Origin of the sequence: Secundilactobacillus malefermentans DSM 5705 = KCTC 3548, assembly GCF_001436395.1 — a bacterium.
GTDB lineage: Bacteria > Bacillota > Bacilli > Lactobacillales > Lactobacillaceae > Secundilactobacillus > Secundilactobacillus malefermentans.
Genome location: NZ_AZGJ01000016.1, coordinates 1 through 44,058, shown reverse-complemented (window position 1 = coordinate 44,058; position 44,058 = coordinate 1). Strand labels below are relative to the sequence as shown.

Annotated in this window: 37 protein-coding genes, 1 pseudogene and 1 riboswitch; of the genes and pseudogenes, 7 read left to right on the top strand and 31 right to left on the bottom strand. The window is 42.5% G+C overall.

Annotated elements, in window-relative coordinates; all coding sequences use genetic code 11:
- Nucleotides 1-43: 43 nt before the first annotated feature.
- Both FD44_RS04545 and FD44_RS04540 read right to left on the bottom strand, forming a co-directional pair.
- On the bottom strand, nucleotides 44-1,531 hold the full coding sequence (locus FD44_RS04545) for an amino acid permease (protein ID WP_010619572.1): 1,488 nt from the start codon (nucleotides 1,529-1,531) through the stop codon (nucleotides 44-46).
- Nucleotides 1,532-1,648: 117 nt separating this feature from the next.
- A riboswitch (Lysine riboswitch) is annotated at nucleotides 1,649-1,830 on the bottom strand.
- Nucleotides 1,831-1,874: 44 nt separating this feature from the next.
- Entirely contained in the window at nucleotides 1,875-2,426 is a 552-nt protein-coding gene (locus tag FD44_RS04540) for a GNAT family N-acetyltransferase (RefSeq protein ID WP_010619571.1), read from the bottom strand.
- Nucleotides 2,427-2,499: 73 nt separating this feature from the next.
- Here FD44_RS04540 and FD44_RS04535 point away from each other — a divergent pair, with 73 nt between their 5' ends.
- A complete protein-coding gene (locus FD44_RS04535; protein ID WP_010619570.1) occupies nucleotides 2,500-3,306 on the top strand; it encodes a lp_1002 family arylesterase in 807 nt (268 codons plus the stop codon).
- A 37-nt stretch (nucleotides 3,307-3,343) separates the two neighbouring features.
- Here the strand turns inward: FD44_RS04535 and FD44_RS04530 are convergent, their stop codons facing one another.
- A complete protein-coding gene (locus FD44_RS04530) occupies nucleotides 3,344-4,006 on the bottom strand; it encodes a phosphatase PAP2 family protein (protein WP_010619569.1) in 663 nt (220 codons plus the stop codon).
- Between the two features lie 151 nt (nucleotides 4,007-4,157).
- Here FD44_RS04530 and FD44_RS04525 point away from each other — a divergent pair, with 151 nt between their 5' ends.
- Together FD44_RS04525 and FD44_RS04520 are read left to right on the top strand one after the other, a co-directional pair.
- Complete coding sequence (locus FD44_RS04525) at nucleotides 4,158-5,006, top strand: sulfite exporter TauE/SafE family protein (RefSeq protein ID WP_010619568.1); 849 nt, start codon at nucleotides 4,158-4,160, stop codon at nucleotides 5,004-5,006.
- Nucleotides 5,003-5,386, top strand: coding sequence for a DUF1634 domain-containing protein (locus FD44_RS04520; protein WP_010619567.1), 384 nt, complete (start codon nucleotides 5,003-5,005; stop codon nucleotides 5,384-5,386). Before FD44_RS04525 ends, FD44_RS04520 begins: the two co-directional genes overlap by 4 nt.
- 60 nt (nucleotides 5,387-5,446) lie before the next feature.
- Here FD44_RS04520 and FD44_RS04515 read toward each other — a convergent pair whose 3' ends face one another.
- The 6 genes and pseudogenes from FD44_RS04515 to FD44_RS04490 all read right to left on the bottom strand — a co-directional run bounded on the left by FD44_RS04515 (nucleotide 5,447) and on the right by FD44_RS04490 (nucleotide 9,781).
- Nucleotides 5,447-5,926 (bottom strand): threonine/serine exporter family protein, encoded by a 480-nt coding sequence (locus FD44_RS04515; protein WP_010619566.1) that lies wholly within the window; start codon nucleotides 5,924-5,926, stop codon nucleotides 5,447-5,449.
- Between the two features lie 13 nt (nucleotides 5,927-5,939).
- A pseudogene (locus FD44_RS04510) lies at nucleotides 5,940-6,698 on the bottom strand (threonine/serine exporter family protein).
- Between the two features lie 22 nt (nucleotides 6,699-6,720).
- A complete protein-coding gene (locus FD44_RS04505) occupies nucleotides 6,721-7,368 on the bottom strand; it encodes a metal-dependent transcriptional regulator (protein ID WP_010619565.1) in 648 nt (215 codons plus the stop codon).
- A 37-nt stretch (nucleotides 7,369-7,405) separates the two neighbouring features.
- Entirely contained in the window at nucleotides 7,406-8,296 is an 891-nt protein-coding gene (locus FD44_RS04500; protein ID WP_010619564.1) for a cation diffusion facilitator family transporter, read from the bottom strand.
- Between the two features lie 96 nt (nucleotides 8,297-8,392).
- Nucleotides 8,393-8,947: a GNAT family N-acetyltransferase gene (locus FD44_RS04495; RefSeq protein WP_010619563.1), complete on the bottom strand. Its 555-nt coding sequence runs from the start codon at nucleotides 8,945-8,947 to the stop codon at nucleotides 8,393-8,395.
- A gap of 567 nt (nucleotides 8,948-9,514) precedes the next feature.
- Nucleotides 9,515-9,781 carry a MerR family transcriptional regulator gene (locus tag FD44_RS04490; protein ID WP_010619562.1) on the bottom strand — a complete coding sequence of 89 codons (267 nt, stop codon included), beginning with the start codon at nucleotides 9,779-9,781 and terminating at the stop codon, nucleotides 9,515-9,517.
- Nucleotides 9,782-9,991: 210 nt separating this feature from the next.
- Here FD44_RS04490 and FD44_RS04485 point away from each other — a divergent pair, with 210 nt between their 5' ends.
- Nucleotides 9,992-10,690, top strand: coding sequence for an AzlC family ABC transporter permease (locus tag FD44_RS04485; RefSeq protein ID WP_010619561.1), 699 nt, complete (start codon nucleotides 9,992-9,994; stop codon nucleotides 10,688-10,690).
- Nucleotides 10,687-11,013 (top strand): AzlD domain-containing protein, encoded by a 327-nt coding sequence (locus tag FD44_RS04480; RefSeq protein ID WP_010619560.1) that lies wholly within the window; start codon nucleotides 10,687-10,689, stop codon nucleotides 11,011-11,013. The genes FD44_RS04485 and FD44_RS04480 overlap by 4 nt, the downstream gene beginning before the upstream one ends.
- A 39-nt stretch (nucleotides 11,014-11,052) precedes the next feature.
- Here FD44_RS04480 and FD44_RS04475 read toward each other — a convergent pair whose 3' ends face one another.
- The 6 genes from FD44_RS04475 to FD44_RS04450 all read right to left on the bottom strand — a co-directional run bounded on the left by FD44_RS04475 (nucleotide 11,053) and on the right by FD44_RS04450 (nucleotide 16,970).
- Entirely contained in the window at nucleotides 11,053-12,240 is a 1,188-nt protein-coding gene (locus tag FD44_RS04475) for an MFS transporter (protein ID WP_010619559.1), read from the bottom strand.
- 26 nt (nucleotides 12,241-12,266) lie between these two features.
- Entirely contained in the window at nucleotides 12,267-12,668 is a 402-nt protein-coding gene (locus FD44_RS04470) for a hypothetical protein (protein WP_010619558.1), read from the bottom strand.
- Between the two features lie 128 nt (nucleotides 12,669-12,796).
- A complete protein-coding gene (locus FD44_RS04465; RefSeq protein ID WP_010619557.1) occupies nucleotides 12,797-13,387 on the bottom strand; it encodes a GNAT family N-acetyltransferase in 591 nt (196 codons plus the stop codon).
- Between the two features lie 55 nt (nucleotides 13,388-13,442).
- The gene (locus FD44_RS04460) at nucleotides 13,443-14,222 is read right to left on the bottom strand and encodes a DUF1003 domain-containing protein (protein ID WP_010619556.1); all 780 of its coding nucleotides are present in this window, start codon (nucleotides 14,220-14,222) and stop codon (nucleotides 13,443-13,445) included.
- 79 nt (nucleotides 14,223-14,301) lie between these two features.
- Entirely contained in the window at nucleotides 14,302-15,186 is an 885-nt protein-coding gene (locus FD44_RS04455; RefSeq protein WP_010619555.1) for an RluA family pseudouridine synthase, read from the bottom strand.
- Between the two features lie 56 nt (nucleotides 15,187-15,242).
- Complete coding sequence (locus tag FD44_RS04450) at nucleotides 15,243-16,970, bottom strand: thiamine pyrophosphate-dependent enzyme (protein WP_010619554.1); 1,728 nt, start codon at nucleotides 16,968-16,970, stop codon at nucleotides 15,243-15,245.
- 146 nt (nucleotides 16,971-17,116) lie between these two features.
- Between FD44_RS04450 and FD44_RS04445 the strand changes: the two genes are divergently transcribed.
- Nucleotides 17,117-17,647 (top strand): type 1 glutamine amidotransferase domain-containing protein, encoded by a 531-nt coding sequence (locus FD44_RS04445; protein ID WP_010619553.1) that lies wholly within the window; start codon nucleotides 17,117-17,119, stop codon nucleotides 17,645-17,647.
- Between the two features lie 196 nt (nucleotides 17,648-17,843).
- On the opposite strand, the gene FD44_RS04440 is transcribed toward FD44_RS04445, so the two are convergent.
- The 14 genes from FD44_RS04440 to FD44_RS04375 form a co-directional block, all read right to left on the bottom strand.
- Nucleotides 17,844-20,381, bottom strand: coding sequence for an AAA family ATPase (locus FD44_RS04440; RefSeq protein WP_010619552.1), 2,538 nt, complete (start codon nucleotides 20,379-20,381; stop codon nucleotides 17,844-17,846).
- Nucleotides 20,382-20,683: 302 nt separating this feature from the next.
- Nucleotides 20,684-21,658, bottom strand: a complete 975-nt coding sequence (locus tag FD44_RS04435; RefSeq protein WP_010619551.1) for an aliphatic sulfonate ABC transporter substrate-binding protein — start codon at nucleotides 21,656-21,658, stop codon at nucleotides 20,684-20,686.
- Nucleotides 21,655-23,196 (bottom strand): AMP-binding protein, encoded by a 1,542-nt coding sequence (locus tag FD44_RS04430; protein WP_010619550.1) that lies wholly within the window; start codon nucleotides 23,194-23,196, stop codon nucleotides 21,655-21,657. The genes FD44_RS04435 and FD44_RS04430 overlap by 4 nt, the downstream gene beginning before the upstream one ends.
- 15 nt (nucleotides 23,197-23,211) lie before the next feature.
- Entirely contained in the window at nucleotides 23,212-24,432 is a 1,221-nt protein-coding gene (locus FD44_RS04425; RefSeq protein ID WP_010619549.1) for an acyltransferase, read from the bottom strand.
- Nucleotides 24,425-25,132, bottom strand: a complete 708-nt coding sequence (locus FD44_RS04420) for an ABC transporter ATP-binding protein (RefSeq protein ID WP_010619548.1) — start codon at nucleotides 25,130-25,132, stop codon at nucleotides 24,425-24,427. The genes FD44_RS04425 and FD44_RS04420 overlap by 8 nt, the downstream gene beginning before the upstream one ends.
- Nucleotides 25,125-25,946 (bottom strand): ABC transporter permease subunit, encoded by an 822-nt coding sequence (locus FD44_RS04415; protein WP_010619547.1) that lies wholly within the window; start codon nucleotides 25,944-25,946, stop codon nucleotides 25,125-25,127. Before FD44_RS04415 ends, FD44_RS04420 begins: the two co-directional genes overlap by 8 nt.
- Before the next feature lie 261 nt (nucleotides 25,947-26,207).
- Nucleotides 26,208-28,772: an ABC transporter permease gene (locus FD44_RS04410; RefSeq protein ID WP_010619546.1), complete on the bottom strand. Its 2,565-nt coding sequence runs from the start codon at nucleotides 28,770-28,772 to the stop codon at nucleotides 26,208-26,210.
- Between the two features lie 9 nt (nucleotides 28,773-28,781).
- A complete protein-coding gene (locus FD44_RS04405) occupies nucleotides 28,782-29,483 on the bottom strand; it encodes an ABC transporter ATP-binding protein (protein WP_010619545.1) in 702 nt (233 codons plus the stop codon).
- A 105-nt stretch (nucleotides 29,484-29,588) separates the two neighbouring features.
- Nucleotides 29,589-30,038, bottom strand: a complete 450-nt coding sequence (locus tag FD44_RS04400) for a MarR family winged helix-turn-helix transcriptional regulator (protein ID WP_010619544.1) — start codon at nucleotides 30,036-30,038, stop codon at nucleotides 29,589-29,591.
- Nucleotides 30,039-30,049: 11 nt separating this feature from the next.
- Nucleotides 30,050-31,804, bottom strand: a complete 1,755-nt coding sequence (locus tag FD44_RS04395; protein ID WP_010619543.1) for an ABC transporter ATP-binding protein — start codon at nucleotides 31,802-31,804, stop codon at nucleotides 30,050-30,052.
- Entirely contained in the window at nucleotides 31,804-33,567 is a 1,764-nt protein-coding gene (locus FD44_RS04390) for an ABC transporter ATP-binding protein (RefSeq protein ID WP_010619542.1), read from the bottom strand. The genes FD44_RS04395 and FD44_RS04390 overlap by 1 nt, the downstream gene beginning before the upstream one ends.
- Nucleotides 33,568-33,717: 150 nt before the next feature.
- Complete coding sequence (locus FD44_RS04385) at nucleotides 33,718-38,508, bottom strand: MBG domain-containing protein (RefSeq protein WP_010619541.1); 4,791 nt, start codon at nucleotides 38,506-38,508, stop codon at nucleotides 33,718-33,720.
- Nucleotides 38,509-38,885: 377 nt separating this feature from the next.
- A complete protein-coding gene (locus FD44_RS04380; protein ID WP_010619540.1) occupies nucleotides 38,886-39,560 on the bottom strand; it encodes an ABC transporter ATP-binding protein in 675 nt (224 codons plus the stop codon).
- 1 nt (nucleotide 39,561) lies between these two features.
- Nucleotides 39,562-40,665 carry an ABC transporter permease gene (locus FD44_RS04375; protein ID WP_010619539.1) on the bottom strand — a complete coding sequence of 368 codons (1,104 nt, stop codon included), beginning with the start codon at nucleotides 40,663-40,665 and terminating at the stop codon, nucleotides 39,562-39,564.
- 118 nt (nucleotides 40,666-40,783) lie between these two features.
- Between FD44_RS04375 and FD44_RS04370 the strand changes: the two genes are divergently transcribed.
- Entirely contained in the window at nucleotides 40,784-41,371 is a 588-nt protein-coding gene (locus FD44_RS04370) for a TetR/AcrR family transcriptional regulator (protein WP_010619538.1), read from the top strand.
- Nucleotides 41,372-41,408: 37 nt separating this feature from the next.
- Here FD44_RS04370 and FD44_RS04365 read toward each other — a convergent pair whose 3' ends face one another.
- Both FD44_RS04365 and fucP read right to left on the bottom strand, forming a co-directional pair.
- On the bottom strand, nucleotides 41,409-42,425 hold the full coding sequence (locus FD44_RS04365; protein WP_010619537.1) for an aldose 1-epimerase family protein: 1,017 nt from the start codon (nucleotides 42,423-42,425) through the stop codon (nucleotides 41,409-41,411).
- A gap of 24 nt (nucleotides 42,426-42,449) precedes the next feature.
- Nucleotides 42,450-43,808, bottom strand: a complete 1,359-nt coding sequence (gene fucP / locus FD44_RS04360) for an L-fucose:H+ symporter permease (RefSeq protein WP_010619536.1) — start codon at nucleotides 43,806-43,808, stop codon at nucleotides 42,450-42,452.
- Nucleotides 43,809-44,058: the final 250 nt, after the last annotated feature.

Genomic DNA, 44,058 nt, shown 5'->3' with positions numbered 1-44,058 from the left:
CCAATACCGGGGGTTCACTTCACTGAAGAGCTTTTCTGATAGATTAATCATTTGGATTCATTTTATGTTCCTTAACAGTTGGTGAAACGTCCACCTTATCCAAAGGAATCAACTTTGTATGCTTCTTAATTTTGTAAACAATGTAAAGAATTAGGACAAGTGGCACGCTAATGTACGTAACCCCAATCTGTTCCCAGTTAAAGTTGGCAAATGAACCAGGGTCCTGACCAATGATAACCCCAATACAGAGAATTAATGCCAGCAATGGTCCAATTGGGAACCACTTTGCATGATACTTGAGTTCTGAAAGGTCATGTCCTTGCTTAATAAAGGCCCGACGGAATCGGAAATGTGAAATGGCAATCCCAATCCAGGCAATAAAACCAGTTAATCCAGAAGCAGCCACCAACCAAAGATAAATTTGTGGTCCAGCAATACTACTGATAAAGGTTAAAGCAGCGATAACCGTTGTTGCACACAATGCCAGCATTGGAATTCCATTGTGGGTTGTGCGACCAAATGCTTTTGGTGCATAGCCTTCGTGGGCAAGAGAATAAAGCATCCGAGTTGACGCATACATCCCTGAATTTGCTGACGAAAGAACTGACGTTAAAATGACCGCGTTCATGATACTTGCAGCAGCAGCTAATCCGGCACGCTGGAAGACCAATGTAAAGGGACTAATTGCGACATCGGTTGCTGAAGAACCTAATAAATCATGACTTGTATATGGAATAATCGTTGCGATGACGGCAATTGCTAAAATATAGAATAAGATAATCCGCCAGAATACTTGGTTGATTGCTTTAGGAACACTCTTAGTTGGATCCTCTGATTCACCAGCGGTAATACCGACTAATTCAGTTCCTTGGAATGAGAACCCAGCAACAACGAAGACACTCAGAATTGCTGGAAAACCACCAACAAATGGCGCCTTGTGTGTCGTCCAATTTTCAAGTCCAGTTGCGTGACCACCCATGATACCAAAGATGGTTAATAGCCCAACTGCCAAGAAAATAATGATTGTTACAACTTTGATTAATGACATCCAAAATTCAGTCTCACCATACGTCTTAACTGAAAGTGCATTAATTAAGAAAATAATGACTAACGCAATTGCGCTCCAAATCCAGCCAGGAAGACTAGGCAACCAAAATTTCATCACCAAGGCTGCTGTACTAATATCAACGGCAACCGTAATGGCCCAATTAAACCAGTAGTTCCAGCCCATTGCAAAACCTAGCGCTGGATCAACGTATTTGGCTGAATATGCAGCAAATGAGCCAGAGATTGGCATGTTTGTTGCCATTTCACCCAAACTAGTCATTAAAAAGTAAACCATGAGTCCCATCGCAATGTAAGCCACGAGTGCCCCGCCTGGTCCTGCAGAAGAAATAGCCGAGCCACTGGCAACAAATAATCCGGTTCCAATACAGCCACCCAAGGCAATCATTGAGACGTGACGGGTTTTTAATCCCCGCTTAACGCCTTGATCAGTTGACACTTCGTTTTCTTGTGGTGCTTGTTCCATGTAAAACTCCTCCTCATTTGAAGAGGCTTTCCCAATGACTTAGACAAATAAAAAGCCCTTTGCAAACACAAAGCGTCTGCGAAAGGACCGGTCAAATTCATTCATTCCGAGTCGAAAATCGTAGAAAGCGCTCCGTAACCCTATTTGGTTACGACAGTCCCTAGGCTATTAAACTAGGACCCAACAGAGTCAGCATTTAAGACTGATCCATTTCGGCAATCTTCCCTTTCACTCAAGCTCTCAGATACTTAACTATCTCGCATGAGTTACTGATGAAGTATTGCACCTCTTCTATTCGATATAAACTTAGTATAAGCAATTTTCATCAATTTGCAACTTTTTTTCAAAAATGATTGACTTGTTTCCATCGCTCAATCGTTAATTGATAAAAAAACTCGATCTTTCCCGGCTGAAAGAGATCAATTGGCGAATGACGATACGCATCTTGATAAACAAAGTGATTTTTCTCCAAGACACGAATTGAGCCGTCGTTGCCCTTAAAGCAACTGGCATAAAGTGATTCAAGCTTTAACGATTTAAAAGCATACGCGCAAACTGCTTCCACCGCCTCCGTCATGTATCCCTGACCCCATTGACTTTCAGCCAACATATAGCCAACTTCACGGCTAGTGACGTCTGGTTCACCAGACGCCTTCATTCGCTCATACAAACCAACGCAGCCGATTAGTTCTCCGGTTACTTTTGAAACAACCGTGAGGACGTTTGTCCGGATCATTTCAGAAAGCACATCATCAAGCTCCAACGCGGAGGTCGCAGGAATAAAGCCCGCTGACTCTGCCACTTTGGGATTCTTGACAAGTTTCCAGAGCGCCTTCTTATCAGTCGGATTCAACGGACGGATGACTAACCGATCCGTCTTTATAGTTACTGGCAAATTTTTATCACTCCTCTCGGCAATTCCAAAAGTGCGTTACAATATTCCTATAATAAATGAATGAGGTGAGTTCGTGCAAATTATTCAAGAAAAGTTATCAAATCAGTCTGCCGCCTACATAAAGGGGTACATTCGGGACTCAGATGTTGAAAGCAATCATTTCAAATACCCTGCTATGGTCATTATACCCGGTGGTTCCTATACTCACATACCTGAAGCTCAATCAGAAACGCTCAGCCAAGCCTTCCTTGCGAAGGGCTATCAAAGTTTCTATTTACGATATAGTTTTGTGAACGAGGTGCATCCCCTATTCCCATCACCTCTGGTCGAACTAGCTCAATCGATTGCCTTAATTCGAGAAAACGCCGTCAAGTGGCACATTGATCCAAATCGAATCGTCATTGCCGGCTTCTCAGTTGGTGGTCACTTAGCGGCACTTTATAATGACTATTGGTCTACCACGTGGCTCCAGAAATTAACAAAATTAACTGAGGCGCAATTGCAAATTAATGCGGCCATCATTAGTTATCCCGTGATTGATCCTAAGCTTGGCTTTCCCACTGATGAGGAAACAATTCGTGAATGGACGGATACCCCTGAAACGTACGCTGCACAAAACTTCGTTAACAGTCACAACGCTCCCAGTTTTGTTTGGGCAACCGTTAACGATCCAGTCGTTCCAGTAAAAAATAGTCTCGCCTACGTCAATGCCCTCGTCCAGCACGGCATTGATTGTGAGCTTCACCTTTTTCATGACGGTCCACACGGCTTAGCACTCGCCAACCAACAGACCTCTTGGAAACAATCTGCGGATAACCCGCACGTTGCCCACTGGCTAACTTTAGCAACAGAATGGTTGGCTGATATTTTATCTAAATAACTGCAGCAAAAAAGGATGTGCACCCACATCCTTTTTTTTACCCCTTCGAATTTGAAAGAAAACGCCACTTAACTAAAATTGGTGCCAGCCAAACGTAGAGCCATTCTGCTACTTGAACCCAAGCGTAGGCTAGGAGCATTGCCCCAATAACATCAGATGGAAAGTGCGCGCTCAGGTAAACCCGAGAAACTGCCACTAAAAACAATAATAAAATCATAATTGCACGAATATAAATTCTGTTGAGGCGATTCTTCATCAGCGGCACCACTAAAATCCAAACGAGGGTCACCAGAATGAAGAATCCAAATACGTGACCACTTGGAAAACTAAAGCCATCATCCGCTGCCAAGTGCCCATATGGACGAGGACGTTTCACAATCTCTTTGACTAACTGGGCAATGACATCACCACCAGCCAGGGTGCAAAGCGCCCAAATGGCAGGAATCTTGTACTTAAATCCCCATAAAAGGATTGCCAAAATCACCGTCCAAATGATATCCATCTTGGGACTCGCAATTGCTGAAAATCCCGTGAAGATTGCCGATTTCATCACCGAATCGTTATTCTGAACCATTTGGGCAGAAATTCCGTCAATGAATTCCAATAAACCAGCCTGGTTAGCGACAATCGCCATTAAAAATCCAAATAATACTGCACTAATAAGAAACCGAAGTGTTCGGGTCCAATCTTTCACAATCATATTCTTAAAACCTTCCTATGTCGTTAATAACGTGAGTATACCATATGATTTAACCCTAATTTAGAAATCTGAAAGGATTTTAATTGAAAGTTCATAGTCATAGATTAAATGTGGTACTCTTAAAATCAAACACTAGAGGAGGAACATCACCATGATTTCAACGACACTTCTATTAATAGCTGTCGGTTTATTTGCCGGTGTAGCCGGTGCTATATTAGGCTTGGGTGGCGGGATTATTATCACCCCCATTTTAACCCTAGCAATGGGACTCGATATTAAGTACGCCATCGGGGCAAGCATCATTTCCGTTATCGCCACTAGCTCGGGGTCAACCGTTGCTTACTTGCGAGACGAGGTCTTAAATCTTCGAGTTGCCATGTTTTTGGAAATTGCGACAACGATTGGCGCCATTTTGGGAGCACTTTTAACGGGTGTTCTTAATCCAAGTTACCTATATGTATTATTTGGCTTATTATTACTATTTTCATGCTGGAACATGATCAAAAAACTGCGCGCAGGTCGCGAACTCACCACAACCGTGAAGAGTGACAAATGGGCAAAGAAACTGGATCTAAACGGTTCGTACTTTGATAAATCAGAATTAAAGAACGTTGATTATGAAGTGACGAACGTTCCCGGTGGCTTCTCAATGATGTTTGGCGCCGGATTTGCCAGTGGTTTGCTCGGAATTGGCTCGGGGGCCTTCAAAGTGATGGCAATGGACACCATCATGCACATGCCCCTTAAGCCTTCCTCAGCAACTAGTAACCTGATGATGGGCGTCACTGCCGCCGCAAGTGCCACCGTTTACTTTTTCAACGGATCAATGCTTCCCCAAATTGCGGTTCCGCTCGCCCTCGGTATTCTCGTAGGCGCAGTTATTGGTTCTCGAATTATGCAGGTCTTACCCGCACGAGTGATCCGCATGATATTTGTTCCCGTTATTTTCTACGTCGGCCTTCAAATGATCTTAAAGGGATTCGGGGTGAGCTTTGGATGACCTCTAAAAACAAATCACAATCAACTGATGAAATGGTTTCCGTTGAACGACTGATTGGTCGAATTCTGCAAATTGGTGTTTTTACTTCTGCGATTATTCTAGCGTTAGGCCTGCTCCTCTTCCTGATGAACCAGACCACTGGTTACCCAGCTGGAACACACCCGAAAACGCTCTTGGCAATCTTACAAGGTGCCATCGCTTTTAAACCATACGCCATCATGATGTTAGGACTCTTTTGTCTCATCTTGACGCCGGTCTTACGGGTGGTCGTTTCAATTTATGCCTTCTACAAGGAAGAGGATCACCTTTATGTCGTAATCACAGTTTTAGTTCTCATTATTTTATTAATTAGTTTTATCATCGGCTATTTAGGATTTTGATACAAATAGGGCCCACGACAAATTGTCGTGAGCCTTTTTTACATCATCAGAATGTGACCATCACAATCTCGGGTTCTTCCGATTTTCCTTCCACCAGCGTTTGGCGTTTCGGGTCGGAATCCGCAATCGTAACTTATTAAATGATTCCGCCAAAATAAATCCAAAGGCAATTGCACCAGCAATCATAATGACCTCAAACATAAACTTAATGCCCAACTGTGAGTTACCAAAGGCAAAATTTTTAACCATTTGGTAAGCTTGACCCCCTGGCACTAACGGCACAATGCTCGGAATATTAAACAAAATCATTGGCATCTTCTTAAAGCGGGCCGCCTGCATGCTGGCAATCCCAATCACAACGGCCCCCAGCAGATTAGCAATGACGTAGCCGCCCACAAAATTTAGGTATAACCAGTACACCAAAAATCCTAATGTCCCAACAATTCCGGCTAAATTAAGCGCTTGTCTGGGAATGTTAATCAAAATGCTGAAAGCAACCGTTGCCACGTATGTACTGACTAAAATTATAAAAAGGTGCATCTCAACCCCTCCATCACATAAACCGCAAAACGAGCGCAATCCCAAATCCAATTGCCGCCGCACTCATCAACGCCTCCACACCACGAGCGGGACCACTGACGAGGTTTCCGGCCAACGTATCTCGTACGGCATTCGTAATCGGAACTCCCGGAACTAAGGGCATAATACTTCCGATAATGACATCATCAATATTAGTCCCAAAATTTAACCTAACAGCTAAAATGGCTAGAATTCCAATCCCCGCTGCAGCAGCAAATTCACTCAAGAAGCGGACCTTAACCCATTTGTTAAGCCAGTAAAAGATCGTCCATCCCGCGGCGCCAATTAAACAACTAATCGGAAAGTTTGCAAACGAGTGTCGGAATACCAACTCCAGCGGTCCACTAACTAAGGCGGCTCCTAAAAGTTGAATCCAGAAGGGAAAATACTTTGGATTAAGCTCCAACTGAATCAGCGCTTGTTGAAATTCAGTTAGGGAAATGGTGTGCCCAGCAAATTGACGCGACAAATCGTTGACGACTGAAATTTTTTCGAGGTCAAACGTTCGTTTTCTTACCGGTTCAATTTGGGCATTCTGCTTGCCAGAAACGGACATCATGATTCCCGTAATCATGACAAAGATTTGGCCCTATGGAACGCCTGCATTTCTAGCAATTCTCGTCATCGTATCCTCGACCCGGGTAATTTCTGATCCGTTTTCTATCATAATTCTACCGGCGCGTAAGGCTACTTGAACGACCAAGTCTTCTTTTGACTGCTGTGTCTTCTCCATTTAGGAAGCCCCCCTTTTTTATTTATTTTACAAAAATGTAGTGAGCTGCCTTGTAACCAATGCTGAGTTCCTTGTTATCAGTCAAATTTTCAACCGTCACTGGGCCTTCAAACGGATCATGCTTAATTACGTGCAATTTGTCGCCAAGGTCCAGCTTAATATCGCCCAAATAAGTTAATAGATCATGATTATCAATAAACCGGTCCACAACAACTGTTTGACCATCCTCAGCATCATTCAACACTCGGTGTGAATAGTCGTCAAAGTGACCATTTTCATCAGGAATAATGCCGCCGTGTGGACAATGTTGTGGATGCCAGAGAAACGTATCCAACGAGTTGACTAGCTTCGTACTTGTCACATGTTCTAGAACCTCGGCCTCATCATGAACATCTGGTAACGCATAGCCCAGCTTATCAACTAAAAAGCTTTCCCAGATACGATGCTTACGAACTAGAACAACGGCTAATTCTGTCCCCTTTTGGGTGAGGGATATTCCAGAATATGGCGTATGAACAACTAAGTTCTCCTCGGCCATTTTTCCAACCATTTCAGTTACGGACCCTGCCGCAATATTTAAACTAATGGCAACCTGTTTGTTTGAAACTTCGCGTTTTGTTCCGCCAAGCTCGAAAATAATTTTCAAATAATCTTCCTTCATCGGAGTCATACTTGCCAAATGAGTCAACGCCTTTCAATTTTATTAGTTAAATGTCGCGTCCTTGATCATAAATCAATTTTTCACCCTCACCGCGAGTTGCTTCGGCTTGGATGGTTACGTGTGCAATTTGATATTTGGACTTTAACAATTTTTCAATTTTTCGATAAACTGGCTCAACATCACTTAAACACATATCGGCCATATTGACGTGGGCAGAAAAGACCACGCTATTTTCGTCAACCATCCACGCATGAACGTGATGGACATCATTGACCCCTTCAATTTGAATTAAATCACGGCGAATTGCCTCATAATCTAAACTTGGCGCACCTTCCATCAAAATATTGATAGCTTGCTTTATAATTGGCCAGCATTCAAACATGATATAAATTGCCACCAAAATTGTCACAATCGGGTCAATAATGGTAATTCCATAGAACTTAATCAACACCGCGCCAAGAATAACCCCAACTGAAGACAAGGTATCACTCATCATATGAAGGTAGGTCGCCTTGATGTTCATATTGTGATGGGAACCCCGACTTAATAGAATAACTGAAATAAGATTTGCCACTATTCCCACAATCGCGACAATTAGCATTAATGTCCCGTCGATTGTCTCAGGTTCCGAGAATCGTTTAACGGCTTCAGCTATCAAAAATAGCGAAATAAAAACGAGTAAGGCTGCATTCAAAAGTGCGGCTAATATTTGTGCTCGTCGGTAGCCAAATGTATTTTGTGAGTCCTGTGATTTTTTGCTGATTTTATGAGCAATGTAACTGATAACAATGGATAATGAATCCCCCAAATTATGAAAGGCATCCGATAGCAGCGCGAGACTACCAGATAGTAAGCCACCAATAATTTCTAAGACCGTAATACAAACGTTTAGGACAGTCACGCCAAAAAAGCGTTTGCCGGATAAAGCATCATGCATGTTGACTCCTCCTATTCGTCTATATTATCGCATTGTCAGTTGAAAATGAAAATACTAAAAAAGAGATTGCTCAATTGCAATCTCCCAAAGACGTCTTTATCTGCCAGTCACGTGTGATGGAACCTTTACTAATCGTTCGTATGCGTAGTCCCATTCATTATCAAGACCCATGTTAAGTAGCTTAACCATGCCAGTTTGCTCATAACCTGATTTTAATATCACGTGTTGCATCCCTTTATTATCTGGATGTGTGTCGATGCGCAGGCTGTTAATGTCAGGCATTGTTTTTGCAACTTCTTCATAAATGCCATCGAGTAACTTATAGCCTAATCCTTTGCCGTGGTGGCTACTTGAAACAGCAACACGGTGAACAGCAACGCTATTCATGGTGTCCGTCTCAGTGAGCCATTGGCCATCGATTGTTTGATAACTTGCATCTTGGCCAGGGATTACTGCTGCAGATCCAACAATCTCGCCATCATCCTCAAGAACCATTACGTATCGTTTTTCAATATCGTCCACAATTATTTCAGTGTTGGGATAACCACCTTGCCATTGATCGACACCCTGTTCGGCTAATCGGTCACGGCCGTCCATTACGATTGTTTCGATTGCTTGAAGATCCTTCATTTCTGCTCTTCTGATTTGCATTAGTAAATCCCTCCTCGTTTTATCCAATAACTAAGATTTTGTTATTCTACACACTTAAAAGAGGAGTTGCAACAGTTTTGAACGCGAATTTTCATAAAAGTTTCATGAGATATTTTTCTCATAAAAGGGGCTTGTAAATCGCGCTTTTTACCCATAAAAATGATAAAAAAAGCCATCCGAGAATTTCTTAAACTCGGATGGTTTTGGAGGAGGCACCCCTGTGCGACCAGAAAATAAAAGGGTTACTTAGATTTTCCGTTTACACGTTGCTTCACTGACACGATTACTAACCGGCGATTAGTCGCAGGTACTCAAAGCGCAATTTCGACGCGCTATCAATTAGTCGTTTACGTTGGTAAAGTCTTCTTAACAACACGTAACAACATGACACTACCAATCCAGCCATAAGATCGATTGGCGTTGAGAAATTTTTGGTGCGCAGGGGCTTCACGCCTTCCTCTAACTCTAAAATACCATGGTGGCGACCAAACAACAATAAGAAGCGCTTAAATTAAGAAAAGCAAAATGAAATCACTCGAAGTTTCGAGTGATTTTGATTGTTATCTATTAAATTAAACTTGGTGTATTTGCTGAATCGGCTTCAACCTTAGCCGCTTGGCAAAGTGGCATCAGTTCTTTAAGGTCATCTAGAGACGTTCCGTTATCACGGAAACACTCAACCATGTCTAGCCAATACTGATCGGAATCAGTAAAACGCCAGTCTGACGCTGCCTGGTTTTGGTGGCTTGGTAATAACCCAGCTGCAATGTATTCACGAATGCGATCCTGATTCACGCCGGTTGATTTCGCAAAATCTGTTAACGCCATTTCCATGGTAATGCCTCCCTTCAAAATTTATATCGTCGTAATCATACAACCCTAATAATGGAAATGCAACCTTTTTAGGCTTTCTTTTTTGACCATCTAAAAAGATGCCTAGATTGCCCGATTCTCGGGCCACTAAAATGAAAAAATAATGAGAAAAAGTCCTTTTTATTCCATTGAAAATACGCTAAACTTTAAACATGCATTGGAGGCGGAAACGTGAATTCTGAACTTACATTTAAAGCCGGCGTTAAAGACGTCGTGCCAACCCTATTCGGCTACATAGGTGTTGGAATTGCATTTGGCATCATTGGTCACACTAGCCACCTTAGCATCTTAATGATTGCCTTCATGTCCTTTTGGGTCTATGCGGGATCGGCTCAGTTCATCATCGCAAACATGATTCTGGTCCACGATCCGATTTCAGCAATTGCAATTTCCACGTTTCTAGTCAATTCACGCATGATCTTAATGGCGACCACCCTTGCCCAATACTTCCGAAAAGATTCCATCCTAAATAATATCGGAATCGGAATTTTAACAACGGATGAAACCTTTGCGTTAGCAATGAATAAACTAAACCGTACCAAGCAGCACCTGACCGCGCGTTGGCAGCATGCCGCAAACCTGCTGGCCTATCTGATTTGGATTTTGGCAACGATCGTTGGCGCTTGGATTGGCAGTCTCATTTCATCGCCCGAAAAGTTTGGCCTCGACTTTGCCTTGGTTGCCATGTTCATTGGCCTCGTCTACTTGCAGCTTATCACTGACAAAACAAAGGGCTTCCGGACCCAATTACTCGTCATGCTGTTTGTTGTCATTTGCCTCTACTTTTCGATGGCGGTCATGTCCGCTAATATTGCGGTTCTCTTTTCAACAATTTTGGGGTGTGCATTTGGGATGGTGATTGATAAATGAATCTCTACATATTTTTAACGATTGTGGTTTGTGGCATTGTCACAATTCTATCAAGAGTCGTTCCTTTCTTACTGGTGAAACGATTTGAGTTGCCAGCCTTAGTTATCAAATTTTTATCCTTCATGCCAATTACGATTATGACGGCGCTCATGTTTGAAAATCTATTGGTCGCCAAAACCGGTCACTTGCCTCTATTTGACTGGCAAAATGTCCTTGCAACCATTCCAGCAGTCATCGCTGCCATCATCTCAAAGAGTCTTCTGATTGTGGTAGTCGTTGGCATCATTGCTATGGCTGTGATTCGTTACTTTAATTTTGGCTAAGCAAAAGGCCTAGGATCAATCACTTTTTCGTGACTGACACTAGGCTTTTTTCATTCCCTTAATCATGTGATTAACGGCAACTATTCCAATTGCTAAACAAATTCCGATTGCTAGGAACGACCAATTATGAAGGTAATCCGTTGCCCAACCAAAGACAAAGGACCCAATTGGCTGCAAGCCATCAATCGCAATAAACCAAATTCCAAAGATTCTTCCCAAATACTGATTATCGGTTAAGTCCTGTGTCACAGTAAACGCCCTAATATTAAATGAGGCCATTGAAAATCCATAGACCAAGGCAAAGACCAGCAGTACGGGATAGAACTTGAAAATACCAGTAATCATTAGCATGCCACTCGCAATGATCAAATCTCGATAATTCTTTTCTCGCTGTCCCCGTCCCGATTCAAATGTCAGTCTAAGTCCACCTAGAATGCCCCCGATTGCCAATGCACTCAACAAAATACTATACAGTGCCGATTTACCCCCATAAAAGTGGTTAACGTCGTATGGCAAAACTAAGCGGGCTGCAGCGTACATCACGTTTGCAACGCCACTTAACGCCACATTTTCAATTAGCAGCGGGCTTTTTAACACATACTTGAATCCAGACGCCAAACTATCGAAAATGCTAAGCCGCTCACGAGTCGATTCTTGCATTTTATAGGGCATAAAGACGAATAGTAAAAATGATATCGTAAACGAAATTCCATTAATTGCCAAAAACTCACGAAAGTTAATCCACTTTATTGTCAGCAATAATCCGCCAATCAGTGGGGCAACCACATCCGCAAGATTAATGGTTGTGTTTGATAATGCATTAAATCGCTGCAAGGCCTTTGAGTGAATGACTTCTGGCACAATCGCTTTCGCAGCCGGCAAACTAAATGCCAGACCAACATCAAGAACACCCGTAAGCGTCAATAATTGCCAAGGAGCTGGATTGTTCGGATTCACGATGAATGCAAAACTAAAACAGGCCGCTAAACTAATGAACTCCGATGCTACCAAAATTCGCTTTCGATTATAATTATCAATCAATACCCCACAGAAAAAATCGCCAAGCAGGAGGACAATTCCCCCGAACGCTTGCACCATTCCTAGTAAAGATGTGGTTCCAGTTGCCTTCACGACAAACCAATTTAGCCCAAAAATGTAGAGGGAGTCGCCCATCCGCGAAATAAATGGCGACAAAAATAGTGGCCAACTAAAATTACGAACCTTCATCACAACTCCCCCCTCTTCTTTACAGCTTATGACGCTTCAATCATTCGCCACTCGCCCTCATTTGCCTTAGAAATATCATTCAAAAATTTCAGAACTCGTTTGGCGCGATCGGGCTGCTGTTCATAAAGTGTGTTGAGCCCCTGACCCGTTGTTACTGGGTTTCCAAGATTAAACTTTTGATCATCAAATTGGCCTTCAGCAAACGCAACAACCGTTTCGCCCGAATCAATTTTAGTGATAATGAAGAAGAAACTAAAGTCATCATCATCGGCCATATAGGCGGGCATTGCCCAAATATCATCGGCAATTTCATTCATTTCGTAGTCTAAAAATTTAAAGTCTTTGTGATTCTTTTGTGTGACGGGATTTGCCAGAATCAACAGCATCTGCTTAAATTCATCGTCACCCAATTGAAGATTATCCTTCATCGTTTGTGCCTCCATTTAGTGATATTGTTTCTATTCTATCAGTGGCCATCGGTTTAGTCATGAGTTATTTTAGGAATCAAATGAAATAAGCCCCGAGTTTGGAATTTCCAAACTCAGGACTTTTTAGATTAAAGTTTAATGGTGGCTCGATTATCAACCTGCTTTTGCATGTGATAATACTCGTGGTCCCCAATCATCCGCTTGCCGACAGCCTCAAAGCCATGACGCCCATAAAGTTTCATCGCGTCTGGATTTTCAAAGTCGACATTCAAACCGATGACAGACTCGTCGTCTGCCTTAGCATATTCTGGAAGTGCTCTTAAAAGCTGGCTTCCAACGCCATGCCCTTGATAATCTGGCGATACAGCAATGGAATCTAAGTACCATTCGTTGCCATTTGTTTCTGAGTCAAACGTCATTGGCTCATCAAAATCGTTACTCTTAGCGGATAAGTTCTCTAGAACCCGATCAACCGCTTCCTCATTTTCGCCAGGGTACCCAAAGGCAACCCCAACAACTTGGCCATTGGCCTCGGCCACCACGGTGGTTGCCTTATCGGACAAATAAGTTCTTGTTCGATAAGCCATCGTAATGACCTTCTCTAATCCAGGTTCAGGAATATCTTCTAATTCCTCAAGCTGCATTTCATCAAAAATCAGATTAATTAAGGGCGCTATCTGGCCCGCATCATCCGATTTGGCTGTTCTAATGGTTAACACAAAAATCCTCCTATTTGTTACTTAGATACAAGGATACTGAACAAACCCCTAAAAGTCAAAGCGGTTGTCCTTTTGATTTTTGCTCTAGTCCATTAACCGACTGTTCCAATGATTCCTGTCGCAATCTTAGCTCAACCAATTCACTCCGAATTTCACTTAGAATTTCAATTTCAACTTTTGAAACTTCAAGCGAATGGGGCATTTGATTTTGAGATAGGTGATCCAACTTAGCATGCAAAATTCTTAATTCATGTTCGGATTTTAAATTAACGTGAAAATCATTTTCTGCGTCAAGCCGGTCGCGATCCGCAGACCGATTCTGACTCATCATAATGATGGGCGCCTGAATTGCGGCAATACAACTCAAGAATAAATTCAGTAGAATAAACGGATACGAATCAAAATGAATGCCAAACAATTGCAGAGAATTGAACACCATCCAGAAAACCAGGATGCAAACGAAAATAATGATGAATCCCCAACTACCACCAAAACGAGCCACATCATCGGCAATCTTTTGCCCAAAAGTGAGACTGTGCAGTAATTTATCATTCACATCCGTGACTTCATAATCATCGCTTTGAAGCGCTTTAGTCAGTTTTCGATTAATTTTGCCACTCTGCTTTAAATCGGTATTAATCAAAGCATCGACACTGGCTAACCTGTAACGCAATAAGTGGTGACTACAAATAAAATCATTCGGTGTTACCTTTGGATGATCCGCCTTAATTCGATTCCGTAATTCAGTGGAAAGCTCTTTTAAGTAGACGCCCTCTTCGACCTCATATTCTCGATTATCAACAATGCAAGAAACGTGTTGCTTCTTTTCAGCCATTTGTTCACCTCAAAATCCTTTAATAGACCCATTGTACCATGCTCGCTGGAAACAAAAAAAGTAGCTCGCTCAGCTACTTTCAAAAGTTATTCAATTGCGCCATATCTGCCGGCAAGTCTGCCTTAAACTGTTGCAACTCACCCGTAAACGGATCCGTAAACGATAACTCACTCGCATGGAGTGCTTGACGGCTAATGCCCAAATTCAACGGACCATGATACAATTCATCGCCCAACAACGGATGACCAATTGCTTGAAAATGAACCCGAATTTGATGCGTTCTGCCAGTCAACAGATTAACTTTTACCAGCGAATAATCATCGTTCTGGCCCAGGACCCAGTATTCCGTTTGTGCGGATTTCCCATCTGGTGCCACAATCTGATTAAAGCCCTCATCCGCTCGTCGAATTGGCTTATCAATTAAATCATGGGCTTTTTCCATATTTCCCGAAACGATAGCAATATACGTCTTTTTCAATTCATGATTAGCCAGTTGCTCGCTAAAGAGCGAATTAGCATATCGGTGTTTTGCAACTAAAACCAAACCACTCGTAAAGCGGTCCAATCTGGTAATAATATGGGGAACTAGCTGCGCTGAATTTTCATTCATCAAATGGCCCTTAATCCGGTTAACCAGCGTGTCCTCACGATTTGCAGGACCAGGAACAACCGTCAGCCCAGCCTCCTTATTGACGACCAGCCAGTGATTGGTTTCAGCCACGATGTCTAACGGCTCATAACTTACTGGAACATTTGGATCGGAGGGTTCATCCGGTAAATTGAACCCAATGGTATCCCCCACCGAAACGAATTCGCTTGCATCCACCAAGTCACCATTTAATTGAAAAGAAGCATCACTTTCCTGTTTAGCCGCACTAATTAAGCGGTGACTAACACCCTTTGTTCCTAAAAACTTTTTGACAGTTTGATCCGGACCCGTTTCCTTTTGCCATTCAAATTGCATCCCTTTTCCAACCTCTTTCATCTATCAGTAAGATGATACCAGCTTCAACCCCAAAGTTAAAGCAAAGTTGAAAGTGCAGGTTGATCAGCTTCCGTAATGCCGTAAGTATCCCGGAACTTCTTGATTGTTTTAGAATCAAATTGGTCAGGATCAATTGGCATGAAACTCGTGTCAACCGGGTCCTCATTTTTGATGCTGGCTTCGATGACGATGGGTCGTTTGTCTCCTTGTGCTTGCAAATCTAGTGCCTTGTTAAATACCTCATCTAGTTCAGCCTGCGTCTGGGCGTGCAAGCCGACAGCCCCCATATTCTCAGCAACGCCAGCCCAATTTGCCCCGACAAATTGAACCCCATAGTCCGACTGTCCCCGGCTAGATTCTTCGTGGGAAATAAAGCCAAACGCTGAGTTTTTCATAATAACGGTGATAACGGGGGTTTGGTACTGCACCTGCGTTAGTAAATCTTGAGAAACCATTGTGTAGCCGCCATCGCCCATGATGCTAATGACTTGGCGATTAGGTTGTTCCAATTTGACGGCCAGCCCAGCTGCTAATCCATATCCCATTGTGCCAATCCAGGACGACATGCTCATCTCCTGATCAGCATTAAAGGGGAGTTGTCGAGTAGCCCACGTGACGTTGTTACCAACATCGAGTGCAAAATAAGCGTCTTGATCAGCGCGTTGCTTGATGGTATTAATGACGGCTTCAGCGGTTAACTGCCCTGGTTGAGAAGCGCGTTTGGCTAAGTAATTTAGCCAATTTTGGCGATTGGTTCGATTGGCCTTAACCCAACCGTTAAATGGTTGTAGGTTTCCAGCGTCAATCAACTTTTGAAGATAGGCTTTGCCATCTGCTAACACCGCCTGATCCACGGCACGTTGACGACCCAAAACGGATAAACGGGTATCAATTTGAACGACTTTAATAGTCTTTGGTAAGAAGCGGGCAAACGGATAGTTGGTCCCAACCATGATTAGCAAGTCAGCTAACTGGCCGGCTTCAAAAGCGGGTTTGGACCCAATTCGTCCCATTGATCCCAGCATGTTTCTGAAATCAGACGATACAACGCCAATTGCAGGCGCACTCGTCACAATGGGAAGCTGAAACTTTTCCGAGAAAGCTTGAATAAGTTCCCGATTTCCCTTCATCCCTTGACCAACTAGCAATAAGGGCCGCTTGGCTGCTTTAATCAAATCGAGTGTTTCGGCCACATCTTCATCCGCAATTTTACTTTCAATCGTTGAATGGCTAATTTGCTTGGTTTTAATTGGTTCAAAATTAATTGTCTGCGCTGGTAAGTCATCTGGCATAATAATGACGGCAGGGCCATTGTGTCCGTATGCATAACGAATGGCAGCATCCACAACGTCTGGAATCTGTTCTGCCGTGGTTACTTGTTTATGAAAATCGGTAAAGTCACTGAACCAAGCATCCTCATCCATTTCTTGAAGATAAGCGGTGTTAATTGCTTTTGTGACTGTTTGACCAACGATGGCAAGAACAGGCACATGATCCATTTTGGCGTCGTATAATCCGTAAAGTAGATGAAGTGCCCCTGGTCCGACTGACCCGCACATGACCCCAATTTTGCCGGTTGCCTTGGCCGTTGCGACAGCAGCCAGCGAGCCTACTTCCTCGTGGCGAACTTGAATGTACTCAATTTTATCCCGTTCTTGATAAAACCCATCGATTACCGTATCGGCTGGAATACCGTATACCCGTTTGATATCCCAGGATTCTAAAACTTGTGCTAAAGCTTGTGAAGCTTTCATTTCTGCCATAATTCACACCTCAATTAGTTTAATTGTCCCCTTAAATGTACACTATTTTTAGCAATCAAGAAAGGGCTTACATTCTCAATCAAATTCATTGCGATTTGACCCCCACCTTAGATATAGTAGGGATAACAATAAAGGAGGACATTTCAATGGCAGAGAATAAACGAATTGCCGTCTTAGTAACTGATGGCGTTGAAGATGTTGAACTTACTTCCCCTCGAAGCGCCTTACAAAAAGCCGGGTATTATCCAATTTTAATTGAAGATAAGTCGGGTAAAATTGTGAAGGGTAAACACGACAATCCATTTACGATTGATGAAAGTATCGCGGACGTTAACCCAGATCAGTTCATTGGGCTCTTGCTTCCCGGTGGCTATTCGCCCGACAGCTTACGTGAGGATCCCCGCTACGTCAAGTTTGTAGAAGCTTTTATGGATCAAAACAAACCAGTCTTCGCAATTTGCCACGGCCCCCAGCTGATCATCACTGCGGACAAGGCGAAGGGACGACACATGACCGCCTTCAAAACGATTCAGGTAGACTTGAAGTATGCTGGCGCAGATGTTGAGGATAAAACGGTTGTCGTTGACGATCAATTAGTGACGAGCCGAAATCCTAATGATCTCCAAAATTTCAATGATGCTATGCTCAAGGTGTTAGACGCAGTTCCAGTTTCATAAACTTACAAAAGGAGCTGAGACAAAACAAATGTTTTGTCCCAGCTCCTATTCTATTTCCGAATATTCTTATTTAGTCGGGTTCCAAAAGGCTGCTTTCTCCGCCTAGCTACGATCAACAAATAATCCCAAGTACAGGATTACTCGTTAATCTAGGCTATGCTCATAAGCAAACCGCCTTTTGTCTCACCCTCATTTTTTATACTGTCATATGGTGATTTTGATAGTGTTCCCTCAGGTACTTTGAGGTTAAGCCATTTGGTTGTTTCACAAGATCATCTGGTCGACCCTGCGCCATTATCTGGCCCCCGTCGGATCCGCCCATTGGTCCTAAATCAAAGAGGTAATCTGAGTTTGCCATCAAGTCTAAGTCGTGGGTAATGAGCAAGATTGTTGCCCCTTGCTCAAGGAGTTGATCAAACACTTTCAACAACGTTTGAACGTCCAATGGATGGAGCCCAATCGTCGGTTCATCGAAAATGAAAAGACTGTTTGTTTGCCGACGTTTCAAGTGGGACGTCAGCTTCAGTCGTTGTGCCTCACCACCTGACAACGTTGGTGTATCTTCGCCCAAGTGCAGATAGCCAAGTCCCATTTCCTTTAAAACTTGAAGCGTATCAGCAATAGTCGTTTCATCCTTCAAAACTGGAATTGCTTCTTCCACTTCTAGCGCCAATAAGTCAGCGATCGAGTTCCCGCGCCACTTAATTTTCAAAATGTCCGGGTTAAACCGATTTCCACCACAAGTTGGACAGGTTTCCACCATATCCGGTAAATACTGGATATCCAGTGAAATTTGGCCGGTTCCGCCACAGGTTGGACAGCCACCCTCCTTATTATTGTAGGAGAAGTAGCTTGCTGTGTAGTGGTTCTTTTTGGCGTCGGGCAAACTTGCAAATAATTTACGCAACGCATCCATGATGTTCGTGTAGGTTGCAACCGTTGAACGCATATTTTTGCCGACCGGAGTTGCATCCACACTAACGACATGGCGGAGCTGTCCAGCGTCTAATTTGGCCACATGCTCTGGGAGCTTTTGCTTCTTAATTGAGCGTTCAAGCGCTGGCACCAAGCTATCCAAAATTAAAGTCGTCTTTCCGGCACCAGAAAAGCCAGTAATTGCACTAATTTTCTTCAGCGGGAACTTAGCCGTCAATTGATTTAAATTAAAACGGTGATTAACCGTTAAGCCAAATTGACTCGCTTTGAATAGCGCCTTTTCACTTGCTAATTTCCGAGATTGAATGGTTGCCTCGCCGGACAAAAATGGTCCAATCAGTGACTTATGATTCTTCTTTAACTCATCCGGGGTGCCGGTCGCAACGACTTGACCACCCTTTGCACCAGATCCAGGGCCAATTTCAATCACCCAATCCGCTGCGTTAATAATTGACGTTTCATGATCGACAACGACCAATGAATTTCCGCCTGCAATCAGCTGCCTGAAAATTTTAATCAGCCCAGCAATGTTATCAGGATGTAGCCCCACTGATGGCTCGTCCAAAATGTACAGAACGCCGGTCGTTTCCGTTCGCAACGTGCGGCCTAATTGAATCCGTTGTAACTCACCGGTTGAAAGTGTTGATCCTAATCGATTCATCGTCAAATAGTTCAACCCTAAATCGAGCAACGGCTGCAATTGATTTAACAATTCAGAACTTAAATTAGTCGCTAATGCTTGCATATTTTCCGGTAAGGCAGCCTTCATTTTAGTGACAAAATCCGTTAAATCACCAAGTGGCATTTCACTCGCTTCAGCGATATTCAACCCGGTAACCTCTTGGTGCAACCGATCCGGGTTCAACCGAGTTCCGTGACAGGTTTCACACGTACTAAATTTATAAAACTGATTCAATCGCTTTAGTGCCCGCTCGCTTTTAGTAGTTGCCATACTGTCCTCAATTGCGTTGTAGGCATTTTCAAATAGGGCATGCTCCATATGAAAAACCCGCCCAGTACCAGAAAGAATGTCGACGGGATACTGCTTCTTTTCACCGTGCAAAACCGTGTTCTTTTCCTCATCCGTCAAATCCTTGTATGGAATATCGGTCCGAATCCCCATTGCAGCCGCCACCGTTGGCATGAAATTTCGGCCTGGTAAACGCCATGAGGCAATCGCCCCGTCAGCCAAGCTTGAGTTTTCATCATAGATTAGCTTGCTTGCATCTATTTGCTTCGTTTTTCCCAAGCCACCACAGGTTGGACAAGCGCCATCCGAATTGAAGGCAAAGTCCTCGGCACCAAATGCATGAAATTTAACCCCACAAACGGGACACTCAATGACACTCATTTGGTCACCCACAACATCCATTGCTTCTGCAATCTTAATTGTTGGCTTTATTCGATGACCATTGGGACAAACCAGCGACCCCAACCGTGAGTATATCAGCCGTAAAACATTATAAATTTCGGTCATCGTGCCGACGGTTGAGCGCACGGAAGGAACGTTAGGCCGCTGGCGCAGCGCTAACGCGGCCGGAATGTACTTAACTGATTTGACGTTTGGCCGCCCAACCTGGTTAATTCGGCGTCTCGTGTAAGTCGCTAACGCATCCAAATAACGGCGTGAACCTTCAGCGTACAGGATTCCCATCGCTAAGGAGGATTTCCCAGAACCCGAAAGGCCTGATACGGCGACAAACTGGTTCAGGGGAATGTCGACATCAATCCCCTTTAAGTTGTTAACTTCTCCACCACGGACTTCAATTTGGGTGGGAATTTTAATTTGTTGTGTCATCGAACCCCTCCTATTCGCTTTATATTTTAAACCAAAAAAAGAACAAAGGTGTGACAAAAGACGATTAGCTTCCGAGCGTAACCTAGATTAACGAATAATCCCGTACCTGGATTGTTTGTTAATCTAGGTTAGGCGTAGGGAGTTGCGACTTACACTTGCCGGTCTTTGGGTCTTTGGCTTAGTGTAATCGACAACGACACGAAGTTAGTGCCTTTTGGAGCCCGATTAAAAGAATAATAGGGGGACAGAAAAAAGGTGGAACAAAACTTTTGTTTTGTTCCACCCCATTCTTTCACACATCCCTATTTACCTGACATCACAATCTTTGAAACCTTAACATCCTTATTAATTAAACTAGATGCATAGAACATGTCTGCGATTTCCTGCTGTTGTTTCACAATCTTCGTTGTCACCTTACCCATTGAATAACTCCGACGTTCAACCGTCTTAGTCACAACTTTACGCGAAAGACCTAACGACTTCATCAACATCTTAATCAGCTTTTCATGATGGGTATCTGCCCATTTCATATCTGCTGCCAAGTACTTAGTGAGGTAACTAGAAACATCCGTATTCTTCTTAGCGAAGTTCTTCATTGCCACGACGAAGTCACGGTTGTAACTGACGCCGTTCTTACCCGTAATAAGCAACTTGGCGCCCATTTGAACCTCAGCTTGGGCTGTGTAAGGATCCCAAGTTGACCATGCCGCAACCTTCCCCTTTGAGAAGGCAACGCTGGCAGCTGATTGGTCCATGTTGACCCATTTAATATCGCTGGCTGACATTCCGGCCTTCTTTAAGGCAGATAGTAACAGGTATTGAGAACTCGTGCCCTTCGTGTACGCAACTCGCTTACCTTTTAAATCCTTAATTGATTTAACGGAGGAGTTCTTAGGAATGACGAGCCCAGTTCCGTTCTCCTTGGAAGCACCAGCGGCGATGTAGACCAGTTTGGTTCCAGCTGCTTGAGCCGTAATTGGTGGCGTATCACCCAAACGGGCATAGTCAATATTGCCACTCTTCAATGCCGTCATCAGCGCGGTTCCATCTTGGAACTGTTTGAATACAACGTGATACCCTTTTTTCTTCATCTTCTTGGCTAAATCACCACGTTGACGCGAAATGTCAACGGGATCGGCTTTTTGATAACCAATCGTGATTGTTTTTAAACTAGTCGTTGAAGCACTATTATTGGCCTGTTTGTAGCCATAAAATGCGCCACCAATTCCGAGAAGCACTATTAAAATAAGGAGGTACTTTTTCCATTTCTTACTCATGCTTCTCCTCCAACACTGGCAGCTAGTAATGATTCACGCAGCTTAGGGCGAACCACTTTACCAGTCGTATTCAATGGGAATTCATCAACAAAAATAACTTCGGTTGGCCGTTCGAATTTAGCCAACTTATGTTCCGTATATTTTAAAATCTTTTCTTTAGCTAGTGGGCGACTTGTTTCGCCTGCCTTTAAGATGGTCACAGCCGTCACAGCTTCTCCATATAAATCATCGGGCATCCCAATAATCGCAACTTGTTCAATGAACGGTAACTCATTGAGCACATTTTCGACCTTAGCGGGCGCAACTTTCTCACCACCGCGACTAATCATTTCCTTCCGACGACCTTTTACAAATAGGTAGCCATCTTCATCTAGGTAACCTAAATCACCGGTTAAGAACCAGTCATTGTGAAATGACTCTGGATTTGTCTCCAGGTAGTCAGAAATAACGTGATCACCACGAACCGCAATTTCGCCCACCACATCAGGCGCATCGACCATCTCACCGTCAACGATGAGTTTTAAGTCAGTTGCAAATGGTTTCCCAGCTGAGCCAACTTTGGGTGCATCTAACGGGTTAATCGTGCATTGACTCGCAGTTTCAGTCATCCCATAACCTTCTAAGATTAACGTGTGGAACCGATCTTCAAAATCCGTCAGCTTCTTAAGTGGCAGCGCAAAGGATGAACTTCGCAAGAATCGAAGATGAATCTGATCTTGATAGTCATCAAACTGTGCTTGTGATTTTTCGTTGAGCAACAAAATTGATAAAATTGTTGGCACAACCGAGGCCCAGGTCACATCACCTTTGGCAACTTGTGACCAGAATCGACTGGCACTAAATTTCTTAGCAATCGATACTCGTCCACCAGCCAGCCGCATTTGAAGCAACGACATAATTTGTGAATTAACGTGGAACATTGGCATCATAATCAAAGCAGTATCCTTCGACGTTGTTTCATGGCTATCACGATCATGAATTGCCCCGTTGTACAACAACTCGTGAGTTAGGCCAACACTCTTGGGCTTACCAGTTGTTCCGGAAGTATGCAGCACCAACGCAAGATCCGTTTCAAGAATGCGGGTTTCATTGGGCTTCGTCCGGTTAACCAAGACCCGATCATTCCAAAGAATTGGTAATTCCATGATTGTTCTTAAGGAAATGGTCGTTCTCGTAATACCAGCTAGTCCTGACAGTGGCTTTGCAAATTGCTGTTGAACAAATGCAACCGGATAGTCATCACTACTGATTAAGGCTGTTAGCTCCTCACCTGGTGTTGTATCAGAAATTGGATATGCCACAGCACCAATTTCCCAAATTGCTTGCATGAGGGGGGCGTAGACGACTGCGTTTTGTAACGCAATTAATACGTGATCGCCATAGCCAACGTTTCTTGCCAACATCGAATTTTTGAGCGATTCTACGTCCATTTGGAATTGACGACGGGTATACCAAATGCCGTTTTCTGCATCTTGCAGTATATTTTTGTCTTGGTCTACATCTAATTCTTTGATTAATGCTGTTGTTAATTTTGTCATATAATCGCTTCTTTCTTATGCGTGACTGGATTTTTTCTCTGCTTCAATTGCAATATTTTCTGAATTTGGTTGCTTGAATTTCCAAGGCCACTTTAACTTTCCACGACCAATTAAGAGGTCAAATGGCGGTACCTTGAGGCAGAAGTACGAAATGAGAAATGAACTCCCAACGACGAACGCGTAGCCAATTGGGATTCCCCAAAACATCAACCACGAAGGGATAAACGTTAATTTGCTTAACGTAAAGCTTAGGATTGCCAGTGGAATTGTTTGAACAAGGTAAATTCCAAATGATACCTTAGAGCTTGTTGCGATAAATTTTTCAACGGTTGGGTTTAACCCATGCATCCGATAAAATGCGTACTTTTGACCAATTAGGAAAACAACCGCGACCATCACCAACGCGTAAACCATTAGATACGGCTGTTGGGCAGTCATCATTTTGCTAAATGACAGTTTCAAAATGCGCCCGTTGTACTCATACAAGAGGAAGGTTCCAAACGATAAAAGGACCGCAATCGCGTAGACTTGCTTCTTGAATTTGGTGAGGAAGGCGGTCACTTTTTGATAATGGATCGCCGTATAACCACCGGCCAAGAAGTACGCCTGATACATGAGGACGTTATTTCCGTATGCCCTAAAAATGTATGGCCAACCACTATTATCAATGTGAGGTAATCCATATTTCACACCAATTAATAACGCGAGTTGAATGGTGAAACTAACGAGCAGAATCGTTCTGTGATGATCTTTAAACTTCCGGAATAGCCAAATGAAGGCTGGAAAAATCAGGTAAAGTTGGAAAACAACGAAGACATAGTATAGATAGAAATTATTTCCATGTAACACTGAGTAACTAAAATCTTTCCAGTACTGCATCCCGTTCAGCGCAATACCAGAGAACAAATCCACAAATAGGAGCAAAATTGCATTCCATGCTAGATAAGGGATTCCAACACTGGTATATCGGCGTTTCCAAAAAGTCAGCCATTTTGAATTCTTACCATAATAATTTAGGAAAAGAACCAATCCGGTCATGAACATGAAGCCCATTCGGGTAAAATGTAACGACAAGTGGGTCGCGTGAATCAGTGATTTACTCAGACTGTCATTCATCGCGGTCCCAAATGCCGTTGTTGTGTGATTAAGTAGGACACCAAAGATGAAGACGCAGCGCATAAAGTCCACTTCATATAGATAGGGTTTTCCGTGCCGCGTCATTTTTTGCTCAGCCATAAATAGCCTCCTCCCCCATAATGTCATGGAGGACGGTTTCAGCAGCAATGGCAACTTTTGCAACGTCATCACTCTCGACACCAGTCTCTTCAAAACGGCTCGTTCCGTCGCGAATGACGATGACTCGATCAGCCATTCTAACCGCCTCATTGACATCATGCGTCACTAAGATGGTCGTTAACTTTTGTTCTCGACAAATTTTTAATATCAGATCCTGCATTTGCCTTCTGGTCAGCGCATCTAATGCGCCAAGTGGTTCATCCAACAGCAACAGTTGTGGATGGGCCATTAAGGCTCTTGCTAACGCGACTCGTTGCTTTTGACCACCGGAAAGTTGGCTTGGATATTTATCCTTCTGATCCGACAATCCCACCAGTTCCAACATTTCCGAAGCTTCAGTCTGGGTCTCCTTATTTTTGCTTTGGAAACAAACATTTTCGCCAATCGTGAGCCACGGTAAGAGCCGATCATTTTGAAACATCACCCGAATGATGGGGTTTTCTTGGCTAAAATTAATTTCACCGTTACTTTGCTTTTCTAGTCCAGCAATCAGTCTGAGGAGGGTACTTTTCCCACCACCACTTTTGCCGACCAACGCAATAAACTCATGATTTTGAATGCTTAAATTAACATCATGCAAAATGACTTTGTCGCCATAATTTTTCGCCACATTTCTAATTTTTACGAATTCATCAGTCATTTGTGACATCTCCTTTCGCCTGACGCCAATCTAGTAGGTAGCTTTCCAGCCCCTTGGCAATTAAATCGGAAATCTTACCAAGCAATGCGTAAATTAAAATACATAGTAGGACCGTTTTCATATCCATAAATTCCTGGGCATTCGTTGACATGTACCCGATTCCAGAATCTGATGAGATTGTTTCAGCGACAATCAAGGTCGTCCACATTACCCCCAGCGCGTATCGAACTCCCATCAAAATGGTGGGTAGCGCGCCTGGGAAAATGATCTTGGAGAACAGTTGCACTTTTGTTAATCCATACGACTGACCCATTTCGACTAGCTCCGGATCAACTGAGCGAATTCCATGAAGCGTGTTGATATAAATTGGGAACATGACCCCAATTGCTACCAGAGAAATCTTGGCTGATTCGCCAATTCCAATGAGTAGAATAACGAGCGGAATCAACGATAGATGCGGAATATTCCGCAACATTTGGACGGTTGAATCAGTTAATCCGCGAAAAATCTTTGAAATTCCGTTTAGAAATCCAAGGATGAAACCAACGCTTCCGCCGATTGCAAATCCAACCAGTGCTCTAAATAAACTGATGCTGACGTTTTTCTGCAGTTCACCGCTTTGTGCTAAGCTAACGCCATCTTTAATGACGTCTAGCGGGGATGGCAGTGTGTCGCTTGATAGCCAACCAACACTGCTGCTGAGTTGCCAAATGGCGAAAATTCCAACTGGAATCAACCAAGGTAATAACCGTTGCCATCTGAATTTTCTCCTTTTTATCACCGGCATTGGGTGTGCATTTGAAATACTTTCCATTGGGCTCAGCCTCTTTCTTTGTTGTCTTTTTCAATCAATGAATTAAGTCTAGTCCGCACTTTTGCTTTTTATGTGAATATAACGGTGTAAAAATGTGAATATTTTTGCCTCCCTACGCAAGAATTTCTTAATAATTAGCGACACAAAAATAGCGCAAATCCTCCGTCACAAAAGGGATTTACGTCTCTTTTTGTGTTTTGAATTTGCGCCACAAAATATTCAATGATATTAAATGAATATTAAAAGCAATTTATTATTGACCTATTCGCTTGAGGATAGTGCGTCCAACATGCGAATGTTTTTTAGTTGAAAATGCGTAATAACTCCGATAATGATACTAAAAACTAACGTGATTAATGCGGACCACAAGAAACCTGGATAGTGAATGACAAGTGGAAATAAAATACTACCCGTTTGCGCCTTAATCATAATGAAGCGGTGGAGAAAGACGCCAATCCCCCAACCAACGATAATCCCGGCAATCGTAAAAATAACATTTTCTCTCGCAACGTATGCCGTGACTTCACGGTCATAGAAGCCCAGCACTTTAATCGTGGAAAGCTCCCGTAGTCGCTCCGAAATATTGATGTTGGTCAAATTATAGAGAACCACTAACGCAAGAGCGCCGGACATCACAATCATAATGAGGACAACAGATCCAAGTCCCCCGCTCCCCAATGAAGCGACGGAATAACGTGGAAAACTGACGTTCAATACGCCATCCTGCTTAAGGAGCGTCCGACTCAAATTAGTTCGTTGATGCTTCTTAACCTGATTCGTTTTAAATAGAACAGAAGTTGCCGCAAATTTGACTGGCATCACCTTTTGGTAATAAGCCTTTGTCGCATACAGCCAGTGACCCGCGTAATTTTTAGTAATTCCGGTAACCTTAACATTAACCTGTTTCTCGTCAGAATTCAGCGTAATGTGGCTGCCAACCTTCGCGTTCATGTCGGTTGCTAACTTTTCCGAAATGATAACGCCACTGTTCGAAAGATGCAACTGTTTATTCGTTGATGCCGACTTTAGGCTGACAAATTTGGTGAAGTTCTTGCCCGTCTTGGGTGCAATCAAAGTAGCCGTATCATTGCTGTTAGAGCCGGCCGCTCTGACAGTCACCGATTTCATGACAGCAGACTTTTGGCTTGAAATTTTAGTTGAGTGAATTTGTTGACTTGCTTTGTTTAAAGTGGCGACACCTTGGAAATGTTGAATTTGCTCGTACTGATCTGGAATTAAATCGTTCACGGAATCTTGAATTCCAAACCCACTCAAGATTAATCCCGTACATCCCGCAATCCCCACAATGGTCAAAATCATGCGGCCTTTGTACCGAAAGAGGTTCCGATAACTGACTTTTTGATTGAAGTTTAAGTGATTCCACAATGGTGTAATCCGTTCAATCAGAATTCGTTTACCAGCTTTGGGCGCCTTTGCCTGCATCAAATTGGTTGGAACTTCACGAAGATTGATAACCAATACGATCAGCGCACTCGCCAGCGTCGCAACTAGCCCTGCGACAATTGTTTGTCCCATGTATGACCAAGGAACGACCCCGACAAAGTCATTGATGTTGTTATTTGCCAACAAGCTGAAGACGAACCGTGGCAACGTAAACATGCCAGCAACGCTACCAATTATCGCCCCTAATAGGCCTGCTAATAATGCATAAATGACATACTTCAATGAAATTTCCATTTTGTTGTAGCCAAGTGCCCGCATGAGACCAATTTCACGCCGGTTCTTTTCCACCATTCTAGAAATAGTTGAGAACGTAATCAAAATGGCAATGAAAAGGAAAAATCCTGGGAAAATAACCGCAATCGCTGCAATACTATGCGACTCATCAAAGTAATCTTGGTAACCAGGGTTACTTTGGCGGTCAGCGTACGTATAAGTTGGCTTAGCAAGGTTCTGCACTTGATCCCTAGCCTTCGTCAGCTTTTGCTTTGCCTGGGTTAATTTGGCCTGCTGAGTCGTTAACTGTGCAGATTGCCCTGCAGCAGCTGCAGCGGTCAACTGCGTTTGTTGCGCATCTACCTGCTTCAGTTGCTTATTAATTTTAGCCAGCTGCGGCTTTTGAACTTCTGCAAGCCGTTTAGCTGAACGGCCCTTTAAACTATTTTTAAGCTGGTCAGATTGTTGATCAATATAGCGTTGATACTGGTCGGTACCAGCTGCATAGTGAGCCGCATTTTTAAACTGAACCGCAACCATTGAATAAGTATCCTGTTTAAACACACTGTCTGAAGCATACGCAAAGTAATTGATGGTTCCACTACCAACGTTCGTCGTTCCCCTGTCGATACTACTAATGAATTGAGGGGAATTGACAAACCCGACAATTTTATAGCTTTGCCGCTTCAAATGACTGTTATTAGGAAGTTTGTAGGTCTCGCCCAGCTTATAGCCATCCGCTTTGGCAATGTTATCTAGTACGATTTGGTTTCCTTGACGCGGCAAATGTCCCGAGACGACTTTAAGCTTATCCAATTTGGCAGCTTTTTGATAGCCGTACACACTGACAACTTGATCTCGGTTCTTCTTCAGCGTCGTCATGTGAATCGCATCAGCACTCTTGACCGATTGACTTGTTTTAATTTTGCTTAGGTCGGTATCGGTCAGTCCCATCGTTGAGACCACCTTTAAATCACTCAACTTTTGTTGCGAAAAGTACTGGTTTCCGGATTCGTTCAAATCGGGACCAATACTCCGAATTCCCACATAAAGGAGTGAGCCTAACAGAATGATCAAAATGATTGAAATAAATTTGCCCCACGAGGAACTAATTTCGCGAATTGTCGCTTTAAAATACGTTTTATTCATTTCTTTCACCTACCACTCAATATCTTCGACTGGCGTAGGCTTGGCATTCGTTTCAATTGAGGTGACCTTTGCATCCTTCAACTGAATGACTTTGTCAGCCATCGGGGCAATCATCGAGTTATGAGTCACAATGAGCACCGTCATTTTAGATTTTCGCGCGGTATCCTGCAGCAACTTCAATATTTGTTTTCCCGTGTGGTAATCCAATGCACCAGTTGGCTCATCGCATAAAAGAAGCTTTGGATTTTTAGCTAATGCGCGCGCAATCGCGACCCGCTGTTGCTCGCCACCAGAGAGTTGAGCTGGAAAATTGTCCATTCGTTTGCTTAACCCGACGTGATCCAAAGTTTCGGAAACATCTAACGCATCTGGGGCAACTTGGCTCGCTAATTCAACGTTTTCCTTTGCAGTTAAATTAGGGACTAGGTTGTAAAATTGAAAAACAAATCCCACTTTATTCCGTCGATAACCCGTTAGTTGTTTCTCTGAGTAGGTTGCGATGTTCTCGCCATCCACCACAATGGAACCTTCCGTTGGCTGATCCATGCCACCCAACATGTTTAACACCGTTGACTTACCGGCTCCTGATTCACCTAAAATAATGACCAATTCGCCTTCGTCAATATCAAAGCTAATCTTATCGTTAGCAATGATAGCTGTACTTTCTTGTTTAAACCGTTTTGTTTCGTTCTTTAATTGGATAAATGCCATATTAATTAACCACCTTTGCTCTTGTAAGTATAGCATTCATACCATCCCACACTCACCTTAAAAAATAAAAAACTGACTCCGGATTTTCATCCAGAGTCAGTTAGTTTACCCTTTTAAATTATCACGACAAACATCAAGTAGATGCTTCAGGTCTTGCACCTGTTTTTCATCCAATCCCTGAGTCATCTCGTTTTCAACCTGTTTAACTTCTTGCTCAAAAGCTGGTCGATACTTGATCATGGCGTCCAAGGCTTCTTTTGAAAGCATAATGCGTTTATATCTTTTATCCTTTTCATCAGGGACGATTTCAATCGACCCGTTTTCGCTTAAACGCTTAATAATGCCATTGATCGTTGGCCGACTTAGATTAAAGATTTTCTCTAAATCTCGTTGATAGATAACGTCATCCGGATTGTCATAAAGGTAAGCAATTACGCTCATTTGGCCACCCGTTAGTCGCTTAGGGCTATTGGTCTTATCAATTCGCTTTGACAAGGCTTTTTCAAATAACGTGTTAACCGCCTTTAGTTTAGGGCCTATTAACTCATTTAACATAGCGTCCCTCCCTAGGCAGTCAAACTTTCAAATTGACTGTTGTACATGTTCGCGTAGAAGCCATTTGCATCCATTAACTCGTCATGAGTTCCGGACTCAATAATTTCTCCACTCTTAAGAACCAATATGTTATCGGCATTCTTAATGGTTGAGAGTCTATGCGCAATGACAAGAGAAGTCCGACCCTTTGTCAAAAGATCCATTGCCTTTTGGAGTTGCTCTTCAGTTCGTGTATCGACTGAACTCGTTGCTTCATCCAAAATCAAAATTGGTCGGTTTCGAACTAATGCGCGGGCAATCGTCATCAATTGCTTCTGTCCAACGGATAAGGTAACCGTATCATCCAAAATGGTGTCGTAGCCCTTAGGCAACGTTCGAATAAAGTGGTCAACCCCAACTGCTTTCGCAGCATCAATCACCTGTTCGTCGGATATGTTCTCACCGTTATACTTCAGGTTATTCATGATGGTATCTTCAAATAACCAAGTATCTTGTAAAACCATATCAAATTGATTTCGGATTGACCCACTTGAAAGCTGCTTAACATCTACATCGTCAATCTTGATGGTTCCCTTATCAAAGTTGTAGAAGTTCATCAACACACTAATTAAGGTTGTCTTTCCAGAACCAGTTGGCCCAACAATGGCCACCTTTTGTCCAGGTTTAACGTGGGCGCTAAAGTCTTTTATGACCGTTGTTCGCTCATTGTAACCAAACGAAACGTGGTCGAAGTCAATCTTCCCTTGTACCTTTTCAGGAAGTGGTGTGACATCTTCACGATCATCTGCCTCATCCTCTGTAACAAATTCAAGCACTCGTTTGAGAACAGCTTGAGCTGTCTGCAAACTAGCAAATGCCTGGGTAATTTGGGAAAGTGGCTGAGTAAAGATTCGCACGTAAATCATGAAGGCAACAACGACACCAATCGAAATATGCCCATTTAGGACAAGAACTGATCCAACCACACTGACCATGACGTAGCCAAAGTTACCAATGAAGCCCATCAGTGGTTGCATGATTCCTGAAATAAATTGTGCTTTCCAAACGGCATCAAACAATTGACCATTTAATAAATTAAACCGCTTCTTAACTCGGTTTGTATTATTGTAAGTTTTAACAACTTCATGGCCAGTATAAATTTCCTCAACGTAACCAGATACGTCTGCCAAACGGTTCTGTTGAGCAGCAAAGTATTTCTGCGAGTGCGCCAAAAGGAAAATGGTGATTGCAAAACCAAGTAGCGACGACACAATCGCCGTTAAACTCAAAATCCAGTTGGTATAAATCATCATGGCAATCGTTCCAACTAAGAGCACAACTGAAGAAATCAGGGCGCCTAAACTTTGGTTAATTGCTTGGCCAAAGGTATCCAAGTCATTGGTAATTCGACTTAAGGTATCCCCTTCGTCATGCTTATCAAAGTAGGATAAAGGCAACTTATTAATCTTTAAACTAATCTTTTCACGTAAGTCTTTCGTGAATTTCTGAGTCCCAGTTGCCATTATGAACCCTTGCGCATACGAGAACGCTGCTCCAATTACGTAAATGACTGCTAGGAAAATGACGATACTCGTAATCTGTTTTAGATCAATTTTTCCTCGCAACCCTGCGGTAATCAGATTGGTTACTTTACTCAATCGATTAGGTCCGATAATGGTTGGAATGTTTCCTAAAATTGCAAATATTAGCGCAAAAATCAAAGTGGAGCTGTATGGCTTAATGTAGCTCTTCATCACTTCGCCAAAGTTTTTAGTCTGTTTTTCCATTAGGCAAGCTCCTCCTTTGAAAGTTGTGAGTACGCAATTTCTTGGTAAACCTTGTTATCTTTCAATAATTCGTCATGGGTTCCAATTCCAGCGACATTTCCGTTATCGAGAACGATAATTTGATCAGCATCCATAATCGTACTGATTCGCTGTGCAACAATAACCTTTGTCGTTTCATGATTCTTTTTATTTAATGTCTCACGTAACTTCCGATCCGTTGCGTAATCCAGTGCTGAAAATGAATCATCGAACATCAATATTTCTGGTTTGCGGGCAACGGCACGGGCAATTGCCAAACGCTGCTTTTGACCACCAGAGAAGTTATCCCCATGTTGGGCAACGTTTGCATCCAGCTGATCATGTTTTCTTTCAACAAAGTCCAGTGCCTGTGCAGTATCCAAAGCATCTTTGATTTCATCATCGGAAAGCTTATCGGATTTATTTGTACTCGTTCCAAAATCAATATTTGACCGAATATCACCACTAAATAGCACTGCTTTTTGTGGTGCATAGCCAATTTTGTCGTTCAAATCCGATTCAGGATAGTCGCTAACATCAACACCATCGATCAATACTTGTCCCTCTGAAACTTCATAACGTCGGGCAATCAAGTTAAGAACCGTACTCTTTCCACTACCGGTTGATCCAATAAGTGCAAGAGTTTGTCCAGGCTTAGTTTTGAAAGTTAAGTGTTTAACTGCGGCTTCTTCTGCATCGCTAAAATGAAAACTAACATCCTTAAATTCAATAATTCCGTTGGCTTCTTTTTCAACTGGTTTTGTTGCGGGATATTTGATACTTGGCGCAACAGCCAACACTTCGTTAATTCGGCCTGCAGAAACAGTTACACGAGGCATAATGACGAACACAAACGAAAGCATCAAGAATGAGAATATAATTTGCATTGCATATGAAGAGAACACAATCATATTACTGAAATAGGTTAACTTTTGCATCCCTGAAGCAGCATCAATTAAGTACGCTCCGATGGCGTAAACAGCCAAAGTTAAGCCACTTGAAATAAGTGACATTCCGGGGTTCATTAGCGCCAACGCACGTAAGGCAAACATGTTGGTATCCGTTAAATCATTATTAGCTTTATCAAATTTATCATTTTGAAATTTTTCAGCGTTATACGCGTGAACAACTCGAATTCCGTTCAAGTTTTCACGGGTCACCAAGTTCAAACGGTCAGTTAACCGTTGAACAATTTTGAATCGAGGTTGGACCAACGTCAAGATGACGGCCAACATGACAATCAAAGCGACAACTGCAACTGCGGTAGCTGTTGACCACTGCCAACCTTTGCCGGCAATCTTAGTCATTGCCCAAACCGCCGTAATTGGTGCTTTAATCATCACTTGCATCCCAATCGCAATAAACATTTGTAATTGCGTAATATCATTGGTTGACCGAGTTAATAGACTCGGTACAGAAAACTGCGTGATGTCCTGGGTTGAGTAGTCCAAGACTTGGTCATACAGTTCTTTTCGTAACCTAGCAGCAAAGCCACCGGCCACACGAGCAGCAAAATAACCCACTATAATAGAAGAAAACAAACTCAAAACAGCATAGAGAATCATTTTACTTCCTGGATCCAAGATGTCTCCAGTAGTGGTTCCTGGTGTTTCAAGTGCTCTAGTAATCTTGGTCATATAGCCCGGAATTTCCAATTCCAGCCAAACCTGTAACGCGATAAACAACGTACTGATTCCGATATAAGCATAATCTTTACCAGTTAGTCGTTTCAATATTTTAAACATTGGTTCATCTCCCAGTTGTTATTTTCAAATCCATCAATAATTAGCATGCTAACTATTGTATTCTTTTCAAGCTTAGGGTCAAGGATTTGTGCTGACTTTTTAGAAAAAAAGGAAGATAGCGTTTTCGCTATCTTCCTTTATCACTTATTCCTATTCTTGCTTTTTACGTCTTGCAAGTCCTAAGAGTCCAAGAACACTCATCAAACTTAATCCAAGTAGGACAAATGGATTCTCGCTTCTTTCAGACGTTTGTGGCAACTTTTCGGCCTGTGATTGATTGCCTACTGATTGCTTAGTGTTAGTAGTCATTAAGTCAGCTTGTCCAGCACTTACCTTTTGACCAGTAACATCAGGATTCTGATTCCCAGGTTTTTGAGAATTTGGTTCATTCGAGCCACCTTGACCTGAATTGCCGCCCAATCCCCCATCTCCTGGTTTAACAGGATTTTCTGGGTTTCCGGGAACACTTGGATTCTCAGGAGTCGTTGGATTCTCGGGAGTTGTTGGATTCTCGGGAGTCGTTGGATTCTCAGGAATCGTTGGTGTTCCAGGTTCAGTAGTTTCACCACCGCCACCGGGTTCGGTAGGATCAGTCGGCAAAATAGTGAACATACCGGATACAAATGTCAGATTACTAAAACTATAGTCAATATTTGCAGCTGCAGTCCGGTCCTGAGCTGCTTGATTTAATTTAACCGTGTAAACACCTACTGCAGTGGGAATTCCACTTAATAATTGACCAGTTACATCATAGAATTCATAGTCACTATTTGTTAGCGGTACGGCATCCAATCCTTTGCCAAATGAACTGGTAAACGTTGGCGTTGGCGTTCCATATGCAATAGTTGCACTATTGACAAGAACCTCACTTGCTTTAGCCGGCGTAATTGATAAAGTTGCATCTTGTTTGTAGATAACACTAGATGCATCGGAAAGTGCTTCCTGAACCTTGTTTCGTCCTTTTTGTGACAAGACAACTTCATAAGTACCTGGATGTAATCCATCACTGGCACTGGCTAACTCAATATCTGAATCTTCCAGCTTCAGCGTCGTTCCATCAGGCAAAGTTACCTGATAGTTACTTGATTGTGGTGATTGAGTCGTACCATTGAATATTTCGGTTTCTTTCCCTGTTAACGTTACTTCCAAGGTGGAAGGGGCAATCGTAATAGTCCCCTTTGCATCAATCGCATCGAGTTGGTAATTTGAGTCGTTAAGCAACGCTTTTAACTTTGCTAAACCAGCATCACTTAGCGTATAGGTATATGGTCCAACTGCAGTTCCGTCACCAGTAACCGTAATATCAGCTGTCGTGAGAGACATTGACTTCGTACCATCTGGTAGTGTTACCGTTGCTGTTAAACCTGTAGCTTCACTAGCAAAGGTCTTACCATCAAAATTAAATCCACCGTCATTCAAAGTAACCGTTGTCTTGATTGGTGTGATGATGACCGCACCCAAGACGCCACTTGTATTAATCGTCATCCCAATTGTGTTTTCAATCTTGGTTACCCCAGTTGAACTCAGCGAGTAATCATATGAGCCAACTGCAGTACCATCTTTTGCAAAGGTGACATCTTCCTTATTCAGGCTAACCACAGCCTGTGGTCTACCATCTGAAAATGAAATTGTGGCTGTTAAATCATCTTCATCACTGGCCTTGGTTGTCCCATCATAGGCAAATGATTGACTATTTAATTCAGCACTTGGTGTTACATAATTTCTGATTGTAATCGAGGCGTTTTGAGAAGGATCAGCGTAGGAATAATTATAGTTATCAGCAGAGAAGCCCGTTTCAAGATATCCAATTTGGGTTGGCTCTGGTGTATTAACGGCAAAATTATCCGTTGTCCCTTCAATTGCGATTCTACCAGTTGTTGCTGATGCTGGCAGTGAGCTAACTTTGAATACGATTGAACGCACCGCACTCCAATCTGTAACTTGATCAGCAGTCACATAGCTGGAAAGATCTGGCTCACCATCTACTAAATCCGCCAATTGGGTCGAATACATCGCAGTGAGCGTTTGACCATCCGTCATTTCAACAGTTCCATCGGCCGTTTGGTAAGTAGTTGGTAGATTTACAGCACCACTCATTTTAAACGTATATTCAGAACCAGCTGCATCACCGACTGTTGGCAAATTAACGACTGAAATTAAATTAGTCGCTGGTGAAGCATTTGTATTCGTGATTGAATCGTAGAAGGTCAACGTTGGATCGCCATTTCGAAGTGACTCACCAGACATTACTGGGATAACATCTTCATTGCCCTTTGCGAAGGTAGAACCAAATACGGCCGTTACATTTTCAATCAGCCATTGGCCATTACCCATTAAAACGGCTTTGTCATCCCCATCAGTAAGTGAAGTATCAATCACTGCTGTTTTATTTTGAAGTTGCGTTACTGGGGAAGTAACGTACATTGTTGTCGGATAACTGCCCGGCAATGCGTCACTATTATTGTCCAGCTCGATAGAAATAAGGTAGGTTTCTTGAGTAGAAATCGACTGACCTGTTCCAGTGTAGTCAACTTTTACGACTTCTCGACCATCGTTAGCAACTGACTCTGAAATCACACCGCCATCAGGAACGTTAGTCATACTTGAAACGGTTGTGCTTGCTGGCAATACAAAGTAGTATATTGGTTCGTAAATTGAATTTGCAGTTTGATTCGTGTTTCCAGACATTGCCAATGACACTAAACCAGCAGATGTTGCTCCAGCAGCTTTATTGGTCTGGTGCACGTAACCAGTAGCCTTGGCAACCGTGTCGGCCGGAGTAATAACTGTTTGTGTAACTGATGATGTATCGTCAGTTGAGACAATTCCTGCATTTTTAGAAGAAAGCGAAATTGATGACTTTAGTTCATCACCACTTTGAACTGGATTTCCATTATCGTATTCATCAGACAATTTACCGTAAACAATGATTCTTTGACTTGTAGTCGTGCCAGTTGTTGCTCCTGGTGCTAAGTAATTTGGTGTTAAAACAATTGTCCGAATAGCAGAATTTGATTTAGGAGTAACCGTTCCTCCAGCTTGGACAATACCTGTTTCTGTGGTGCCATCTGCCAAAACGACACTGTATCCATATGACGTGGTTCCCTCTAGGTACGCAACTGTCGAAGCACCACCATCTGGCACCTTGAAGCTTGTTGCATCCAGCCCATCAGGAATATTGATGGTAATCTGTGCATCTCTAATACCGGCAGCGGTTGAGGTGGTAAAACCAAAGCTATTTAGATAGTCCGGATTATTACTTTCATCTGTATCCAGTAATAGTTTTGTATCTGCAACGCTACTATTTCCATATGCAACGAGTTTGGCGGTGGAGTCAGTAGGTGTTCCATCGTCATTTCCAACGGAGAGAATGGTTTCAGTCCAAGGATTCTTACTTTCCGCAGTCAGGACATCTCCGTTTGCATTAATGACCTGAGTCATCTTAACGTTACCATTTGCGGTCAATGTTTGCGGCTGATCAGTTTGCTCTAAATCATAACTACCAGCAATTTTATAGGCTGGTAACCCGTTAAAATTTTGGCTTCCTTTACCTGGTGCCACAGTAATGATAATATCACCGCCCTCACCATCTGGCTGGGTGATGGTTGTTCCATCTCCACTCGTCAAGCTATTCAGGCTTGATGTCAAATCCACGTTCAATTTAAAGCTTGCTGGTACTGGAATCGTGACAGTAGTTCCACCATAGTTTGCCGCAGAATTGACTCTATTTGACGTATAGTCGTTATTTAAGACCCCATCTGCTTCATTCATGTCAACCTCATAAACATAATCCGTGCTCGGCAATAGGTTGTTAATTGCAGTGGAACTCGGATTTGTCCGGACTGGATCTGAAATATCTGCATTGGGCGTAATCGTTTGCGTGAAACTAGCCTCTGACTGAATAACGCCATTTTTAGTTGTTGTAATTGTTTTAATAGTCGTACCAATTTCATCCATTGGAGCGGCTTGACCTTGATAGTTATTAATTTGATTCAGTTTTAAAACTTGGCTGTAACTTGCTGACGTCAGCAAGGTATTCGTAATTAGCATTGATCCGTCGGCATTTTTCGTTGTTGTCGTTGTCCCCATTGTGCTTGGCATCACTGGAACTGATTGTAAACTATAAGCAGCTGTATCTGCTGGTATTAAAATTTCATAAATATCACCTTTGTTACCACTAAAAGTGAAGGTTACTTTAATACCATTTCCATCTGATCCGTAACCAATCTTATCTGAAGATAAAGTGAAGCTAGAATCAGCAGCGGCCATCGTAATTCCTGAGTTTGTTGCAGCTCGTGTCACATTTGTACTATCAACTAAAGAATCATTAACGCTTTCATTTAATTTAGCAATTGTTGCGTCAGAGAGTCCCATTCTAGTTGATTTTCTTAACTGACTCTTTTTGATAGTTGCATCCAACTTAGGTGTAGTTGTTTTTTCCTTATTAGGTGTCACTTCGCTTGACTCATTAGACTCATTAGACTCATTAGACTCATTTTCATTATTAGATTTAGTTTTTGAGTCTATGCTTGAGCCATTATTCGTAGCTACTGTATCCGTTCCAGTCGTACCTTGATTCGTCTCTAAATCAGCTTTTTTCGAAGTTGGCTCGCTGGATGAATTTGTCTGACTTGTAGGTGAAGCAGAAACTTCACTCTCAGATTCTGAGGAATCCCCACTTTCCGAAGTTGAGGAACTACTATTACTCAAGGTAACCTGTTTATTTTGACTATTTGAGCTCTGTGTACTCGTGGCAGTAGTTGCGTCTGTGCTTTCTGTGGATTGCTCATCACTAGCATTTGCGGTCACTTGTCCCATTAATAATGCTGATCCAAAAGTGATTATCGTCATACCGGCAAAGACCCATCTTCGACCTACCTTATACATTTTGTAATGTTCCTTAGTGTCTTCCTCAGCCCTAATTAAATTGTTTCTTCTCATATTTTTACCCCCTAAATAATATGAAACACTTGTGATTAAAAAATTTAGTCCCTATAAACTTCCTAAACCGCTTTCATTATACGTCATTTTTTTCTCAAAAAAAACAATTTTGAATACTTTGTTTCATTAACAACTATCGTTCCTCTCCTTTTGGATATATCGGATATGGAACGTTATTTTTTATGAAAAATAGCTTCAAATATAATGATAAGTGTATTAAAAAGAGCCTAATTCCACTAAATTGCGGAATTAAGCTCCCTTACTTAAAAATCAGTGCCGTGTTTCTACTATTATCGTACCAACTCCACCATCAGGAGAATTAGTTGGGTTATCAATTAACGTGTAACCAGTAATCGTTTGCGCAGAAGCTTCATATACTAATCTTCTTTTATTTTCAACTTCCCGTCTTCAATCCGGTACACTTCATCACTCCACTGGGTCATCCGTTCATCATGGGTCACCATGATGATGGCCTTGTTTTGCTCATGAGCTTCTCGGGCTAAAATTTTCACAACTTCGTAGGCATGCTCTGAATCCAAACTAGCGGTAGGTTCGTCTGCTAAAATCAAACTGGGATCATTGCTTAATGCTCTGGCAATGGCAACCCGTTGCCGTTCCCCACCCGATAGTTCCTTGGGATATTTTTGCTTCAGATCTTCAATATCAAGCGACTTTAGAAGGGACTCAACTCGTGCTTGAATCGACTGATGCGTCAATTTTTCAACCAAATCAAATTGCTCAGCAACTTTCAAAAATGGAATTAGGTTGGACGCCTGCAAAATAAATCCCAACTGATTAAATCGGACCTCCGACAGTTGTTTAGCATTCATATGGCTAAGCTCCGTACCATTAATGTGGATACTCCCATCGGACGGACTTTGGAGGCCACCCGCAATGGTCAAAAACGTACTTTTTCCAGATCCTGAGGGCCCAATAATACTGACAAATTGTCCCGCCTCAACGCTAAAGTTCACGTCAGTCAACGCATCTACTTCAGTATGACCAGCACCGAATCGCTTATTAATGTGGGTCATTTTTAAAACTGGTGTCATCCTACTCGCCTCCAATCGCGTTAATCGGATCTACTTTGGTAACGGTTCGAATTGAGAACAAACCGCCAATAATTGCGACTAAAATTAAGACAATGCCATCTAATAACCATTGACCCAAATCAGTTGAATACGGCATCGTTTCAGGTAACCCAAATCCAGTCAGGTAACCCAGAACAAATGCAATCGCAACACCCACAACTCCGACAATCAGTGCCTGACCCACAATTGATTTTGCCAAATAACTGGTCTTAATCCCTTGCGCTTTCATGACCCCAAACAGGCTCGTCTTTTGAAGTGTCATGACGTACATAAAGATTCCAATAATTGCAGCGACAACTACAAATAAAAACCCAATCATCGCCCCAAGTGTGACATTTTGTGCTGAGTATCCCGGAATATTCTGGATAAACGTGTTCACACTAAGTTTATCTAGTTTCGTGTCGTCACTGCTCTGGCTGACCGTCAGTTTATTGGCCGATTGCTTTTTGATGGCAATTAAACTAAGTGGCTTTTCGCCGTTATTCTTAAATACCTGGTCGCCATACTTCAAAGTCGCGAAGGCGTTTAAATTCAAATAGATCACTGGTACTTCACTAAACTTCGTTGCTTTACTAAACCCGACGATCTTATATAATTTGCTATCGCTGCCCAGCTTCACCTTTTGATTCAAATGGTAACCAAGGTTTGCCAAGTTCTGGGAAATAATGATCTCATGCTTATTTTGGTAGAGTCGGCCCTTCGTCACATTGGGAACTACAAAACTACTTTTCTTCGCACCCAATACAGACACGTTTTGCTTTTCACTCTTTTTCTGATGCTGGACCGCCGTTGGAAAGTAACCAACGCCCGCCTTATTCTTGTCGGAAACGCTAACCCGCTTCAAATCTGACTGCTTCATTGATGAAGCACTCGCAATTTTATTACTGTCATTGGAAAGGATAACCGAACTTGCCTTCCAGTCCACAACAGCCTGCTTGTTGCCATCCGCTAATCCGTCTGCTAACCCGGTCAACATAAACACCACGTAGGCAACTAATACCATCACGCCGATAATAAGTGCGTAACGTAGCTTGGCGTAACGCATCTCTTTCCATGCTAAATACATGTCGCAATTCCCCCTTAATTCATTTCATAAATCAAGAATACACTTACGGTGACAAAATGTCACTATAAACTTTAAATGTGCTATACTTTGCATATAGAAAATTTGGAGGACACCCATTATGCCAAAGAAAACGTTCGACCATTTACCAAATGAGCGAAAAAATGAAATTCGCAGGATTCTTTTACCCATCTTTACTGACCAAGCAGTCAGCCAGGTCACGGTTAGCGAAATCGTCACGGCATTGGGGATGTCGCGGGGCATCTTTTATAAATATTACGAAGACTTAGACGATGCGTACCAAGATTTGATTCGCCACTATGCAGGCCAAATTCACGGTAAAATTATCATGAACATCATGACTCATCAAAATGATTTCTTCACGGGAATCGAATTATTTTTAGTGCAAACAATCAACTTAAAAGCAGATAGTGTTGAGGCTCGGCAAGTAAAATTACTGACTGAAAATCCCAACAACTTTTCTAACCGGGCAAACGTGGTGCACGGCCTTGAACCTTGGAAACAAATCTTAAAGAACAATCACTTTGAAATCAAAACGGATGAAGAGGCAACCAGTTTTCTCTACTTCACCATGAAATTAACGATTGATACCTTGATGGATTCGTACGCCAATCACTGGACGGAAGCGGAAATGCTAACGGATTATCGATTCAAAGTAAGCTGGCTAAAAAATGGAATAGCAAAATAGGATGAGCCTTTGGCCCATCCTATTTTTTGTGAATTCACTAATTTTCTAACCCTGTCGTCACCTTAAACTCACGTGACTCATGCGCCTTTAAGTGAATTAAAGTACCAGCTTTTTGTGCTGCTGCAAATCCCTCCGGACGACTCGTTCCTGGTAACGCAAAGGCCCCCACCTGTTGATCTGGATTATACAAAATCCAACGAGTTGCAATTGGAAATTGTTCTGTCGCAAATTTGGTTAAGAAATTATGACCATTGCCGACATTCACCCTAAATTCGGCTTCTTTTTCAAACTTTGTTAAATCAGATGAGAAGAAAACAATTTCGGGATCATAGTGCTCTTTATCATCTAACTTATTAATTAGTTTTCCCGAGGCTTTTAATTTTTCGTTATAGGCAGTCCATTCCGGTGTTGGATGCACGTGACTTGGCACCGTTTGGCGAAGTTGGAACGCCTCGTCGGGAATGTTGGAACTAATCTCTTCATTCTCCACGTACGCATAGTTCATATGACACATGTACTGAAGTGGCATTGGTTGATAGTTTGACAGGTTCGTCACGGTCAACTGAATATCGAAAAGACCACTATCCTTATGAAGGGTTACGGATGGTTCTGCTAAATAGTGATAGCCAAAGCCTTTCACGTATTCGTAATCACTGTGAATGGTGATGGCGCCATCCTCAATTGTTAGGTATGAGTGATCCATTTCAGAAGTTGGAAATTCTCCGTGAAGTTGGTAATCATCTTCTGGACCTGGCGTCCCGTTTGCTAAAAGACCAGATGTAAACTGGAAGCATCCGTACGTATCCGCAATTCCGGGACCTGGGAGTGGCTGGCTGAACATGTCCTTCATTTTCAATGAAATGTCATCAAAAATTGCATCCCAAATGATTAATCCGTGAAACGGCAACACCGTCAAATGACCGCGATTATTTGTTAACTTTAAGGCTTCAATTCCTGATGGATAAGTGAAGGTTGTGATTTCAAAATCATCATCCTCAAAAATCGTAAACGAATCTGAACTAAACATTGCGTGACTTAAATTAATTTGCTTCATGCCAATGGCCTCCAAAAAAATTGTTTAATCTTCAAGTGATTCTTGTTTGTGGTTGTGGACAATCCCCGTCGCATAAATTAGGACGACTGCAAAGCAGACAACATTGACGATAAATGAAATCGACATATCCGTCTTGTCAGCAACAAATCCCTGTGCAATCGGTATGAAAGCGCCACCAATTATGGACATCACCACAATTGCGCCACCCGTTTCAGTATGACGCTTATCCGTAATTGTATCTAGTGTTTGTGCAAAAATTGTTGCCCAACATGGGCCAAACAGGCCACTAGCCAGAATGGCAAAGTACACGGCGGACATGTTATGAACAAAGACAATGTAGAGCAAACTTAAGATTCCTAAAACGGAAAAAATTTGGAGGACTCGTGATGGTGACATACTCCTCATCATGAAGTTCGCAATCATTTTACCGATAAAGAAAGCGGCATAACTATAAACCATAAAGGTTGAGGCACTTCGTTCATTGATTGAGCTATCAACTTCCATGGCTAGTCGAATGGTAAATGACCACACCGCCGTCTGCATCCCCACGTACATAAATTCAGCGAAAATTCCCTGGAGAAATTTTTTGTTGTGCGTCAAATAGTTAATCGTCTCACCGATACTTGCCTTTTCAACGGTATGCTCTGGCGTTGACTTAGGCTTTCCACTTGGAAATTGGGTCAACGCAATGATAATCAGCATAAAAATGAGGACAAAGATGATGTACTTATATGGTAACAAGGTGTTTTGCAGTGCCCTTTCACCAAAGACCAATCGCTCATGACCACTGAGTCCAGCCATTTGCTTTTCCAAACTAGCCCCATTTCCGAAGATCAGGTATTTCCCTAGTAAGATTCCCCCCATGGCTCCCAGAGGATAGAACGTTTGTGAAATGTTCAGTCTAAGTGTTGAGAGTCGCTTGGGTCCGAGAAGTGAACTGTAGGTATTTGATGCGGTTTCCAAAAAGCTTAACCCACACGCCAACGCAAACAGTGCGACCAAGAAGAACCCATATGTTGCCATCCGTGACGCTGGGAAGAAAAGCGCACAGCCGATTGTGTATAAGGATAATCCCGTCATGATGGCGAGCTTGTACGACGTTTTTTTAATTAAAGTTGAAGCTGGAATGGCAATGAGAAAGTAACCAAGATAAAACGCGGTCTGGACGAAAGCGCTCGCCACGTTTGACAGCGTAAAAATGGTCTTGAATTGTGTAATCAAAATATCATTTAAACTTGCAGCGGCACCCCACATTGGAAATAATAGCGATACCAAAATATATTGCAGCATTGGGGTTTTATCCGTGTATCCATCAGTTGTTTCTTTGACATGGAGCTTAAATAAATGAAACCCCTTCGTCTTTTCCGTCACGTTGTTGTCCATTAATTTCATCCCTTCTGGATAAGTAGCTTCTTAAAAAGTAAGCGATTACATTATCTTAGAAACAAGAATAGCATATAATCTTTCAAATTAATATTTGCATTTCTAGGCTACTTTCTGAAAACATGGAAGAAAGCTTGAATTTAGTGCTGATGCTTTCATGAAATCCTCTTAAATTTTATTTTAGAATTGAAAGATTCATTATAAGGACAATTAGTTGCATCTTACCATGGATGTAAGCTGATTCCTGAGA

Coding starts and splice junctions, on each gene's coding strand:
- FD44_RS04380 (WP_010619540.1), bottom strand. CDS start 39,560: ATGACACCAGTTTTAAAAATGACCCACATTAATAAGCGATTCGGTGCT.
- FD44_RS04515 (WP_010619566.1), bottom strand. CDS start 5,926: ATGCACCTTTTTATAATTTTAGTCAGTACATACGTGGCAACGGTTGCT.
- FD44_RS04470 (WP_010619558.1), bottom strand. CDS start 12,668: ATGAAGGATAATCTTCAATTGGGTGACGATGAATTTAAGCAGATGCTG.
- FD44_RS04440 (WP_010619552.1), bottom strand. CDS start 20,381: ATGACACAACAAATTAAAATTCCCACCCAAATTGAAGTCCGTGGTGGA.
- FD44_RS04400 (WP_010619544.1), bottom strand. CDS start 30,038: ATGTTAAATGAGTTAATAGGCCCTAAACTAAAGGCGGTTAACACGTTA.
- FD44_RS04410 (WP_010619546.1), bottom strand. CDS start 28,772: ATGAATAAAACGTATTTTAAAGCGACAATTCGCGAAATTAGTTCCTCG.
- FD44_RS04525 (WP_010619568.1), top strand. CDS start 4,158: ATGATTTCAACGACACTTCTATTAATAGCTGTCGGTTTATTTGCCGGT.
- FD44_RS04385 (WP_010619541.1), bottom strand. CDS start 38,508: ATGAGAAGAAACAATTTAATTAGGGCTGAGGAAGACACTAAGGAACAT.
- FD44_RS04395 (WP_010619543.1), bottom strand. CDS start 31,804: ATGGAAAAACAGACTAAAAACTTTGGCGAAGTGATGAAGAGCTACATT.
- FD44_RS04375 (WP_010619539.1), bottom strand. CDS start 40,665: ATGTATTTAGCATGGAAAGAGATGCGTTACGCCAAGCTACGTTACGCA.
- FD44_RS04405 (WP_010619545.1), bottom strand. CDS start 29,483: ATGGCATTTATCCAATTAAAGAACGAAACAAAACGGTTTAAACAAGAA.
- FD44_RS04475 (WP_010619559.1), bottom strand. CDS start 12,240: ATGAAGGTTCGTAATTTTAGTTGGCCACTATTTTTGTCGCCATTTATT.
- FD44_RS04420 (WP_010619548.1), bottom strand. CDS start 25,132: ATGACTGATGAATTCGTAAAAATTAGAAATGTGGCGAAAAATTATGGC.
- FD44_RS04430 (WP_010619550.1), bottom strand. CDS start 23,196: ATGACAAAATTAACAACAGCATTAATCAAAGAATTAGATGTAGACCAA.
- FD44_RS04490 (WP_010619562.1), bottom strand. CDS start 9,781: ATGGAAATGGCGTTAACAGATTTTGCGAAATCAACCGGCGTGAATCAG.
- FD44_RS04435 (WP_010619551.1), bottom strand. CDS start 21,658: ATGAGTAAGAAATGGAAAAAGTACCTCCTTATTTTAATAGTGCTTCTC.
- FD44_RS04505 (WP_010619565.1), bottom strand. CDS start 7,368: ATGACTCCGATGAAGGAAGATTATTTGAAAATTATTTTCGAGCTTGGC.
- FD44_RS04425 (WP_010619549.1), bottom strand. CDS start 24,432: ATGGCTGAGCAAAAAATGACGCGGCACGGAAAACCCTATCTATATGAA.
- FD44_RS04520 (WP_010619567.1), top strand. CDS start 5,003: ATGACCTCTAAAAACAAATCACAATCAACTGATGAAATGGTTTCCGTT.
- FD44_RS04545 (WP_010619572.1), bottom strand. CDS start 1,531: ATGGAACAAGCACCACAAGAAAACGAAGTGTCAACTGATCAAGGCGTT.
- FD44_RS04460 (WP_010619556.1), bottom strand. CDS start 14,222: ATGGCTGAAAAGAAGCAACACGTTTCTTGCATTGTTGATAATCGAGAA.
- FD44_RS04530 (WP_010619569.1), bottom strand. CDS start 4,006: ATGATTGTGAAAGATTGGACCCGAACACTTCGGTTTCTTATTAGTGCA.
- FD44_RS04370 (WP_010619538.1), top strand. CDS start 40,784: ATGCCAAAGAAAACGTTCGACCATTTACCAAATGAGCGAAAAAATGAA.
- FD44_RS04450 (WP_010619554.1), bottom strand. CDS start 16,970: ATGGCAGAAATGAAAGCTTCACAAGCTTTAGCACAAGTTTTAGAATCC.
- FD44_RS04390 (WP_010619542.1), bottom strand. CDS start 33,567: ATGTTTAAAATATTGAAACGACTAACTGGTAAAGATTATGCTTATATC.
- fucP (WP_010619536.1), bottom strand. CDS start 43,808: ATGGACAACAACGTGACGGAAAAGACGAAGGGGTTTCATTTATTTAAG.
- FD44_RS04500 (WP_010619564.1), bottom strand. CDS start 8,296: ATGCATGATGCTTTATCCGGCAAACGCTTTTTTGGCGTGACTGTCCTA.
- FD44_RS04495 (WP_010619563.1), bottom strand. CDS start 8,947: ATGCAAATCAGAAGAGCAGAAATGAAGGATCTTCAAGCAATCGAAACA.
- FD44_RS04455 (WP_010619555.1), bottom strand. CDS start 15,186: ATGCAATTTGAATGGCAAAAGGAAACGGGTCCGGATCAAACTGTCAAA.
- FD44_RS04445 (WP_010619553.1), top strand. CDS start 17,117: ATGGCAGAGAATAAACGAATTGCCGTCTTAGTAACTGATGGCGTTGAA.
- FD44_RS04365 (WP_010619537.1), bottom strand. CDS start 42,425: ATGAAGCAAATTAATTTAAGTCACGCAATGTTTAGTTCAGATTCGTTT.
- FD44_RS04415 (WP_010619547.1), bottom strand. CDS start 25,946: ATGGAAAGTATTTCAAATGCACACCCAATGCCGGTGATAAAAAGGAGA.
- FD44_RS04480 (WP_010619560.1), top strand. CDS start 10,687: ATGAATCTCTACATATTTTTAACGATTGTGGTTTGTGGCATTGTCACA.